Origin of the sequence: Segatella intestinalis, assembly GCF_029348455.1 — a bacterium.
Classification (GTDB): domain Bacteria; phylum Bacteroidota; class Bacteroidia; order Bacteroidales; family Bacteroidaceae; genus Prevotella.
On the sequence record NZ_JARJVV010000008.1, the window covers coordinates 1 to 57,671 of the forward strand.

Sequence of the window (57,671 nt, forward strand, 5' to 3'; positions counted from 1 at the left end):
TCCTTAAAAAGGATAAAACGATCAAGGGAAGTATCAACTTAAAAAGAATGAAAGCTGGCTGGGACGAAAATTACCTGTCAAAACTTTTGGAGGCGAACGCATTTTGATGCGTCCGCCCTGCTGCAAGAGAATGAACAAATTATAACTAACAGAAACAATTTGTATAGTATTGAAGTAACAACTCACGACTATATGAATGTTGAGTAGTTACAAACAGAATTGGGTAATATCCTTTAAAGCTCTTGAAAGTTTATACTTTGAGGAAATGTTCCTCGAGTTTTTCCTTCGGCATGTCGGCAGTATCGTGATAGTGCAGATGGTGGTTCACGCAGGCGATGTGCTTCATATTGTGCAGCACTTCGGCAATGTCGTGGCTTACGATGATGATGGCGCATTCCTTGTTGATTTGCTCCAGCATCTCGTACATCTGTTTCTGGAATCGACGGTCGATGTAAGTGTTGGGCTCGTCGAGTATCACGACATCGGGTTTTGACACGATGGCGCGTGCCAAGAGAACACGCTGAAGTTGTCCTCCGCTCAAGGCTCCGATGTGCCGGTCTTTCAAGTCGGACAGCTGCATACGATTCAAGGTATCGGCTACGAGCTGGTGATGCTCTTTGCTGAAACGAGCCAAGAGACTCTTCGACTTGTTGAGTCCGGAGAGCACCACTTCGTATACAGAGATGGGAAACTGCTTGTCGAGGTCGTTGTATTGTGGCAGGTATCCCATGGTGATTTCCTTTACCGGCTTGCCGTCTTTATAGTAGCTGATGTTTCCCTCGGTGGGGTTCATCAGTCCGAGAATAAGACGCATGAGGGTTGTCTTTCCGCCGCCATTGGGTCCGATAATACCCAGATAGTCGTCCTGATAGATGGTGAGGTTGACGTCGTGGAGTACTTCCTTGCCTTCGTAGCCTGCTGCGAGGTGCTCGATTTTTATGATTGGATTCATGTTGTTCTGTGTTTATGGTCTTGAGGCGACTCTTACTTGTCAGCCACAATCAGTTGTTTGCCTTGTATTGCCAATGATGCTTCTTGCATCGCCATGTTCCATTCGCCTTGCAAGGGGTTGATCTCCATCGCATGGGTGTGGGTCTCCTTGATGAATACCGACGTGTTGCGGTTGGCAAACTCTGTCTGTATGAGGCAGTATTTTATCTTCTCTTTCTTGGCTCTCTCGATGAGGCTCTTGAGTTGGGCGACACTCGGTTCCCTGCCTTCCTCCTCGATGGCGAGCTGTTCCAACTTGTAATCACGGGCGAAGTAGGTGAGGATGGGGTGGTAAATCACAAACTTGCGTACCATCTCAGGGTTCTTCTGGAAGCTCATTCTGATGGTGCTGTCTCTCTGGTCGATGATGCGGAGCAGCGACTGATAGTTCTTCTCAAAGAAAGCCTTGTGCTTGGGTTCGAGATTGCAGAGCGCCTTGAGGATGTTGGAGGAGATAATTCGGGCGTTGCTGCAACTCATCCATACATGTGGGTCGATATTGCCGCCGGGTGTCTTGGCAGGTGAGATGCCCACGGAGGTGTCGACCACCTTCATGTGAGGAGCATTGTCGTGAAGCTTCTGCATCCAGGTCTGCTCGAAACCGATGTTTCCTACCTTGAGATAGAGGGCACTCTTAGAGAGTTCCACCATCTGCTGGGCAGTGGGTTCGTAAGTCTCGGGATTGCCACCGGCAGGAACCATCACGTTGACATCCACCTTGTCCTGGGCTATCTTATCGACGAAATACTGGTAGGGAGGTATGGTGACGGTTACCATTGGCTTGCCATCGCTCTCGGCGAGGGCAGTCTTCTGTTGATTGCCCTTGCAGCCCACCAACAGAGTGCATATTATAATAAGGTATATAAATCTCTTCATACTTTAAAAAATAAAACTCAATCCATAGACTAACAATATGTATCTGAGCACCTTGCCGATGGTGATGCTGAGGATGGAAATAGGAATGTTGGCTCTTGTCAATCCCAATACGATGGTGATGGCACTACCCAACAGGGGCAGAAAAGCGAAGAATCCCATCCAGGCACCTCGTCCAGCCATGAAGCGCTCTGCCTTGTCGAGGCTCTCTTTCTTCACGTGCAGGTATTGCTCTATCCATTCCATCTTGCCCAAACGTCCCACACCATAGTTGAACATTGAGCCCAGGACATTGCCGATGCTGCCATAGATGATGAGCGGGACGGGGTCAAGACCTGCAGCCTGCAGTCCTGCCATGACCGCCTCGCTGCTGAAGGGGAAGAAACTGCCGGCAAGGAATGCTGCCACGAGCATGCCCCAGTAGCCCCATTCTACCAGGAACGAAATAAGCCAGGCTATCATAACAGCATGACGGGGGAAAACAGGAGGTTGTACAACAGTAGCAGTACAGCCATCACAAGGATGGTGATGAAGGTGATGTTGCACAACTTACCCTTGGTGAAGGTAATGAAATGGGCGAAGAGGGGTGCCGTACAGACTATCATGATGCCCTCGAGTTCGTATTCATGCTGAGGCTGGAGTACGAGGAAGAGGAAGCTGACGATGTCGAGCATGATGAACGACTCGTAGATCATGCGGGTGCGAATCTTGTCGGCGTAGCTGGTACGCAGGAAGTGGATTGCTCCGATGACCGCCAGCAGGGTGATGAAGCTGAGGTTCACCAACTGATGCACGGTTATCATGGAATAGTCGAACAGCGTGTGGAAGTCGATGAAACTGGCAAAATGAGCGATGAGGTAGTCGATGTTGTTGGTATAGACAAAGAATCCGGCCGCAAACCAGTAGGGGATGATGACTCCCAGGATGGAGGCTGCAAAGTTGCGGAGACTGAAGGAGTTGGTGAAGAACATCATCATCGCCCACAGTATGGGCAGATAATAGAGTATCTGTACAAACTCCATCGAGGCTATGCCCAAACAGGCGAAGGCATAGAAGGTGCGGCCCGTGGATTGCCGGTCCTGATAGCCGTTCCAGATGAGCAGGGTGAAGGCAATGAAACAGAGGGTCACCACGTTGGCATGGAGCGACGGCTCGGGGAGTGAGGTGACCGACAGGAGTGTCAGGAAACTGCACGACACCATGCGGCTGTAGGTACGCATCAGGGCATTGCGGTTGTTGAGCTCTACCATGAGAAGGGTAGAGGCGAGTGCAAACGCCAGCTCAGTCCAGATGTCACCCTGTACTAAACCTACAGCAACCCATATCATGGCGATAAGGGTTGCTGTTACTGGTAACGAGAAGCGGCTTACCGCTATCTTGTTCTGAAAGGTCTTATGTCTTAACATCTATATTAGTGTTTAGTGATTAGTGACTCATGTTTGCTTGTGAGGCAAACGACAGGACATCGGCCTGATTCATCATTAATCACTACTAATTAAACATTGTCTTAAAGGTCCTGTCCGATGTCGGAACGGAAGTATTTGTCGGTGAACTGAATCTTCTGAGCCTCGGCGAAGCTCTTCTTCAGTGCCTCTTCTTTGTCCTTGCCATAGCTGCTCACGCAGATGACACGTCCGCCATTGGTTACTACCTGACCGTCTTTGAGAGCAGTACCGGAATGGAACACAACGGAGCCTTCTACCTGGTCGATGCCCTCGATGGGGTAACCCTTCTTGTAAGCCTCAGGATAACCGCCGCTGACGAGCATCACGCAGACTGCCGCACGCTCGTCGAACTCGATGCTGCGCTCGTCGAGATTGCCTTCAGCCACACCTTCGAAGAGGTCTACGATGTCGCTCTTCAGACGGAGCATCACACTCTCGGTCTCTGGATCGCCCATACGGCAGTTGTACTCGATGACCATGGGTTCGCCCTCTACATTGATCAGACCGAAGAAGATGAAACCCTTGTAGTCGATGTTCTCCTCGGCAAGACCCTCTACGGTAGGACGGATGATACGCTCGTCAACCTTCTGCATCCACTCCTTGGTGGCAAAAGGTACAGGTGTGACGCTTCCCATACCGCCTGTGTTGAGGCCTGTGTCGTGCTCACCGATACGCTTGTAGTCTTTGGCTTCGGGCAGGATCTTGTAGTTCTTGCCGTCGGTAAGTACAAATACCGAGCACTCGATGCCGCTGAGGAACTCCTCGATGACCACACGGGCAGAGGCGTTGCCGAACATACCGCCGAGCATCTCACGGAACTCTTTCTTGGCCTCCTCGAGGGTTGGAAGGATGAGGACACCCTTGCCGGCACAGAGTCCGTCAGCCTTCAGTACGTAAGGAGCCTTCAGGGTCTCGAGAAATTTCAAGCCTTCCTCGACGGTGGTGCCGTCGAAGGTCTCGTATTTGGCTGTAGGGATGTTGTGGCGCTTCATGAACTGCTTGGCGAAATCCTTGCTTCCCTCAAGCACGGCACCAGCCTTTGATGGACCGATGACAGGGATGTTCTTGGTACGTGGGTCAGCCTTGAAATCATCGTACACACCCTTTACCAATGGGTCTTCAGGACCTACTATCACCATGTTGACACGCTTTTCTACGGCGAAATTCTTAAGTGCCTCGAAGTCGTCGGCCTTGATGTCTACGTTCTCACCGACATTCATCGTACCGGCATTGCCTGGTGCGATAAAGAGTTTCTCCACTTTCTCGCTCTGTGCGATTTTCCATGCTAAGGCGTGCTCACGGCCACCGCCTCCTAACAATAAAATTTTCATTTGCTGTAAGTTATTGTTTGTTATTTCAAATAATCGAAGAAATACTGGCTGATGCGCTCGTGCAGATGCGTGCTCTGATGTCCTCGCATATTGTGAGGCTCGCCAGGGTAGACAAAGAAGTCGGGCTGTGTGCCGGCTGCAATGCAGGCCTTGAGGAAGGTGAGGCAGTGCTGTGGCACTACTGTCACATCGTTCAAGCCCTGTATGATCTGCAACTTGCCCTTGAGGTTCTTGGCCTGGTAGAGCAAGGAGGTTTTCTTGTAGCCTTCAGGGTTGGTCTGTGGTGTGTCCATATAGCGTTCGCCATACATCACCTCATACCAGTGCCAGTCGATAACAGGTCCTCCTGCCACACCTACCTTGAAGACCTCAGGATAGTTGGTCATCAGCGATATGGTCATGAATCCTCCGAAACTCCATCCGTGAACGCCTATTCTGTCAGCATCCACATAGGGAAGGGTCTTGAGATATTCCACACCCTTCATCTGGTCCTGCATCTCTATCTGTCCGAGTTGACGGAAGGTGGCCTGTTCGAAAGCTTTGCCACGGTTCTCGCTTCCACGGTTGTCGAGGATGAAGAGCAGATAGCCCTTCTCTGCCATGTAGGTTTCCCAACCACGGCTGCTGTAGTTCCAGCGGGCGTCTACGTTGTGGGCATGAGGTCCACCGTATACATATATAATGGTGGGATATTTCTTGGCAGGGTCGAAGTTGGTGGGTTTCACCATGCGCCAGTAGAGATCGGTCTCGCCATCGGCCGCCTTGACAGTGCCGCAGCTGTATTCCGGTACATTGTAGCCCTTCCATGGGTTTTCGGCTGTGAAGTATGCTGTGCGCTTGCCGTTCTCTGTATTCACGATGGCTATCTTGCGAGGCACATCAGGAGTAGAGTAGTTGTCATAGACAAACTGTCCGCTCTCGCTCAGGGTGGCATTGTGCCATCCCTTGCCACAGTCGTCCATCATGGTGCGCTTGCCAGTCTGGGTGTCTACTAAGAAGATGTTTCTCTGAATAGGTGAGCACTCGTTGCTGGCTATGATGATGCTCTTGCGCTTTCTGTTGAAACCGAGCACTTCCATCACTTCCCACTTGCCAGAAGTCAGCTGACGGATGTCGAGCGACTCGGTGTTGCTTGCCATGCGACTGCCATGCTTGCCCAATGTGCAGAGATAAAGATGATTGTAGCCATCCTTGCGGCTCTGCATGATGAAACGGTTGCTGTCCCAAGGCAGGAACATGATAGGATGGAGTGGCTCTACATATTTCTCATCGGTCTCGCGATAGAGCTCGCCAGTCTTCTCGCCGGTTTCTGCATCATAGGCAGTAAGGCGGCTGTCGTTTTGGTCGCGGTTGACCTCGAACATATAGACGGTCTTGCTGTCGGGGCTCCATGCTATGTTGGTGAAGTAACGGTCGGTAGGGTCGCCAGCCTTCAGATAGATGGTCTTTCCTGTAAGACAGTCGAACACACCCACGGTGACCTGATGAGAGGTCTCGCCAGCCATAGGATATTTGTCGGGAGCGGGAGTAGCGATGCAACTCTGTGTCTCGGGATGATCGAAGCCTATCTCAGGTATGTTGACCTGAGGATAATCGGTCACCATGCTTTGGTCCATGCGATAGAAAGCCAGTCTTTCACCATTGGGACTCCAGAAGGTGCCTTTCGATATGCCGAACTCATCGCGGTGAACGCTTTGCCCGTACACGATCTCGCGGCTTCCATCAGCAGAGAGTTGGAAATCGTGCGATTTCTTCTCCTTGGTCATTGCGTTCTCGGGTGCCGCATTGAAGGTACGTACATACAGGTTGCTGCCTTTCAGGTAAGCGAAGGCGTTCTGCTGAGTGTTGGCTTCGAGGAGATCTTCGCCCTCTTGAAACTCCAACTCGCTGATCAGACGGTGCTTCCTGAAGTCGACGGTATAGGTCTTGCTGCCGTTGCTTACCATAACGATGCTCTTGCCAGCAAAGGGGAATCTGGCATTGTAAAGAGCCCTTACCTTTACGTCCTTGGTAGGAGCAATCCACTGGTTGATGTCGTTGATGCCGAAGAGTTTCGTTTCCTTGCCATTGGTTTTGTTTACCAGATAGCAAGCATCTACATCCTGGCGTACAAGCTGGTCGCCCCACCAGGTGCACCAGCGGTTCTTTGCCACCATATTGCGATAATTGTTGCCGCCGAAGTTCAGGTCTTCGAGTGTAAATGTCTTATCGCCCTTCTGTGCAGGAACTACGCCCTGTGCCTGTGTGTTGACTGCAGATATAGCCATTATAGTAACCAGTGAAACTTGGTATAGAGATTTTCTAAAATTCATGATTTTTTGTTTGTTCTTTACTTTTTAGTCCTCATCGCCGAAGTTGTCGAAGCCACGTTTTCCTCCACGCTTGAAGTCCTTGCCACCTCTTTTGAAGTCGCCTCCACGCTTGAAGTCTTTTCCTCCACGCTTGAAGCCACGGTCGCCTCCCTTGAAGTTGCGGTCGCCTCCCTTGAAACTCTTGCCAGAGCGTCTGTCATCGTTGTCGTCGTTGCGTCGTCCTGCCGAACGTGTCTTGTTGCCACGACGGATGTCCTCGCGGTTTTTCTCGAAGTCGGCAAAGCGGCTGGTATGGAACTTGAATGAGCGAATATCGTCTTCTTCGTTCTCTGTCTCCTCGGTGATGCGCTTCTTGAACTCGCGCTCCTTCTTGAAACGGTGCTTTTGTGCCATCTCTCGCTTCTCGCTGTCGGTCTTTACGATGCCGCCTTCGGAGCGGAAGTCCTTCATCTTGCCGTCAAACATGACATATTTACGGAACTCGCACTCCAAGCTTCCATTGAATACAGGAATCTTGATACTTGGCTTCAAGCCGATCTGCTCAAAGCATTCCTCGCGATAGCTCAGTACCCAGGCCTCGTTGCCGGCAAAGGCCTTCTTGAAGCGTTCGCCAATCATCTTGTATGTGCCCAAGAGGTTAGGGGTAGAGATGCGCTCGCCGTAAGGAGGATTCATCACGATGATGCTCTTCTCGGCAGGCTGCTCGAAATCCTTGAAGTCTTTCTGTGCGATGGTGATGTCTTTGGTCATACCGGCTGCACGCACATTGAGAGCCGCTGTGTTGACAGCCTTCATGTCTATATCATAGCCATAGATGTGGTGCTCGAACTCACGTTCCTGTGAATCGTCGTTATAGATACGGTCGAAGAGCTCCTGATCGAAGTCGTTCCACTTCTCGAAGGCGAATTCTTTACGGAATACTCCTGGCGAGATGTTGCGGGCAATGAGGGCAGCCTCGATGGCGATGGTTCCAGAACCACACATTGGGTCGATGAGGTCGCACTCGCCCTTCCAGCCTGTCATGAGAATCATACCGGCAGCAAGTACCTCGTTGAGAGGTGCCTCCACCTGCTCCTGTCTGTAGCCACGACGATGCAGACTCTCACCACTTGAGTCGAGACTCAGGGTAGCCTTGTCTTCTGCAATGTGAATGTTGAGGCGGATGTCTGGATTGGAAACGCTGATATTAGGTCGTGTGCCGAGTTTCTCGCGGAACCAGTCCACGATGGCATCCTTTACCTTATAAGTAACGAAGCGTGAGTTGCGGAACTCCTCCGAGTAGACCACAGAGTCGACCGAGAATGTCTTCTTCACGTCGAGAATGTCGTCCCATTTAATCTTCTGCACCTCGTCGTACACTTCTTCGGCAGAGCGAGCCTTGAAGTGCTTGATGGGTTTGAGTACTCGGATGGCAGTGTGCAACTGGAAGTTGGCACGATACATCATTTCCTTGTCGCCTGTGAAGGAAACCATACGGCGACCTATCTGTACATTGTTGGCACCCAACTGGGTGAGCTCCTCAGCCAAGACGGGCTCTAAGCCCATGAAGGTCTTGGCAATGAGTTCAAATTCCTGTTCCATTATTGAATTCTATGTCTAATAAACTTGTTTTTTCTTTCTTGTATTTCTTTGTCTTTGGCTGCATATCCTTGGTGACCCATACGTTGGCTCCCACGACGCATCCCTTGCCAATGGTGATTCGTCCTAAGATGGTGGCATTGGCGTACACGATGACGTCATCCTCAAGGATAGGATGGCGTGGAATGCCCTTGATAGGATTACCGTCCTTGTCGAGTGGGAAGCTCTTGGCCCCGAGGGTTACTCCCTGGTAGAGTTTCACATTGTTGCCAATGATACAGGTGGCACCTATTACCACACCCGTTCCGTGGTCGATGGTAAAATGTTTGCCGATCGTTGCTTCGGGATGAATGTCGATACCCGTCTCAGAGTGTGCCAGCTCGGTCATCATTCTGGGGATGAGTGGCACGCCAAGTTCGAAGAGTACATGGGCTATACGGTAATTGGTGATGGCCTTGATCACAGGATAGCAGGAGATGATTTCTCCCTGGCTTACAGCAGCAGGGTCGCCTTCGTAGGCCGCCTCCACGTCGGTGGCAAGAATCTTTCTGAGTCGGGGAAACTCCATGATGGCTTTGGCTGCTATGACACCGGCCTTGGCTCTCTGTCGCAGCAGTTCTTGTGAGGTCTCGCTTTCGCAGTCGTTGGCAAAGCAGAGGCCTGCGAGAATCTGTTCTGTCAGTTTCTCGTAGAGTTTCTCCACTCTCACTCCGATGTGGTATTTGATAGTGGATATGTTGACCGATGAGTTACCATAATATCCGGGGAAAAGGATGGAGCGGGATAAATTGATGATTTCTTCGAGCGCCTTGCCCGAAGGAAGCGGGTTCCCGTCCCTGTGCTGATGAAACAGACCTTTCAGCGACTTGGGGCATGAAAGCTCTTCGATGGTTTCTGTCAGCTGATGAGTTAGCTTGTCTTTGCTCATTTCTCAATTGTGTCAGTAAAAATCCGTTGCAAAGTTACGATTTTTTTCTTATTTCCCAAAAGTTTGTGGTGTTTTTTGTTTTTCTGCCTGTTCTTTCTTCATATCACGGAAGGCACTCCAGGCAATGGGAGCCGCCAGGGCAAAGGAGCAAATGTCGGCACATGCCTGGCACATCTCGACACCAAGAAGTCCGAAACAATGGGGCAGGATGATGATGAGCGGGATGAAGAAAAGACCACTTCTGGCGGCGGCTACCAGGTTGGCGCGTATAGGCTTTCTAATGGTCTGCGTGAGCATATTGGTCAATACGATGAAGGCCACGAGTGGAAAGCTGAGTACCTGCCAGCGCAGGGCTGCTGTTCCCACACTCACCACTTCGTTCTCGTCTCTGAAGAGAGTGATGATGGATTCGGCAGAGACAAATCCTGCAACAGCGCAGACGGTAAGGAAGATCGTGCCGCACTTGATACAGAAGGTGAAGGCTTCTTTTACACGACTGTAGAGACGTGCGCCATAACAGAATCCGCAAAGTGGCTGGAATCCCTGTCCCAAACCGATGACGATGGCATAGGTGAAGAAGGCTATTCGGGTGACAATACTCATGCCGGCGATGGCTGCGTCTCCGTATGAGCCTGCTGCCACGTTGAGCATCAAGGTGGAAATACTGCCTAATCCTTGTCTCGAGAGCGAGGGTGTTCCTCCTGCTATGATCTCCTTCAGGAATGCCTTCGTAGGTGTGAAAAGCCGTGGCTCGATACGAATGTTCTGTCCCTTGGTTGTCATTAGAAGAAGCATGAGGCATCCGAAGCATTGACTGATTAGTGTGGCAATGGCGGCTCCCGTGATTCCCAAACAGAAATAAAGGATGAGTATTGGAGCCAATACGAGGTTGAGTAACACACCCGACAGAATACCTTTCATGGCATACATCGTGTTGCCCTGAAAGCGCATCTGGTTGTTGAGAGTCAGCGACATGGTCATCATCGGAGCCCCGAGCAGGATAATGCCCAAGTAGCGTTCTGTATAGGGAAGAATGGTAGGGGTGGAACCGAGCAGCAGAGAGAGTGGTGTAAGAAATGACAGTCCGAGGATGGTGATGCAGAGTCCTGAAATGAAACTGAGCACGACTCCGGTAGCAGCCATCTTGCGTGCGCTGTCAGTGTCCTTGGCTCCCAAACGTCGTGAGATATAGTTGCCAGATCCATGTCCGAAGAAGAATCCTACAGCCTGTATGACAGCCATCATACAGAAGGAGATGCCCACGGCAGCCACACTCTGTGTGTTGATACGGCTCACAAAATAGGTGTCAGCAAGATTGTACATACTTGTAGAAAGCATGCTTACAATGGTAGGCACAGCCATTGTGAATATCACTTTATGTACTGGGGCATGGGTGAGGAATGTGTAATTGTCGGTCTCTCTTTTCATGCGTGCAAAAGTACTGCTTTTTTCCGACAAAGCCAAGGCTTGTGTGGTGTAATGTATCTAAATCAGTGTTAATTATTCAGAACACATTTCAAACCTAAAATTTGCATATTTTGAAATATCTTTGTAACTTTGCGGCATGAAAGAAACAATGCTACAAGGCAATCAGATAGAAATCAAGAAGGTGAGCAGTAAGAAAGACATGGATGCTTTTATCGGTTTTTACTGCGATCTTTATAAAGATAATGAGTATGCTGTTCCATTCATCCGATTCGATGAGGAGAACACTTTGTCGAAGGAACGAAACTCTTCCTTCGAGTTCTGTGAGGCGGAGTATTACCTGGCCTTGAGAGGAGGAAGGGTGGTGGGACGTGTGGCTGCCATCATCAATCATCGTGCCAACGAGGAGTGGCAGAAGAAGCAGGTTCGCTTCGGATGGTTCGACTTCATTGACGACCCAGATGTGTCGCGTGCTTTATTGGAGACGGTGGAGCAGTATGGCCGTGAACATGGAATGACAGAAATGGTAGGACCACTTGGTTTTACCGATATGGATCGTGAGGGAATGCTTATCGAAGGCTTCGACCGTCTTGCCACAGCCTATGTTATCTACAACTATCCTTATTATCCTCAGCACATCGAGGCTTTGGGAGGATTCGAGAAAGATAACGACTGGATGGAATATCGCATCAAGGTGCCTGAGGTGACACCCGAGAAGTTTGCCAAGACGGCACAGATGATAGAACGAAGGTACAACCTGCATCCTTACCGCTTCAGCCGCAGTCAGTTGGTGAAGAAAGGTATGGGACATCGCATCTTCGAGATACTGAACGAGACTTATGCCAACCTGTACGACTTCCAGCAGTTGTCTGAGAAGCAAATCAACCAGTTGATAGACCAGTACATCAAGATGGCTGACCTCGATCTGGTGGTTGGCGTGGTTGACCGAAGTGTGACAGCAGCTGATGACGAGCAGGGTGTTTCGCAGGAAGAGATAGATGAGCTGGGTGGAAAGTTGGTAGGCTTTGGCGTTTCCTTCCCCTCTTTTGCCAGAGCCTTGCAGAAGACACGCAACGGCAAGCTTCTGCCTTGGGGATGGTGGCATCTGCTGAAGGTGCTCAAGTGGCATAAGACAGATACTGTAGATCTGTTGCTCATCGGTGTGTTGCCTGCCTACCGTGTCAAGGGTGCCAATGCCATCATTTTTGCCCATCTCATAGAGCAGTATCATAAGTATGGTTTCAAGTGGGCAGAGGCAATGCCGCAGATGGAGTCGAACACGGGCGTAAGAAACCAGTGGCAATATTTGGAGAGCGAACAGCATCGACGCCGTCGCTGTTTCAAAAAGGTGCTTGCCTGAACTATGGCTTCTTCAACCCGCGTGAGGTGTTAATGTACTTCTTGGCTATTCCTGTTCAGGAATCTTTTGAAAACTACTTTCTCCATGAGCAGGATGCCAATGATTGCGGTCATGATGCCAAGCAGTACATCGATGATGTAGTGATGACCCGAGTAGACTGCTGTCCACCAAATGCCCATACAGATGATGGCGAAGGCTGCAGTGGTAAACCAATGCTGGTGACTCTTGGCTGCATAGAAGGTGGTGATCAACATATAGGCTGCATGCAGACTGGGTACGGCAGCAAAGACATTGGCATTGTGACAATAGATGGAGTGGAAGACAGGATAGCCCACCAACTCGTCAAAGCGTGCCAGACCTGCCACATTGCCCGGTGTTCCCAAGATGGGGGAGAACCCATACTCCATCACATACCAGGGTGGTGAGGCTGGATGGATGTAATAGCCTACAAAGCCTATGAGGTTGACCGCAAGGAATGTCCATGAGAAACGCACAAACCAACGATATTCTTTCTTCGAGAACAGATAGAGCGCAAAGCCTACTGGAACAGGAACCCAGCAGAGGTAGAAGAATCCTGCCATAAGGTCGGGCAGGGCTGCATGGTGCACACTGAAGTATTCGCCTGGAATCATCATCTGCGAATGGTCGGCAATGGCCTGAAACTCTGTTGGAGTCTGTGCTGCTATGCCGAAAAGAGACTTCTCGGCTTCATAAAGTCCACGTACATCGATGCTACCTACCATATAATTAGGGTAGAAGCGCATGGAGTCGTATGTCACGGCAAAGATGAGCCATGGCAGGAAATAAAGTGCAAACTTGCGGGTCTTCTGCCATGCTATGAGCAGGGCGAAGACTGCGATGAGATACAAACTTGTCATTCTGCCTCCTTTTTATTCATCACGATGTAGCAATGTGCTATGCGCCAGAAAGCTGTGATGTTGGCGAGTACGGCTATGAGAATCATACCGCCGGCAAGCCACCATATATCTGCCATGCAACCAGTGAGCATGGCTGTGACAGCTGTCACTACAACTCGTTCGGGGCGTTGCATCAGTCCAACCTTGCACTCGATGTCCAGTCCCTCGGCTCGGGCACGTACGTAGCTCACCATTACTGAGCCTATCATGGCTGCAAAGGTGACGATGCCCATCCAAAAGCCCATCTCGTCTTGCATGCGCAAGAAGTAAAGGCAGATGCCGAAGAGGCTTACCAGTTCGCTATAGCGGTCGAGTGTCGAGTCCCATAATGCTCCAAAAAGGCTGCTTTTTCCACTCATTCGTGCCAGACGGCCGTCCATCATGTCGAAGAGTCCTGCAGCAAGGATGATGAGTCCTCCCCATCCCAAGAGTTCCAGACTCTGTGTGAGAGCTGCCTCAACGAAGAAACCAGCTGCCACGATATTGCCTATGAAACCGATGAAGGTAACAATGTTGGGGGTGATGTGCAAACGGATCATCGCCTTGATGATAGGATTGATGATCACATAGATGACTTTCTGTAAGAAATCTCTGTAGTTCATATTTTTTGAATTGTTATTGATTCTGAATGTTTTGGTCAACTTCTTTGACTTCTGAACTTGTGAAAGCTCAATGTCTTAATTTTCTTCGGCAGACTTCTGTTGGGCAGGCTTGAATACAAACTTGCGCTGGGCAGGATAGTTGACCAACAGGGCAACGAGGATGCTCACCACACTCTTGGGTATGAGATAGTGAATATCGAGGCGCTCGTGACTGTTGATAAACTCGGTAAGTGCGATGGTGCCTCCCGAATTGAGTAACCAACTGATGGCCCATACGATGAAATATCGCCATGCCACACTTCTTTTCCTGCGATTGGAATCGTCGAAAACGTAACGGTAGTTCAGGCAACAGTTGGTCACGCCACCTGCCATCACGCCCAAGGCATTTGCCAGACCATAATAGATTCCTACGATGTCGGACAGCATGAATGCCAGACCGAAGTCTACCGCGGAGCCCATCGAAGCCGTAACCTCTGCCTTGCCGAAAGTATATAGTTCATGTTTTATCTTACCCATGCCCATGCTATTTTGATAATAACCATCGTGATTGCCGCATAGACACCTCCAAGGATGTCATCGGCCATCACGTAGAAAGCACCTCTCATGCGGTCAAGGCGCTTGATGCCAAGAGGCTTTACCATATCATAGAAGCGGAAAAGCACCAATGCAATCACAGCCCACCAGAGTGAGTCGGCTTTGTGACCAGCTTCTTCGAAAGGTATGATGAGCGACAGTGGAATCCATACTCCCACAATCTCATCGATAACCACGCGGCTTGGATCTTCGCCCCAGTAGGGCTGGAGTTGTGCGGTGGCCCATGTGCCCAATATGGTGAATACTACGGTCAGCAGCAACATGGTGGTCTGCAATGTTGTTCCGTCCAATCCTGCAAATAATGCTATCACGGCCCATATCAGCGTGCCCAATACTGAGCCGGCAGTTCCTGGACCCCAAGGCCAGAAACCGCTGCCTAAGCCTGTTCCTATAATCGTTGGCAGCAGGGGTGGACGTTTGTCTGTCAGGTTGCCTTTATCGTTCATATCTTGGTTTCTGTTTTTTGCTATTTCTTTTAGTCTTTTCTCTTTTGTCCTTACACCTTATTATATATAGACCTCAAGTTTTGCAGTTCGCTTGCGCGCACCTTTTCTCGCCATGACAGAGTGAAAGCAAGCTTTCTCTGCCCATTTGGCTTAACGAAAACGTTCAGTTTGCAAAATTACGCCAAAAACCTTAAATAACCAAATAGTTTTTTCCAATATTCGACAAATATGCCAAAAATAAGGTAAAAAACTAAATTAATTAAAAAGTTTTCCTCTCTTTTCAGATAATATTTATAACTTTGCAATCAAAATCAGTGAAGGGGAGAGTGTGCCCTGATAAAGACAGAAAGAATTACAAGAAAGAGAAGAGTTATAAAAAACAAAAAGGTATTTAGGACATGAAGATTAAACTCCGCATATATATGATGGTTGTGCTGCTTGTTGCTTTGACGCAGCAGATGATGGCACAACAGAAAATATCAGGTCGCGTCATCGACGTTGACGGATTTGCTGTACCTTATGCCAGCGTGCAGTACCGAGGACACAGAATAGCTGTGTCGAGCGATGGCGAAGGCCGCTTCTCCATAGAAAAGCATGAAGGTTGGATGCTTACCGTGAGTGCCTTGAGTTACAAGACGCAGACGGTGAAGGTGGACGCCAACACCAACTTCCTTGAGATAAAACTAAAGGATGACAGCCGTAGGCTCAATGAAGTGGTGGTGAAGTCGAAACGGGGTAAGTACAAGCGCAAGGACAATCCTGCTGTGGAGCTGATGCGCCGCGTTATCGCAGCCAAGAAGAAAACCGATCTGGCCAACCATCCATACTATCAGTATGACAAATATCAGAAGATAACCCTTGCCCTGAACGACCTTTCGAAGGAACAGCTTGAAGGCAAGTTTTTCAGTAAACGACAATATCTACTCGACCAGGTGGAGAAATCGCCCTATAATGGTAAACTCACTCTCCCTGTGAGTGTCGACGAGACGGTATCGCAGCATATCTATCGCAAAGATCCCAAGAGCGAGAAAGATATCATCAAGGGACAGCAGACTAATGGTATTGGTCAGGTGATACAGACGGGTGAGATTCTGAGTACCACGATGAAAGACGTGTTTACCGATGTGGATATCTATGATGACTATGTGCGCCTGTTGCAGTATCCCTTCCCGTCGCCCATCGGCAGAACGGCTATTTCCTTTTATCATTATTATATAGAGGACACGGTCTATGTGGAGCGCGACCTCTGCTATCATCTGCAGTTTATTCCTGCCAACTCGCAGGACTTCGGCTTCCGTGGCGAACTGTATGTGACAGCCGACAGTATGCTGCATGTCAAGAAATGCAATCTCTATATGCCTCACAACAGCGACGTGAACTGGGTGAAGGATATGAAGATAGAGCAGGAATTCACACGTTTGGACAATGGTGAATGGGTGCTTTCCAAGGATGATATGGTGGCGGAAATACATACCAACAAGGTGCTGCAAGACTTGCTCGTGGTGCGCAACACCCGACTTACCGACTATTCCTTCGACGAACTGCCCAAGGTACTTTTCAAGGGCAAGGCTAAAGTGCGGCATGACATAGATGCCATGAACCGCGATGAGGCTTACTGGAACAAGTACCGGCAGGTGGACCTGACCAAGAGTGAATCGTCGATGGACAGTTTCATCCACCGCATGGAGAATTCCAAAGGTTTCAAGTGGATCATCCTGGGTGTAAAGGCTCTCATGGAGAACTATGTGGAGATAGGAAGTGGTCCGGGCGGAAAGAAAAGTAAGTTCGACCTCGGTCCTGTCAACACCTATCTGTCGAAAAACTATGTAGACGGCATACGTCTTCGTCTGGCTGGTCGTACCATGGCTGCGCTCAATCCCCATTTCTTCTGGAACGGCTATGCGGCCTATGGTACGAAGAGTAACGAATGGTATACAGGACATGTGTTGACCTACTCGCTCAACAAGAAGAAAAACAGTCCCTTCGAGTTCCCGATGCGGAATGTTACCTTTGAGGTGTCCCGTGACATCATGTCGCCTTCCGATGACAACCTGCAGCACAACAAGGACAATATCTTCATGACCTTCCGTGCGGCAACGCAGGACGAGATGTTCCTCTATCATCGACAGCGGCTCGCCTTTACCTACGAGACCGATTGGGGACTGCGTTTTAATACCGGTATACGCTGGCAGAGCAACCGTACTGCAGGCAATCTTCACTACTTCACACTGGATGGAAACGAGGTGAAGAAAATCAGAATGACCGACATCAATGTGGGCATCAATTACAATCCTGGAGTCACCTATGTCAACACTAAGCAGCAACGACTGCCTATCAACCTCGACAGTCCAGAGATAGGAATCTCGCATACCATGGGCTTTAAAGGCTTTATGGGCGGACAGTATCACAGCAACATCACGAAAGTGAGTATCTATAAGCGTCAGTGGCTTGGCAGTTTCGGTTATCTCGACTTCCATGCTGTGGGTCAGGCTCAATGGAACAAGGTGCCATTCCCGATGCTCATCCTGCCGCCTGTCAACCTCTCGTACTTTGAGTCTGAATCGAGTGTGAGCCTGATGAGAGACTGGGAGTTTCTCAACGACCGTCAGGTGTTTGCGTCTCTGTCGTGGGATATGAATGGCAAGTTGCTCAACCGTATTCCGCTCATCAAGAAGCTGAAGTGGCGTGAATATTTCGCCGTGAAAGGCGTATGGGGAAACCTCACCGATAAGAACAATCCTTATTTGGAGAAAAACCAAGGGGATGCGGAACTGTTTAAGTTCCCAAGCAAATCGCACGTGATGAACAATACACCCTACTGGGAGTGTGTGGCTGGTGTACACAACATATTCAAGTTCTTTGCTGTAGAGTATGTGCGTCGACTCACCTATCTGAATAATGAGGACATCAGCAAGTGGGGCATACGTTTCGGATTCTCGATGACATTCTAAATGGGAGAATGTGTGAAAGAGTATAGGCAGAAAATATCAACATAAAAACAAGCATGCGATGAGAATATTTCTGGCAGACAGACAGGACATTACCCGTATGGGACTGGTTCACATCATTCAGCAGATGAATGTTGGCGATAAGGAGGAAATGCCTGGAATTGAGTGGAAGTACGTAGAGGACAAGGCAGAATTGATGCTTGCCCTGAAGGATGACGATGATGCGGTGGTAGTGCTTGACTATACGCTCTTCGATATCAACGATGCCGATGAGCTGCTCATCCTGCACCAGCGATTCACCCACACCCGATGGTTGCTCTTCAGCGAAGACCTGAGTGTGGACTTTGTACGTGTGCTCATAGCAAGCAGTACGCAGTTCAGTATCTTGACCAAAGATAGTCAGCTGTCGGAAATCAAGGCTGCCATTCTGTATTGTGTGCAGGGCAATCGCTTTATCTGTCAGCACATGACGGAGGTGCTTCTTGCACCGCCACCTGCCAAGACTGAGGAAAAAGTGAAACTTACCAAGACAGAGACAGAGATTCTGATAGACATCGCTCTCGGTATGACGACCAAGGAAATAGCCGAAAAACGTTTCTCCAGCTTTCATACTGTCAACACTCATCGCAAGAACATCTTCAGAAAGCTCGATGTCAACAATGCTCATGAAGCGACCAAGTATGCCTTGAGAGCTGGACTCATCGACTCGGCAGAATATTATATCTAACTTCAATAAATTCCCACACCCTGCGAAAGTTGAGTGATATATTGGCACGACAGGCGCAGTGCCTTTAAGTAAGCGCACAAAAAAAGCTTAGAAATGTCTCACGACATCACTAAGCTCCAATTTTCTAACTAACTTATTATCAACTATTCATTACTTTTCTGAGTGCAAAATTACAAGAAATAATGAAACCTTAATATGTTTTTCATAAAAAAATGCACGTAAACGTTTTCGATTCACGAAAAAATGATGTATCTTTGCAGAAGATTGGCGGCACTCGGCAATTTGAAAACAAGTTTTCATTGCGCTTGTTTGCACAATCTTTGCAAAAGATTGGCGGCACTCGGCAATTTGAAAGCAAACTTTCATTGCGCTTGCTTGCTTTATCTCTGTACAAAAAAGGCAGCAAGATGCCATGTTGAAATTAATATATAGCTTAAACTTATTTACCACACATGAAGCCACGCAGAACATCACTCAAAGATCTCGCCGACCATTTGGGCGTGAGCATAGCTACCGTATCAAGAGCTTTGCGAAACAGCCATGAGGTGGGAGAGGAGATGACACGAAAAGTGAAAGAGCTTGCCAAGCAGTTGAACTACCGTCCCAATCCCTTTGCGCAAAGCCTTCGCAAGGAAGCGCCAAGGGTCATTGGAGTCATCGTTCCCAACTTGGTAACCCATTACTATGCAGCTGTGCTTGATGGTATAGAAGATTATGCCTCCAAACAGGGCTACTCTGTTATCAGTGCCAACAGTCATGAGGACCATACCCGCGAAGAGCGTGCCCTCGACAACTTCCTTAATATGCATGTGGAAGGCATCATCGCCTGTCTGGCACAGGATACTGTGGATTATTCCCATTTCGAACAACTCCATGACATGAGCATTCCGCTCGTATTCTTTGCCCGATGCTGTCTCGAAGACAAGTTCTCGCAGGTGGTGGCTAATGGAGATGTTGCAGCACAGGAAGCCACTCAGCACATGATAGAGACGGGCTCCAAGAGGATAGCCTTCATCGGAGGACCAAATAATCTGGATATGGTACGCCGACGCAAACATGGTTATCTCGAGGCTTTGCGTGAAAACCGTATCACGATAGACCGAGACCTTGTGGTGTGCGACAAGATAGACTTCGAGGTGGCTCGCAACAATACCCTCCGACTGCTTGAGGGCCCCAATCCGCCAGATGCCATTCTTGCCTTTAATGACATCATCACCTATGCTGCCTTTGATGCCATCAAGGCCAAGGGACTTCGCATACCTGAAGATGTAGCCATCATCGGTTTCACCGATGGTGATGCTGCTGCCTTTGTTACTCCTCGTCTCACTGCCATTATGGACAAGGCGCACGAGCAGGGTGCAAAAGCCTGCGAACTGCTCATGAGAAATATCAATGGAGATAATAAGATATATAAGGAGGTGGTTCCGATGATTCTCAAGATACGAGAAAGTTCTGAGAAGCTTTAAATACCCCACCTGCCTGCTACCGAATAAACCTAATAACGACATCAAAAACCTGATGCTCATGACGCTAAAAACAAATTGTCTTGAAGGGAAAGGGTACTCTAACTGCCAAGGCGGTAGGTCTGCAACAGGCGCAAATCCAGCTTTAGCAGATTAAGCTATCTATGATGAAGTTTCGCAATTTTTTCCCCACACGCCCTGAAGGGGCAGAAGCTCTTAGCCCAGGGCAGCGCCCTGGGTATAATGCCAATCTGCAAGGCGCCCTGTAAGGGCAAAAGCTTTGTATATTGTCCGGTATTTTAAAGCTTTTGCCCTTACAGGGCGACAGGTTTGCGTCCGTAATTACCCAGGGCGCTGCCCTGGGCTAAGAGCTTCTGCCCCTTCAGGGCGTGTTCCTTACCAGTTGTCTGGGTCGAACGGGTCTTCATCGTCGAATGTACCTTCTCCCTTGTCCCAGATGATTTCGCCCCAGGTGGATGGCTCTTCTTCAGGGTCTTGTGACTCTGAGCGTTCCGTCCATTTAGGAGGAGAGCCTGCGCAGATGCTGCAAGTCTCAGCCATGATGGTTGTGGTCATAGGACACATATATCTTTTTTTCATCGTCTGTCGATTTTGAGTGTTTTACTAATAGTTTTGTTAGTCCAGGCTTTCTTGCTCAAGACTTGTAGCTCCCGATTATCTCTTGATAACTTTCTTGCCGTTCAGAATGTAGATTCCACTTGGAAGTCCGTCCAAGGAACTGCTGTTGCTGATGAGTTGACCGTTCAGGCTATAGATGCCATGGGCGAATCTGTCAATTCTGCTTTCTTCTTCGCCATAGATGATGGGGCTGATGCCTGTGGTCTTGTCCAAGGATACACCATCAAGGAAAACGTTGGCAGGTTTGGCTGGGTTGCCGTCAGAGGCGGACTTAGGTGCGAACCATACGCTGAAGCCTCGCAAGCCTCTTGCTCTTTTAGCGGAAGAATACATCTTACCATTGGAGAAGAAGTAGCAGCCCGTCAGGTCGCTGCGACCATCTATGATGGTTGGCTTGTCCGTGATGGTCCATTTGCCGTAATCTTTATCGCCCTCTGTTGTATTCTGTGTGCCAGGTCCGAAGGTTCTGGCAAATGTTCCAAAGGCTATCATTTTGCCGTTGCCACTGACGAAAGGAGTTCCAGAGCCGTCAACGGCAATGCTGCTGTTGGTTGTCCAGTTCGTTGTCTTCATATTGGTGAGGTCGTTCTTGTTCTCTTTGTTAACAGTGAATGTGACATTGGGAATGTCGATATGGTTCATGCCGATGCTCACCCGTACATCCTTCGCCTGGTCGTTGCCTGTCGAACTCAGCAAGGCTGTGTAGGCAGGTGATTGTTCCAGTTCGGTATGCTTGGTAGGGAAAATGATATAAGGTACGTAGGCTTCCATCACAGTTGTTTCGTTTCCCGCCTTGCTCATGTCTATGCTGACAAACTGTATCTCATTGCTGGTCAACTTGTCGAGTTTTGCCAGTTTCATGTTAGGACCGAATGCCTGCGTGAGTTGGTCCTTGGTGAGGCTTACGGGCAAGACGAAGCCATTCCACTTGTCCTTGTCGAAGGTCTTGTTGAGGTGGAGCGTCACACTCTTGTAGGTGTTGGAGCAATTCTCCAGATATTCCAAGTTGTCCCTGTCCTGGTCGAGAACCAAGTCGCCATCAGTTGTCTTGCTTGTATAGAGGAGTCGGAAGTCATCGAATACCGTCCACTCTCCTTCCACAGGCTCCTTGTCATTCTGCGTTCCGATTTCGATACCGAACCGGATAGTGCCGCCATCTTTAGGTACTTGTACCAGCACGCTGTTGAAGTATTTGTGACTACCGTAGAATTCCTTGGCAGCATAGTCCATATTCTGTTCTTCGATATGTAGCGCTTCCTTTTCCTGTGCAGACATGTAATCAGTCTGTCCCAAGATGGTGGCATGCATCGTTTGGGTGTCTGCAGTGTTGCCGCTCTTCACCAAGCAGGCATAGAGCTTTGCCTTAGTGGTAGTGGAGAATCCCTTGCACTCGATGACGTATGCACCGCCATGACTTACTTTGACATCCTGGTAGATGGTGCCTCGGAAATTCTTGACATCAGCGCAATAATACTTGCCGCAATGACGCTCGTAATTCTTGCTTTCTTTGAACGTGATAGCATTGCTGCCATCGGGAAATTTGTAGCTTTTTATCTTTTTGTCTTCGAAATCATTGGTATATTCATCGCCTATCTTGCAATAGCCGGCAGTTGTTACATCGCTGTTAACGTAAGGTTTGTAATAATGCTCCAAACCCAATCTGATCTTGCCTTCTTCACTTCTTCTATATTGATAAGCCTTCCAGTTGCTCATAGCCGCATTCTCACGAGAGAAGCCTGGGCATTGCAGACGGAAGGTCAGGTCAATGGACGAGATGATGTTGTCGGTGTTCTTGTCCTGGAGATCTAATATCTGTTGGTAAGACAGGAATCTCCATTCGTCGTTGCCGTTTGCTATGTCTTGGCTTCCTTCTTCCACGGCATAGCAGTTCTTGTCCACGTCGCCTTGTGTCTTGGCTGCGATGAGGTAATACTTGGGGCTGTCAAATTTAGGTGATGCGTTTGGAAAAGATGAGGTGTTGCTGTACGTATATAGCCTGTAGGTGTTGGTCTTTCCAGAAACAGGCTTCAGTTCCCAGCCTCTCTTGACGATCTTTTCCGATATGAGTCCTTTATAAATATATGCTCTGTCTATATACACACCTTTGTCTTCAGGTTCACTTCCCCCTGTCTCGTATTCCAGATAATTTCCTTCTCCTTTTTCTGTCTTGTCCTTCGAGTCAAACTCTTGAGCAAGGTGAATCCATCCTTCACTGTCGATATGTATCCATAGCGGCATTCCGTATTCTTTCAAAGAGACATGAGTTCCCCAATAGCCTCCTGCATTGAGCAGCAGACCCGTCTTGACATTGTAGAGGAAGAAGATCTTGCTTTTGTCTTTTTCAGGAAAAGTGTAGTCGCTGATGTAAGCAGCTCTTACCTGATCCTCGCTGCAACCAGTCAGCGATTCGATGCCCGCGATGGGGGTTCCATTCGTATTGGTATCCTGGGCTTGTACTTGGAGACTTCCTCCAATGACGAATAGAAGCACGACAAGGAGAGCAATGAATGTGGTAAATCTCTTTTGTGCTGCTTCGTTGTGCTGTTGTTGTAGTTTTTTTCTCATTTCATTTCAATTTAGAAAAGTCTTTGTGTAAGTTTTACTCATACTATTTTCGACGCTCAGTTCTTGGTGATGAATAGTTGGAGCGCCAGTTATAAACGTTTGCAAAGGTAGTGGAAACTTTGTAGTGAATACTTTTAATAATGGAAATATTTTCCTTTTTACAATTTCAAAAATGGAAAAAATGACGCAAAAGTGTAAAAAGAGTGAAAAATGTCGCTTTTTTGTCTTAATTCGGGGGGGGGTAATAATTATTTTTTGTACTTTTGTATTGCGTAATTAAAATTGTATATGATAGAGTTGTTAGAGCATTATTTCATTGTGTTGATTCAATGTGTTGGAGCCATTTATTTTGGCCTCGGCATTGTCCTGTTGTTTGGAAAAGTGCCTCTTGCTGCCGAATATCTTCCTTATTGCAAGGCGAAGAGATGTTTGGCAACTACATATTTTATCATGGGATTGAATCTTTTCGTCTACTTAGCTATTTCCAGCTCTGCCGATTGGAAAGCGCTCAATCCATATATCAAGTGCGCTGATTTTATCTTCTTCTATCTGGAAGCCATCTTCTTCTTTTCTACTTTCTTCTATTTGTTGGACGAGAAGTATATGTCGTGGCGAAACTTCAGTAAGGACTGGATTGTCTTCCTGACATCTGTTGCCCTGATGATAACTTCCACCATAGGAGTCTTTGGCAAAGTGGGTGCTTGGGTCTCGTGGTTCCCCTTCTTCATGTTCTTTGTGCAATACGTGTTGTTCTTGAGACGTTTCTATATCCTATATAATGAGAAGAGGAGTAAACTGGACAATTACTTTGCGGAGGATATGCAGCAGTTTATGTTCTGGATTAAGAAGAGTGTCATCCTCATCATCCTTATCAGTGTGCTGTGTTTCACCACGTTGTTTGGGGGCGTTATCTACAATTATCTTTTCCAGGTTTATGTCGTCTCTGCCAATTTCTACATAGCCATCAGTTTCATCAACTATGCCTCCATGTATGGTAAGTTGAACAGCGCTGAGGTAACGGACAGAGAAAGGATGGAGACAGATACAGAAAAACTGAAATCCTCGAAGACAGACAACTATGAGCAGCTCTTTGGTGAGCAAGTGAAGAGATGGATTTCCGAAAAGCGGTTCCTCGCTCCTCAGTTGACGATAGATGACTTGGCAGCAGAGATGGGTACCAACAAGCTATATATGTCTCGCTATATCAACCGTAAACATGGTACCAACTTCAGCACCTGGATTACGAAGCTGCGTCTGGAAGAGGCAAAAAGCTATATGCGTGAGAATCCGAATGTCAAACAGGAAGAGGTGGCTATCTATTCCGGTTTCTCCTCGTCCTCTTATTTCTCAAGGGTGTTCTCGCGCTTTGAGAGCAAGACGCCAGCATCCTGGCGTAAGGAACAAAATGTTTAAAATAGTACATGTTTTGTTAATCGCAGAGTCATATCCTTGTCAAGGACGGAAGTTTGATCCTATCTTTATCGTCCAGGTGATGCAAAGATAGAGGTGGTAAGAAAATAAAATGAACTTTTGTTCGTTATATAATATAACAGAACTTTCGCATGTGGTTTAAGTACGGGCTGAAGGCCCAAAAGCTCTTAGCCCAGGGCATCGCCCTGGGTACAATGACAATCAGAAAGGCGCCCTGTAAGGGCAAAAGCTTTGTATATTGTTAGGAGTTTTAAAGCTTTTGCCCTTACAGGGCGCCAAGTTTGCGAACATGATAACCCTGGGCGATGCCCTGGGCTAAGAGCTTCTGCCCCTTCAGGGCGTGTAGGGAAAAACTTGCGAAACTTGATCATAAAACGACATAGAAATGAATGTACGAGTAGAAGGGGCTACTGCCAGTTTGGCAGCGCCTATTGCCTCACTCATTATGGAGGCGATGAATCATGAGTGTTGCCAGAATCTGGCAGGTAAAGATCATACGATAGAGGATTTCCGACGGGTGATGACGGAACTGGTGGCTCTCGATGACAGTCAGTACAGCTATCGCAATACGCTTTGTGCTTTTACTGATGATGGTCGGTTGGCTGGCATCTGTGTATCTTATGATGGAGGTGAGCTGCATCGTTTGCGCCGTCGTTTCATAGAGGCTGCTCAACGGGAGTTTGGTATCGACTATTCGGATATGGACGATGAGACACAGGCTGGCGAGCTTTACATCGACAGCATCGCTGTGTCGGAAGAGTTCCGGGGGCATGGCATTGCCAAATATTTGCTGAAAGCAGTCATCGAGCGTGCACGTGAGATGGGATTGCCTGCTGTAGGACTGCTTGTCGACAAGGGAAACCCTCGCGCGGAGTCCTTATATAATAAGGTGGGATTTCTGTACGCCAATGATTCTGCATGGGGAGGTCATGAGATGCGGCATCTGCAATATCAGATAGACTGAATGGTCGCTTAAAGAAATATGGCTGTCGACAATCCTAAGGAGAGTTGACAGCCATATTTCTTTTGTAGCTTTTATTATTATTTTTCCAGTTCTTCTATCTCGTTCTCATCCATGTCGCGGTCCAACCGGTCGCGCCACAGATACTTGCGTGTCTCGTGTACGATGATGCCGCTGAGGCAGAGCAGGGATACAAGGTTAGGTATTGCCATCAGGGCGTTCATACAGTCGGCGATGTTCCACACCATCTCCAGTCCGATGACACTGCCCGCAAAGATGCTGACGATGTAGAGCACACGGTAGCTCAGCATCCAGCGCTTGCCCTTGAGATACTCCACGCAGCGCTCGCCATAATAGCTCCAACCTAAGGTGGTGCTGAAAGCAAAAGTGGCTAAACCAAAGGTGAGCAGAGGAGCTCCTATGTAAGGTATCTTGCTGAAGGCAGCCTTGGTGAGGGCTGCTCCGTTGTGGTAGTCGATGTCGGGATAGGCGATGATGCTTGAGGTGATGACCAGACCTGTAAGGGCACAGATGATGACGGTGTCCCAGAAGGTGCCTGTCGATGAAACAAGAGCCTGGCGCACAGGGTTGCGTGTCTGTGCAGCTGCGGCTACGATAGGAGCAGAACCAAGACCCGACTCGTTGGAGAACAGACCACGGGCTATACCATATCGGGCTGCCATCATCAATGTGCTGCCGGCGAAACCGCCTCCTGCCGCGCGGGTAGTGAAGGCAGACTCAAAGATAACCTTGATAGCCGGCCACAGATAGGCATGGTTGACAAAGAGAATATAGATGCATCCCAACACATAGAAAAGAGCCATAAAGGGAACAAGCATTCCGCATACTCTTGATATTGATTTCACTCCTCCTATGATGACGGCTGCTCCCAAGGCGCAGACAACGGTTCCTGTGATGTAGGGCGAAATGCCATACTGGTTTTCTACGAGGGTAGAGATGGCGTTTGCCTGTACGGTGCTGCCGATGCCGAAAGAGGCTATCGCGGCAAAGAGTGCGAAGAGGATGGCGAGCCATTTCCAGCCCAGGCCTTTCTCCAAAGCATACATAGGACCACCCAACATGCGACCGCGCTGGGTCTTCACACGATACTTAACTGCCAATAAACCCTCGGCATATTTGGTGGATATACCGAATACACCTGTCAGCCAGCACCACAGCACAGCACCCGGACCACCCAGGGCGATGGCTGTTGCCACACCGATGATGTTGCCCGTACCTATAGTGGCAGCAAGTGCAGTGGCAAGAGCGCCAAACTGGGATACATCGCCCGTGGCATTCTTGTCTTTCTTGACGGATAACTTGATGGCCTTGAAAATCTTACGCTGCGGGAAATGCAGACGGATCGTAAGAAAGAGGTGTGTGCCCAAGAGCAGAATAATCATGGGCCAACCCCACAAGAATGAGCTTAGCGTTGCGAAAATGTCGTTTAGTGTATCCATAATCTCTCTTATTTTTTACCTGTTTGTTATTTGTCTTTCTCTTTTATTATCCCATGTTCTATTCTTATCCTTACGTTGCTGTAACCCATGGCCTGGAACATTCCCTCAAACTGCGCCTTGGCATTGTCCTCAGCCTTGGCGATGTTGGCCTTTGTAAAGCATCGTCTGCTCATAGCTTCATAGGCTCTTTTGTACATGTCCTGTCGGTCTTTACCGGTCCATTTGCCTTCTTCGAAGAACGAACGTGTCTTTGCCTCATCGATGAAGTTGCGATCGAGGAGCCTGATGGGGGGTAGGGTGCAGATGATGGTGTCGCCCTCGGCGCTCAGCCATTCAGTGCCCACCTCTCGCATGTTGATGCCCAGCCTGAGGGTGCCATAGTAGATCCTTACCAGTTCGTCGTCGCTGATGAGCCCTTTTCTCACGGTGTCTATCAGTTCCTCATCGCTGATGGACAGGAATTCCCACTGTCCGATGGCTTCGATACTCTTTATCTGTGTAGGCGAGAGCGTGGTCTTCCCTTCTTGTTGCATCGAGATGGAGTTGTCCTTGTTGAGCCAGTACAGACCTCCGCCGATGATGACGATGAGCAGGAGTATGACGATGATTTCAAATTTTCTCATATCTGTAGTACCTTACTTGTTCTCAACCGATGTGCCGTCGATGAGGCTTGAAAGATCGGATGAGGTAAACTTCTTTCTGAAACTAATCTTGATGTTCTCGGCTTTGAATCCCAAGTTGACGAGCATGGGTACCAAGGTGTGCGCGGCACTTTGGCGGGCTGTTTCCAGAATATCCATGCGTGGAATGTCGTTGATGATGCCCTTTCGTCCTTCCTGCTCGTAGCTGCTGAGTTCTTCATCGCTGAAGTTGCTGCGTGTCAGCGATACGAATTTCTTGATTCCTTCGTGGTCTATCTTGCTGCTTGTCAGCACCACCTTAGGATCGGGGAGGATGATTTCTATCTTCTCGCCCTGCCGTCTCACGTTCTTTTCGTTGAAGCCTTTGAAGTCGATATATGCCTTGAGGGTGGCGTCCATAGGGATGGCAACCTTGCGCTTTCCTCCAGGCAGACTGATGTCGAACTCGTTTTTCAGTATAGAGCCTTTCAGTCTGAGTTGGTCGTCGTGGGTGATGATTCTGTGAACCTGTGCCTCGGCTGTATATAGACGACTGCATTTCTGTATCTGCATCACCATCATGGGAATGGTGTCGAGAGCCTTCTCTTTCTCTTTGGCTTGTCTGCCTGTACAAGCAGAGAATATGATAGCAGTTGTCATAATGACAAGTAAAATGGTCTTTCTCATACTAATTGTTTTGTTTTCGTTGCAAAGGTACGACAATTTGAGTAAATAACCAAATAGTATCAGTCAATTTTATACTTTTCCTCTTTGTTTTGTGATAATCTGTAGCTTTTGGGTAGTTAAAAATAACACTAAGAGTGGTCAACTCAAATCGAAAAAACACAGAAAAAGTTTTTTCAGCCTATTAAAATCTATGTTCTAAAGTTTGGAACTTATGTTCTAAAGTTTGGAACTTATGTTCTAAAGTTTAGAACTTGTGTTCTAAAGTATCGAACTTATGTTCTAAAGTATAGAACATAGATTTTTCGCAAGAGTCAGAACAAATTCATGATGAACTGAAAACAATTTGTGTGGTATTAAAGTAACTGTTTTGGTTTGTAGGGATGCTGGGTAGTTACATACATGGACCATCCTTTTTGTTAAAGGCAGTTAAAAAGGTACTTTTTTCTCATCTTCGATTAAACCTTTTGTGTTTTGTAGGGTCTTATTACTGATTAGAATTCATAAACTGAACTTTTATTATATCGTGTGAGAAAAGTTCAATAGGATTTATTAGTTAGTATTTAGGTAGTAAGAGCATTCTCTTTGTGAAAAGGGGATGCTTTTTTTTGTGTTCTTATATTTTTTTCTTAACTTTGCAGATAATTAGGTCTTCATTCTGTGGATTAGATTTATTAATGATGCAGATTTAGGCCTTCACTCAAATGAATATCAAAACAAAACTACAATGAAGAAAACAATTTCCATGCTCGTGATTGCGGTTCTGGGTGCCGCCTGTTTCTCGTCATGCGGCGAGAAGAAAAAGAGCAATGTCATCATAGCCCCTAAGCCTGCTGCTCCAAAACCTAAGAAGACGCAGGAATTGAGTAGTTATGAGCAATCGCGCGACATCTCCTGGCTCGGCAAGACTTATCGTGTAGTGATGAAACGAGAGTCTGATCACAGTCTGCCTTTGGTGGAGAGTGAGGATCATACCAAGTACTACGACAACAAGATTACGATCAAGGTGCTGCGGGAGGACGGAACAGAGTTCTTTAGCCGCACTTTCCAGAAAAGCGATTTTACGGGTTATCTTGATGCCGAAACCAAGAAGACGGGTGCCTTGTTGGGTATTGTTTTTGTGGAGGTGAAGGGCGACGTGCTGCATTTTGCAGGCAGTGTGGGTTCACCCGATGTGACCAGTGATGAGTATGTACCCCTTGTAATCACTGTCAACCGGATGGGCGCTGTCAGTATAGCCAAGGATAGCCAGTTGGACACAGCAGGTGATGAAGACGAAAAAGCCTCGTCTGTTGAGGACGAGGCTGATGATGGGGTATGATGTATAAAATTTAGTGACTGTTTATAAAGCATCACTTACTTCAATAGTTTTTTGAAGTCTTTTTCAAAGCATTGTGGGTGTTTACCGATGAAGAGGACGTTGAGCAGACAGTTGGCTGCCAATTCCTCATCGTTCAGGTCAGCACCCTTTCCTTTTCTTACTTCCTTGCCCAAGCAGGCATCCCAAGTGGTGTTGAAACAACTGTCGTCGGCTCCCACAATCATACTGTTGCTCGAGTTAGGATCTTCCATCAGTTCGTAGCGAATGGTCTTCTTGCTCATCACAGGCTGGATGCTGCACAGCATGTCGAATGCTTTCTGAAAGACGTCGCGATGCAGATTGGCGTTAGGGAACATCGTGCTGACAGTAGGAAAGAGTTCCTCAAAGTCGAACGACTGTAAGAGTTGATAAAGTTTCATCCTTGTTCTATGGTTATGTTTGCTTTTTAGAACTTAGCCATCTTGATGGCGTCAATGGCGCACTCGTCGCCCTTGTTGCCCAACTTGCCACCACTTCTGTCTTTGGCCTGTTGCAGGTCGTTGGTGGTCAGCAGACCATAGATGACTGGAATTTCCTGTGAGGCATTGAGGCGGGCAATGCCATAGGTAACGCCCTGACAGATGTAGTCGAAGTGAGGAGTCTCGCCACGGATGACGCTTCCCAACACGATGACAGCATCGTAGCCCTGGTTAAGAACCATCTGTCGTGCTCCGTATATCAGCTCAAAGCTTCCAGGTACGGTTTTCACGTGAATGTTCTCAGGCAGGGTGCCATGCTTTTTCAGGGTGTTGACGGCACCTTCCAATAAAGCGCCTGTTATCTCAGGGTTCCACTCAGCTACCACGATGCCAAAGCACATATTGCTGGCATCGGGTACCTTGGTGAAGTCGTATTCTGACAAATTATGAAGTGCTGTAGCCATAATTAGTTAGAAGCTCTTTCGATGTACTTGTCGATCTCTGCACTCTGAACGAGCATAGAGTTCACATACTTTTTCTTGATGTCCTGATAGATCTTCAGGGCCTCGTCCTTCTTGCCCTGGCTTTCCAACACCTCGCCTGCCTTGATAAGGAAGGTAGGAGAGAGGCTGTTGTTGGCATCGTCCTCAGCCTTGCTGTCTGCCATGTCGGCAGCCTTCTTGAAAGCGTCAACAGCCTTGTCGAGCTGGTTGAGGTGAGCGTATGCGTCGCCGAGAGCAGCCTGAGAAGCTGGACTGATCATCTGGTCGCCTTCTGTAGAGAAAGCGTCGAGGCTCTTCTGAGCTTCTGCCCATTTGCCGAGGTTGGCGTAGCAAAGACCGGCATAGAGGTTGGCCAGGTTACCAGCCTTGGTACCGCTATACTCGTCGGCCAACTTAGCGAAACCTACGAAGCCGGCACCGTCGCCATTGACAGCCTGCTCGAACATCTCGTTGTTGAAGTAGGTCTGACCCTTGCTGAGCGCTGTGCTTGCCTTTTCCTCACGAGGACCGGAAATCTGTGAAATGTAGAGGAATACACCTGCAATAACAACAATGATTGCTGCCACTGCGATAAGGATGGCTTTCTTGTATTTCATGAAGAAAGCCTCGCGGTTGTTGATGTTCTCTGTTGCTTCGAGAACCTGTTCTGTTTTGTTTGCCATTTTTATTTTTTGTTTTTTATTATTTTTTCCTTCTTGTTCTTAGTGTGCCTTGCTCAATGGCCACTACACTTTAGGTTGCAAAAATACGTAAATTTATCCACATATTGAAATTTATAGCCTACTTTTTTCGTTTTTTGCGCTTTTTCTGCTAACTTTGCAGTTCAATAGTGGCATAATACGTATGATTTTACAGAATATCTCGATAATTAATTACAAGAACATCAAGGCTGCCAATTTGGAATTGTCGCCCAAGATCAATTGTCTCATCGGTCATAACGGTGTGGGCAAGACCAATTTCCTGGATGCCATTTACTATCTTTCGTTTTGTCGCAGTGCCTACAATCCTATCGATTCGCAGGTTATTGCGCACGATGAGAACTTCATGGTGATAGAGGGCAACTATCTTGATGAGCGAGAGAATGTCGAGAATATCTTCTGCGGTATGAAGCGTGGAACGAAGAAGCACTTCAAGCGCAACAAGAAGGAGTACAAGCGACTGTCACAACATATCGGATTGATACCGCTCATCTTTGTCTCTCCTTCTGATACGGTACTCATTGAGGGTGGAAGCGAGGAGCGACGCCGCCTGATGGATGTGGTCATCTCGCAGTACGACCCTTCCTATATTGAGGCATTGGCCAACTACAACAAGGCTTTGCAACAGCGTAATGCTCTGCTCAAGATGGAGGAGGAACCTGATGTGACGCTGATGGAGATATGGGAACAGGAGATGGCTCGCAATGGTGAGCTGCTCTTTCAGAAACGTGAGGCTTTCGTCAAGGAACTGATTCCTCTGTTTCAGCAGATCTATCGTCATATCTCTGGCGACCGAGAGGTGGTGAGCCTGCGTTATGTCTCTCATTGTCAGCGCGGTCCGCTCCTTGATGTCATACAGCGCGACCGCTTCAAGGATAGGGCTGTAGGCTATTCGCTTCATGGTGTGCATCGTGACGACCTGGAGATGCTGATAGGTGATTTCCAGATGAAGCGAGAGGGAAGTCAGGGACAGAATAAGACCTTTGTCTTGGCTCTCAAGTTAGCCCAGTTTGATTTCCTGCGCCGCACGGTATCGAGTACTACGCCCCTCTTGCTGCTCGACGATATCTTCGACAAGTTGGATGCCCAAAGGGTAGAGGCGATTGTCGACTTGGTATCGGGAGCCAATTTTGGACAGATATTCATCACCGATACCAACCGCGACCATCTCGACCGCATCCTGCACGAGAGTGACGGCAATTACAAGATATTCCATGTAGAAGGTGGAAACATAGACTTGGTTCACGAAGAATAGTAGAAAAACCTGCAAAGCAAAGAAATATGTTCAGACGAAAAGTACGTTCCTTATCAGAATTGTTGCCCGAGATATTGAGGCGCGAGGGACTGGAGACCCCGCTGCAGCAGAAGCGTCTTCTTGCTTCCTGGGATCAGGTGGTGGGTGAGCCTGTAGCCAAGTACACTGGCGACAAGTTTATCAAGAACCAGACGCTCTTTGTCAAGATACTCAGTCCGGCCTTGCGTGCCGACCTCTCGCTGAGTCGCAGCCTGTTGGTCAAGCGGCTTAACGAGGCAGCGAAGGCTTTTGTCATTTCTGATATCAAGTTCTATACGATAGCATCCATCTTGATATCGGTGGCTTCGGTGGGCACGGTCTCCGTCTTCTGAAAGTCGAAGCATATACCTATTTTATATAGATGGGGCATCTTGCAGAGCATACGGTCGTAGTAGCCTTTGCCTCTGCCCAAGCGATGCCCCGACTTATCGAAACTCATGCCCGGGATGATGCCTGTTTCTATCTTCCCGTATTCATCTACAGGCAGCAGTCTGCCTACAGGTTCCATGATGTGGAAACTACCTTGTCTTAAGTCTTTCGAGCTTGTATACTCTCTTATCTCCATGTTTTCTCCGTCTACGACAACGGGCAGGAATACCTGTTTTCCCTGATTGACCAGTTCGTCGATAAACTGATGGGTATTCACCTCGTCGGGAAGCGAGTAGTATAGTAGTATGCTGCGGGCTTGCTGCAGCCGGGTGTTTCTGCGCAGCCGGTCTAAAACAAGAAGCGACAGTTCTTCGAGCTGTTGCCCGGAGAACTGTCGCTTTCTCTCTCTGATGATACTTCTGAGTTCTTTCTTATTCATTTTTCTGCCTTCTTATGCCAAGCGGGATGGGCTTCTGTGCAACGCACGGTAGTTGTAGGGCACATTTGCCATAGCTACCTTCTGCTTCTTTTTGTAAACAGGCTTGGTGGCAGGAACGGGCTTCTTGGGGAAAGCCTCGTTCTTTTCAAACACCTCCATCGTCTTGTTGATAACAGGATCGTCCTGGTTGATGTATTGATTCCAAGCCTGGTCGTTGAGCATGTTGTAGATCACGCGGCTGTTGATGTAGCGTTCCAGCAGTTTGTGCGACTTGCGGATGAGCAGGTTGCGGCGCTGCAGACCGTGCTTGTCGGCATAGGTGGCAAACTTGTCTACCATGTTCTGCTTGTCCAAATAGTCGGCCAGCTCCATCATCTCCTTGAAGTTGTTCAGCTTAGGACGGTTGTTGTCGGTATAGGTGAAGGCGAACTGCAGGATGAGTCCGCTCATGCTTGCCTGCTTGAAGTAGGATGTCATTCCCAAAGTATCCTCGGGTACGAAGATGTCGGGAGTGATACCGCCTCCGCCATATACGGTACGTCCCAATCCCGTGTGATAGGCCGGACCCGTATGCTTGATGCTGTCTTGCGAGAAGAACTCGCCATGCTCATAGCGGTTGAGCAGGTCTTGCTCATAGTCCTTGTCGTCACCCAGGGTGTAAGGTTTCTGTATGCATCGACCCGATGGGGTGTAGTAGCGTGCAATGGTGAGTCTTATCATGCTGTGGTCGGGGAATTCTATCTGTTGCTGTACCAGTCCCTTTCCGAAAGAACGTCGGCCTATGATGGTGGCACGGTCATTGTCCTGCATGGCTCCTGCAAAGATTTCGGCAGCCGATGCTGAGCCTTCGTTGATAAGTACGACGAGCGGTACGTGCTGATAGGATCCCTTGCCATCGCTTCGGAAGTCCTGTCGTGGCGACTTGCGTCCCTGTGTGTAGACGATGAGTTTCTTGTCGGGCAGGAACTCGTTGGCCATGTTGATGGCTGCAGTCAGGTATCCGCCACTGTTGTCGCGAAGGTCGATACACAGGTTCTTGAATCCCTCTTGCGAGAGCTTTGCCAGGGCGATGAGCATCTCTGGATAGGTATTCTCGCCGAAGTTCTTGATGCGTATGTATCCGGTCTTGTCGTCGAGCATATAGGTTGCCGTGATGCTCTTGGTAGGTATCTCGCCTCGGGTCACGGTGAAGGTCTGTACCTTCTTGCTGCCGTAGCGCACCACACCAATCTTTACCTTGGTGTCTTTCTGTCCCTTGAGTCTGTGCATGGCTTCCTCGTTGGTGACGATCTTGCCTACGAAAGGCTTGCCGTCTACCGCCACAATCTTGTCGCCAGCCAACAGGCCGGCCTTCTCGGCAGGTCCGTTCTGTATCACATTCTGCACGTGTATGGTGTCATCTCTGATCACAAACTCGATGCCCACACCGCAGAATGATCCTTTCAGGTCGTCGGTGGCAGCAGCCACATCCTTGGCACTGATGTAAACGGAGTGTGGGTCCAGTTCTGAGAGGATGAGCGGTATCGCCTTGTCTACCAAAGAGTCGATATTCACCGCATCCACATACTGGTCGTCGATGATGTGCAGCAGGTTGTTGAGCCTGTTGCTTCCGCTGTTGATGATATTGAGCCTGTTTCCCGAGAAATGGTTCGAGAAGAACGAGCCGATCATGATACCTATCACCACGCATACAGCCATGATGATGGGCATGAAACGGTTGGTCTTTTTCTTATTGATGTTCATATATTTATTGTCTTATGTTCTTGGTTCGGCTTCTTTCTGCGAAGCGTCGTCGGGGTTGAGATATACTACCTTGATGCCAGCTCGCTCCATGAGTTCGATGCCGTCATTGAGTCGGTATTTCTCGGCATATACCACGCGCTTGATGCCCGCTTGGATGATGAGTTTGGCACACTCGATACATGGCGAAGCCGTGACATAGAGTGTACTTCCGTCGCTGTTGTTGCTGCTTCGTGCCAGCTTGGTGATGGCATTGGCCTCGGCATGCAGCACATAGGGCTTGGTCACACCGTCTTCCTCGCAAACGTTCTCAAACCCACTGGGTGTGCCGTTGTAGCCATCGCTGATAATCATCTTGTCCTTGACTACGAGTGCACCCACCTGTCGGCGTTTGCAGTAACTGTTTTCTGCCCAGATGCGTGCCATGCGCAAGTAGCGCAGGTCGAGTTTCTCTTGTTTGGAAAGTTGCTCTTCCATGTTTCTGTTGTTATGATTCTATATTTTTCTTTATCTCGTTGCGCTCCAACAGGGCATCGATGGTAGGCTCTTGTCCGCGGAATCGCTTGTAGAGTGTCATCGGATGCTCGGTACCACCCTTTGAGAGGATGTTGTCTCTGAAGCTCTGTGCTGTCTGCTGGTCGAAGATACCGTTCTTCTTGAACACGCTGAAGGCATCGGCGTCGAGCACCTCTGCCCATTTGTAGCTGTAGTAACCAGCAGCATAGCCTCCTGCCATGATGTGCGAGAACTGTACGGTCATACAGGTATTGGGCAACTGTGGTGTGACCATGGCCTTTGCCCAGGCTTTCTTCTCGAATGGGATGATGTCGTCGTCGAAAGCTTCCTTCTTGGTGTAGTAAGCCATGTCGAGCAGTCCGAAGCTCACCTGTCGCAGACATCCGTAGGCAGCCATGAAGTTGCGGCTCTTCACGATGCGCTCTATCAGGTCGTCGGGCAGAGGCTCGCCTGTCTGATAGTGGAAGGCGAAGGTGCGAAGGAAGTCTTTCTCCACAGCATAGTTCTCCATGAACTGCGACGGCAGCTCCACAAAGTCCCACCATACATTGGTTCCCGACAGGCTCTCAAATCGGGTGTTGGCAAACATGCCGTGCAGGCTGTGTCCGAACTCATGCAGGAAGGTCTCCACCTCGCCAAGGGTCAGCAGGGCTGGCTTCTCGGCTGTAGGTTTGGTGAAGTTCATCACCACGCTGACATGCGGACGTATGTTCTGTCCCTTATGGTCTATCCACTGTCCCTGGAATTCTGTCATCCATGCACCTCCCTGTTTGCCCTTGCGTGGGAAGAAATCGGCATAGAATACAGCCAGATAGCTGCCGTCCTTGTCGAACACTTCGTATGCTTTCACGTCGGGATGGTATACGGGTATGTCCTTGTTCTCCTTGAAGGTGATTCCGTAGAGTTTTCCTGCCAGACCGAACACGCCGTCAATTACCTTGTCGAGTTGCAGGTAGGGGCGCAGCATCTCGGCGTCGAGGTTGTATTTCTCCATCTGCAGCTTGTGCGAGTAGAAGCTCATGTCCCAGGGTTCCATCACGAAATCATCTCCCTCAATGCGTTTTGCTAAGGCCGTTATCTCGGCAACCTCCTTCTCGGCGGTAGGCTTGTAGGCATCTATCAGGTCGTTCAGCAGTTTGTACACATTGTCGATATTACTTGCCATGCGGTGCTTGAGCACGTAGTCGGCATAGGTGTCGAAGCCCAGCAGCTGTGCCAGCTCGCGTCTCAGGTTGATGAGTCGCTTGCATATCTCGAGGTTGTTGGCATCGTTGTTGTGTATGCACTCTGTATTGCGAGCCATGTACATCTGCTTGCGGAGCTCGCGCTGTGTGGAGTAAGTCATGAAGGGAGAGAAGACAGGGAAGTCGAGGGTGAAGATCCATCCTTCCTTCTCCTGTTCCTTGGCATTCTGCTCGGCTGCAGCAATGGCAGTCTCGGGCAGTCCGTCGAGTTGAGCCTTGTCGGTGATATGCAGCTGGAAGGCTTTGTTTTCCTTGAGCAGGTTCTGCGAGAACTGCAGGGTGAGCATGCTTGCCTCCTCGGTGAGCTGGCGCAACTTCTCCTTGCCTTCCTCATCGAGCAGGGCACCGCTGCGTACAAAACCATCATAGCTTGTATCGAGCAACATCTGTTCCTCGGCATTCAACTCGCGGTTGGGATGGTCGTGTACGAACTTGATGCGTTCGAAGAGTTTCTTGTTCAGGGTGATATCGTTGGCATGCTTGGTAAGGATGGGGCTCATCTTCTGTGCCAAGGCTTCCATCTCGTCGCAGGTCTCTGCGCTCATCATGCATGAGAAAACATTGGAAACCCTGCTGAGCAAGTCGTAGTAGTGCTCGCCTTTCTCGGTATCCACGCGTGCCAGGGTGTTCTCGAAGGTAGGTTCTTCGGGATCGTTGACGATCTTGTCGGTGGCCTCATCGTCACGGCGTATTCCTTCCATGAAGGCCTCTTCGTAATCTTCCAGCCTGATACGGTCGAAAGGTACGGTGTCGTGAGGGGTGTTGTAAGGTGCAAAAAAGGGATTGATACGATTCTCTGTCTTATTTTCTTGAAGCATACTAACTTAGTGTTTTATTTTTGTGCAAAGTTAGTAAAAAAAGGTGTTATAATCTTCTTGTATCATATTATTTAACATACTTTTATCTCAACCCTTGCTGTTGGTAAGTTTTTCGAGTGCCTGGATATGGATGCGCTCTCTGAAAAGTTGGATAAGTCCTTGGCTTTGCAAACGGTTGAGGGCTTTGGAGACATTCAGTCTGCTGTCGTTCACCTCTTCGGCTATGCGCCTCATCTTGATGTGGATTGTTTTCTCGCCTGTAGGGCTGACACAGTTAGCCTCGAAGAAGCGTGTGATGCGTTCCTCTAAACTCTTGGGTGGTGTCTGCAGGGTACGGAGGCTGTGTTTCTGACTCTGTGTGGATATCAGGTTGAGCAGGTTGATGCGGAATATGTCGAAGAGGGTTGCCAGCTTCATGACGTCTTGCTTGGCAATACATAGCAGGCTGCAGTCGTGCAGGGCTGTATAGGTATGAGTGAAGTATGGGTACAGACCGAAGATGCGTTCCGACTGGAAGGTCTCGGGTGCCTGTATCTTCTCGTCGATGCTGTAGCTGTGGTCGGCAGACTCTGTCTTTACCATCACCTCGCCGTCGAGCAGAAAGTACAGGTGTGTGCATAGTTCGCCTTCAGCTATAATCGTCTCTCCCTTACTTGCTTTTCTGAAGTCAAAGCGTGTCTGCCCTGCAGCTTGCTGCAAGTCGTTGCGGCTCATTCCCAAGAAGAGGGGCAGTGCCAACAGGCTGTTGTATATGCGGTTTTCGGGCATAATTTTTGAGGAGTTTTTTCAGGAGTTTATTTGAGGAGTTAAAGGAGTTAAGGAGTTATCGCTCCCTTCGGTCGCTGAGGAGTTAAGACAATAGTCTTGAGGAAATGTTCAATGTTTTATGTTCAATGTTGAGTCCACAAAGGCTGTTGTCTTAACTCCTTAACTCCTTAACTCCTTTAACTCCTTAACTCCTTTAACTCCTTTAACTCCTTAACTTCTCCTTAAAAATAATTATTCCAATATCTTCTCCTTGAGTGATGGCGAGTACCATACCTCGGTCTTGCCATCATCATTGGTATAGATGAGGTAAGCCATGAGTTCTGAATGCTGTCTCAGTATCTCTTTGGCTTTTTCGAGACCCATCACCATGAAAGAGGTGGCGTAGGCGTCTGCCGTGGCACAGTTTTTTGCCAAGACTGTGGCAGACAGCAGACTGTGCTGAACGGGGTAGCCAGTCTTGGGGTCGATGGTATGGGCATACTTCTTGCCGTTCTTATAGTAGAAGTTGCGATAGTTGCCGCTGGTTGCCATGGCTATATCCGTGACATTGAGCACCGTCTGCAGTTCCTGGTTGGTGTTCAGCGAGTCTTCGGTAGGTTTGTTCACGCCGATGCGCCAAGGTTGCTGTTTCTGGTTGATACCCTTGGTGACTATCTCGCCTCCTATCTCTATCATATAGTCGTTGATGCCTTTCTTGCTCAACAGTCGTGCCACCACGTCACAACCGTATCCTTTGGCTATGGCAGAGCAGTCGAGCATGATGCGCGGATCCTGTTTCTGTATGTGATTGTCGGAGGTGAGCTTCACCTTCTGGTAGCCTACTATCTTTCTCAGGTCGTCGATAACCTTCTTGTTGGGTTCCACACCTTTCTTGAAACCGAATCCCCATTCGTTGACCAGTGGGGCAACGGTAATGTCGAAGGCTCCGTGGGTCTCGTTGGAGATGTCCTCTGCCAAGAGGAAAACCTCTGTAAACATCGAGTTGACTACCGGGTTCTCGTTGCGGTTCACCTTCGAGATAATGGAGGTCTTGTTGAATGGCGAGAGCGACTCGTCCACCTTCTTCAGCTCAGCCTCTATCTCTTTCTTCAGATTGGTGTCGCTATGATAAGTGATGTGGTAGACGGTTCCGAAGATGAAACCCTCGTCGTGCTGATAGTTGATGTTTTCCTGTCCCTGCTTCAGGATGATGACCGTGCCGATGACGAGGAGCAGCAGGAAGGGAATTTGCCAGATGAGTTTTTTCTTGTTCATATTGATGGGATAGGGGTGATGGTTGATGTAAATGTGGGGGGAGAGTGATGCGGCTTTCTTGCCGCAGCGGGCTTACAGCTCGAAACTTACGTTGAAGGTACCTCCAAAGCGTGAGCCTCCCTGCTTGCCAAAGCCGGGCACATACCAGGTGTTGCCATAGTCGCCGTCGTCATGGAAGAGCCTGCGCTTGTATCTCAGGCTCCAGCCCATTCTTACAGGGCCCCATATCTTGGCATCCACACCGAAGACAAACTCAGCCCAGTGGTAGTTGCACTTCACACCGTTGACCTCGTAGGGAGTCGTACCGCCCCATATAGGGTCCTGGATATCCGGACCTTTGAGGTCGTATTTGAAATAGGTAAGGGCGTATCTCACACCGCCATACAGGCGATAGATGTCGTGCTTGTTGCGCAACAGGTTGAAGTCGCAGCCTATTCGTCCGTAGGGTGCCGTCGTCTTGTAGTTGATCTGGGTGCTTTCGTCTGTGCCGTCAGCTTTTCCTATACCTATTTCTACTACAGGGAAATACTTGTCCTTGAGGTTGACACGCAGTGCCGCCTCATACTGACCGTAGTCGCTGACCATGAGTTGAATGGGGCCAACCAGGTCTGCGCTTACCGCCACGTTTCTCAACAGTGGGATGGTGTCCTTGTTGGTGGCGGCTATCTTCTTGCCTGATGATCCCTGGGCATGTGTCGCCTGTGCGGGCATCAGCAGCATCAGGGCGCTAATCGCGATGACCAAAGTAAATATAGAAGTGTGGCTTCGTTTCATCATAAGTTACTTCTTTACAGTTGATGACGATGGAGTCTATGCTGTTGTGCGTAGTCTTCACGCCGGTGATGGTATGAAAAAAGGATGGCTTGCAGTCTACCGACTCAAAGTGTGGTGTGTTGGTCTTCTGCACCGTTACGGTGTCGCGCAGCAGTCGGTTGTCTGCGTTGCGAGTCTCAAAGAAGAGGCTGTCTTCCAACAGCGAGTAGCTCATGGGCAGTATGAAACTGTCCACATTCACGTCCTTGTTGATCAGCACACTGTCGGTTCCCTCGATACGGTTGGTCGAGATGGTGAGTGTGTCGGTCAGGGTTGTTATGTTGCCTGCCAGCTTGTACTTGGTGTACACGGTGTTGTTGAGCGGACAGTCGAGCGTGCTGCAAGCTGCCATCAGCCCAAGGGCCATCATGAGTATGGGGATTATTTTCCGCATCTTATCTCTTTTTCTATTTGATAGTCGTTACGATTGGGGTTCTGTCGGCTCAACAGGTCGCCTAAGAATCCTGCCAGGAACAGCTGGCTGCCTAAGAGCATGGCTGTCAGGGCGATAAAGAAGTAGGGCGAGTCGGTGATGAGGTGTCCATACACGCCATGATAGAGGTCGATGCTCTTGTCGATGCCGAGGCATACCAGTGACAGGAAACCGATGAAGAACACCACGCTGCCCAAGAATCCGAACACGTGCATAGGTTTCTTGCCGAAGTTGCTCAGGAACCAGAGGGTCATCAGATCCAGATAGCCGTTGACAAAACGGTTCCAGCCCATGAACTTCGACTTGCCGAACTTGCGGGCCTGATGATGCACAGGCTTTTCGCCTATCTTGTCGAAACCGGCATTCTTTGCCAGATAGGGGATGTAGCGGTGCATCTCGCCATACACCTCGATGTTCTTCACCACGTCGCGGCGGTAAGCCTTCAGTCCGCAGTTGAAGTCGTGTAGGTTGTGTATGCCGCTCACCTTGCGTGCTGTGGCATTGAAGAGCTTGGTAGGAATGGTCTTCGACAGAGGGTCGCCCTCCTTGCGGTTCTGCTTGTAGCCCGATACCAGGTCGTAGCCTTCCTGGGTAATCATGCGGTAGAGCTCAGGTATCTCGTCGGGAGAGTCCTGCAGGTCGGCATCCATGGTGATGACCACATCTCCCTGTGCCTCTTTGAATCCACAGTACAGGGCAGGGCTCTTGCCGTAATTGCGACGGAACTTGATGCCTTTCACCTGGTCGGCCTCCTCAGCCAAGTGTTCTATCACTTGCCATGAGTGGTCGGTAGAGCCGTCGTTGACAAAGATGACTTCGTAGCTGAAGTGGTTGGCTTCCATCACTCGCTTGATCCAGGCAAAGAGCTCGGGCAGCGATTCTTCCTCGTTGTATAGGGGTACGATAACGGATATGTCCATTTGTTTGGTGTGTTATTGTTGGTTATTGATGTTCTTGATACTTACGCGTTGTGCCATGATGGCTGCGATGACAGGGCTGAGTACCACACCCACGATGAGGTCGGTAATCATAAACATGGAAGCCCATGCCAGTGGCTTCATCGAGAGGATGGTGTCGATGGTGGCCTTTGCCTCTGCCTCCGACAGATGGTACACTTCCTGCATCACGGGCTGGTAGGTGCTCTCCAATAAGGCCATGAATGGACCCATGTCCATGAACGAGAACCACAGAAATTGTACCACGGTGAGCAACAGGGTGGCATTGAAGAATGTCTGCATACAGTAGAAGGTGCCTCGGCGGAAAGAGATAGTGCCCTCCAGGGCATAGTCGCGGAAACTCTTCAGGCGTTTGCCTACTACAAAGGGAGTGCTGATCAACAGCAGGTTGCCTATCAGTCCCAAAAACGACTGGTCGGGCTTTACTGCCAGCATGGTGAATGCGAAACTAACTATCCATACAAGTCCTAAGATGGCTCCGTCCTGGCGGGCGAAAGCCCTTGTCTGAACTAAATTCTGTACATTAATCATTGTCTTATTTATGTATTATCGTGCAAAGGTAAGCAATTTTTAGCATATAGTGTTCAATGCTGCGATAATTTTATATATTTTTGGAGAAACAGACCTGTAGGAAACAAAAAAAGAGAACTTCTGTAGATGAAATTCTCTTTTTTGAGCCTCTTGTCGGATTCGAACCAACGACCCCGAGATTACAAATCACGTGCTCTGGCCAACTGAGCTAAAGAGGCGGGTGGACAAGCGATTCATATCGCACCGCTACAACCAAGTACCCTTGCTATGTTCCCATCCTGGGGGATTCCGAGGGAGCTGGTCGTATGAGACTTGTCCGTCTCTGCGTTTAAGCGGGTGCAAAAGTACTGCTTTCCTTTGAACCTGCCAAATATTTTCCGAGAAATATTCCTTTTATTAACTTCTGTTAAGGAAAAACTCCTTTAAAAGTCTACCACCGTGATTCCTGCTCCGCCAAATTGCACATGCTCATCGGCAAAGTGGGTGACATTGGGCACACTGCTCAGATACTGGCGTATGAGCTGTCGCAGGATACCGTTGCCCTTACCATGAAGGATGCGCACACGGGGCATACCCACGAGGATGGCGTCGTCGATGAAATACTGCACGGCATTGAGCGCCTCATCGCCACGCATACCTCTGATGTCGAGGTCTTGGTGGAAATTGGTCTTGTGCTTGTCTATCGTGTTGCGTGTCTCGGTACTGATGCCATACGAGCCTAAGTTCTCCTTGCGTTGTTCTGTCTTGTCGGTCTCGGTGGTGGCGACAGCATGTTCCAGACGGTTGAGGCGCATCTTGGTACGCATACCTCCAAACACAGCAGTAGCCATATCGCCCGCTATGCTCTCTATGGTTCCTATGGTGGAGAGCCCTTTGATACGCACGGTGTCGCCTACTGATAGAGGACGGTTTTCCTGCTGCGTCTTGTTGACAGCATTGCGCAGCGCCGCCGCAGCCTTCTCTTGGTTCTGAGTTTTTTCGGCTTTACGCTTGGCATGTCGTTCCTTGCGTTGTTGTATCTGAGCTATCTTGCGGGCTATCTTGTCGTCATTCTCCTTGGTGTCGATGTCCTGCATCTCTTCCTTGAAGGCGTCCAGCTCCTGACGTATGCGCTTGGTCTCCTCCTTCTCAGCCTGCTTCTCGCGTATCTCGCGTATGGCGTTCTCTATCTTTTTGTTGCTCTCCTTCAGCAGTTCCTCTGCCTGTTGTTTGGCTTTGGCGAGTATCTGTTTGCGGCTTCGTTCTATGTCCTCTATGTCGCTCTCGTATCGCGAGATGGTCTTTTCCATGTCTTTCTCGCGCTGGTGTATGCTCTGTCGTTTGTTCTCCCAGTAGCGCTTATCGCGAACGATGTCCTGCAGATACTTGTCGCTCTGTATGTATTCGGAGCCTACGATGTCGCTGGCCTCCTTGATCACCTCTTCGGGAAGACCTATCTTGCGGGCTATCTCGATGGCGAAGGAAGAACCCGGTCTGCCTATAGCCAACTGGAAGAGAGCTTTCATCTCGTGGCGGTCGTAGAGCATGGCACCATTAGCCACGCCCTCATGACTGTCGGCAAAATGCTTCAGGTTCTGATAGTGTGTGGTGATGACTCCATAAGCACCTTGCTGGCAGAAGCGGTCGAGCACAGCTTCGGCAATGGCTCCGCCGATGCCTGGTTCGGTGCCTGTACCAAACTCATCGATGAGGATGATGGTGTCGCCATTGGCAGCCTTCATCATATTCTTCATGTTGAGCAGATGCGAGGAGTAGGTACTCAGGTCGTTCTCCAGACTCTGTTCGTCGCCTATGTCGATCATGATGTTTTGGAACACGCCCGTCTTCGAACGCTCGCTCACGGGGATGCTCAGTCCGCACTGCAGCATGTATTGCAGCAGTCCCACGGTCTTCAGGCATACCGACTTTCCTCCGGCGTTAGGACCTGAGATGATGAGGATGCGCTTCTCTTGTGTCAGCATGATGTCGAGTGGCACCACCTTCTCGCCTTTCTTCTCCAACGAGAGTCGGAGCAGGGGGTGAATGGCTCTGGTCCAGTCTACGTGTGGGTGGGCTTCCACTTGGGGTTCTATGGCTTGCTGGGTTTCTGCAAGCTTTGCCTTGGCTTGTATCAGGTCGATGATGGCAAGGAATCGGTAGCTCTCCAATATCTCGCGCGAGAAGGGTCGCACCTTGTTGGTGAAGTCGGTGAGGATGCGTATGATTTCCTTGCGTTCCTCTCCCTCGAGTTCTCTCACGCGGTTGTTGGCTTCCACCACCTCGGTAGGCTCAATGAATACCGTTCTTCCCGTGGCACTCTCGTCGTGCACGATACCTTTTATCTTACGTTTCAGGGTAGGGATGACGGGGATGACGAGTCGTCCGTCGCGCAGGGTAGGGGTGACATCTTTCTCTACCACTCCCTCGCTCTGTGCTGCTCGCAGTATGCCGTACAGTGTGCGAGAGATGCTGCCCTCGGTTTTAGCTAACTCACGGCGTATCTGCAGCAACTCGGGGGTAGCGTTGTCGCGTATCTTGCCAAACTTGTCGAGTATTTGGTCGATGCGTTGTACCAGTTGTGGGAAAGACATGACGTCAGCCGACAGGCGATGCAGTGCAGGGTAGGGATATTTCTTCTCTCTGCGCCAACCGTCTTCTTGTTCGGCCTCGTCGTCATCGCTGTGGTTGAGTATCTTTACGATACCGTCGATGGTGCTCAGCGAGCGGCGAAGGTCAAAGAGTTCGTCTTCCTCCAAGTGGGTGTTCTCCACGCGGATGCGTACAATCGACTCTCTCACATCGTAGAAGTATTGCAGGGGGAAGTCTTCCACCTCCTCCATGAGTCTGCGAAACTCTCGGGTCTGCAGCAGCCATTCGTTCACCTCGTCGGCATCAGCGCTGAAGTGCATCTTCTCTACCTGTTCCTTGCCCAGGGTGGAGAGGCATCGCTCACGCAACAGGCTTCGAATCTCGTTGAATCCTATCTTTTGTTCAAAATTATCTGGATATATCATGTTGTTCTTATTTTCAGGCGGCAAAGTTACGAATTTTTTGAATGTTACCCAAATTTCAACTGCAAAAAACAAGGGAGCGAACCCTGTTAGGTTGCTCCCTCGTTGTTCTTGTTTCTATTATTGGTAGTTCTTAATCCCAGGAATCCCAGGAATCCCAGGAATCAAAGTCGTTAAAGTGCTCCTTGGAGCCCAAATCATCCTTTCCGCCTAAGCCTCCGTTACCAGGACCAATCGGAGGATTATCTGGATCAGTCTTACTTTCTGTCTCAGGTTTCGACCAGCTTGCCAGCAAGTTTTCCATCGGTAACGGAGCACATTTTATCTGTGGTTGTAAATATACTTTTTTATTCATGATCATAATCGTTCTTACTTAATATATTTTTTACCATTAATAATATAGATACCACTTGGCAGTGACTGGAAGCTGTTGGCATCCTCGCTAACCAACTGTCCGTTGATGTTGTATACCTTTCCGTTGGCTGGCATCAGCTGTCCGTCAGCATCAATGATCAAGTCTTCGATACCTGTAGTCTCACCATTGTCGCCATCTACGTTGCTACTGTTTACCACCTGCAGCATGATAGGTTTGGCACCTGTTTGTGTTTCTGTACGTTTCAGATAGCCACGGAAGCCTTTCAAGGTACCATTCTGTCCAACGAAGTTCTTAAACAAACCATCCTTACTGATGAAGCCATCGCCTTCCTGTACGGTCATATCATTGCTGTAGCTTGAAGCCCATGTATAGCCATTGCCAGTACACCAATCGTCAGGTTTACCATTTTCGTTTTTGGTCGCCTCAATAGTTACGTAAGGATACTCTTCTGCAGCAGCGGTGCTGATGCTCTCTACATTCTGGCTTGGCTTGATAAGGAATGGTTTGTTTGCCACGATGGTATTGTAAGCATGACGTACAAAGTAAACCTTACCATTCTCTACACGGTCGAAGTAAAGAATCTGAGTACCATTCACATTGCCGGACTTGTAAGTGTCACCAAAGATTGCATCTACCTGATGTACGTTGAGGCTGAAAGGAAGAACACAAGTTGTCCATACTCCTGCTGTCATTTTGCGGTTGACTGTTACCTTTGCCACATGACCAGCCTCTGTTGTCTTAATAGTATTGGTGGTATTGTCATCGTAAGATACCACATCTTCAACAGGCTTTGTTTTATCCTCGTCGAATGAGAAGCCATAGAAGCCAATCTTCGAACCGAAGTTGTAGAGATAGTAGGTCTTACCTGGTTTTACACTGAAGGTATAAGTTACAGGCGAGTCTGCCAATACACACCATCCGTTTGAGCCTGGCACTTTCTCATCGTAAGCATCGTTTGGAGCGACATCTTTAGTGAGGTCGCTCTCATAGATGTTGTTCTGGAATTTCTCAGGTGTCATGTCGAAGTCGGTTGGGAGATTCTTAAAGTGATTTCTTACCTGATCAATAGTAGGAGCAGTATCTTTACCTTTTGGATTCAAGTCCCACATGTAGCTACTTACAGGCTTAATACCTCCAGTTGGCTTACCATTGGCATTGGCGATGCTTGCGGTAGACTGTACGAAGTTACCTTCTTCGTCCATGACAAACACACGACGCTGAGGACGATAGACACCACTGTCAAACGCACCATTCTGGAAGATATGTACCGTAACCGTACCAGTTGTGGCAGGATTGAAGACGAGGTATGATCCAGAGCATGGTACATTGAACATCTTGTCTCTGATAGTTTTAACATTAGTCTTGAAGTCTGCCTTCGAGATTTGTGTGGAGTTTGGCATGGCGTTAGAGCCATTCTCCTGACGTGCGTTTCTGCTTTTCTCGCCAGAGACGTAGCGGTCAAAACCTGCCATCTTCCATTTTGGCTGAGTAGCTGTATTTGCCCATTGATAGGTACTACTTAAGCCTTCATCTGAATAATCAGGTGTTGGTACCTTTTCGGTAGGGAACATCCATCCACCAAGAGTCACCTCCATAGTCTTGTCCTGGTTCCACATGATTTTCTGGTTGCCATACGATACAACGGTGCCGTCGTTTTCTTTTTCTTTGGCGCGATACAAGGCTGGGTCATCTACATATACAGTGAGGAAGGCAGTGGTCGTTTCCAATTTCTCTCCCTTTACGGTGACTCTGACACTACCGGTTCCTTCGTTTACTGCCTCCAGTTTGCCTGTCGTCATGTCTACCTTTACGAAACTTGGTGTAAACGACACCCATTTTGTGGTGTATGTACTTTCTTCAATTTTATTTGTTCCGTCGGTTGTTACCAAAATGTCAGGCGCACCCTCTGTAGTTCCTGTGTACATCGTAACATTTGCAGGGTTGAAATTTACTATAGGAATGATGTAATTTGCGCTTACGTTGATTGTGAACGTGATAGCTGCTGGTGCATTGTAAACGTCATCATAGTTATCTTGCTCTTTATTACTTGTCTTAGGGTTAGCAGTTACCTTTATGGTGTGCACTCCTTCGGACAGGTTACGAAGCATTGTGAGTTTGTTGCCTTCTACTTTGTTGTTGGTGTTTACCTTTGTTGCTTCCTGTTCGTCGATATAGTATGTGTATTTGAAGTATTCGCTCACATCCTCACCATCATAGATCAGTGGCACGGTGAATGACTTATTTTTAGTCTTGTCATATTTCACCTTTATTGTCTCCGTCGCAAAGTTGCTCAGGAATGCGGGAGTAAGCTTACCCTTTACCACATTATATGTAAAGGTGAATGTACTTTCGGTGAACAACTCGCTGTGTGTTCCTATTGGCTTTGCTGTCACGGTGATAGTGGAAGTGCCCTCTGTCCATTTGTATGGATCACCTGTAACTGTGAATACACCATTGTTCTCTATCACATTGCTGCCATCAATAGTGAACGATAGAGTGTAGTCAGTTCCGAGAGTCAAGAGTTTGTCGTTGTCACCATAAACCTTGATGTCTGGTTGCTTAATCTGGGCATCAGTGGCGTTGATGTTCACGTCGTTGGTGGTGATAATCAGAGGTGTCGCATTCTTTACCGTGATGGTGTAGGTAGCAGTACATCCCTCGTAATTATCCTTGTCTGTTGGAGTAATGGTTGCGAGAATGGTGACGGTACCTGTCGACTTGATTGTGATTTCGCCGTTGGTAGCTACTGATGCAATATCCTCATCGTTAGAGGTGTAAGCCACTGTGTAGGTGCTGAAAGCATTGCCGCCTGCCTTTACGATGAGTTGAGGCAATGACATGGTGTAGTTGTCTGTTTTGTTGATGACCACTTCACTATGTTTAGCAAAGGCTGCTGTGAGACGGGTCTTGTTGCCAGTTACTCCAGGGCGTGTAATCTTGAGAGATGTAATGTAGGTCGTACTGCCACCGAAGCGTCCGAGATAGAGAGCGTCGCAATCAGCCTGTACGGTAAAGGTATATTCCTTCTCTGTAGCAGGGAATGCTGGTGACTGGTACTGTGGTTCATCGTCAGTGAGGTTGGCATAGAGCAAAATGCCAGATGTTGCCTTGGGACAGTAACCCTTGATGGTTACTATATCGCCAGCATGGAAACCGCCATCACCAGCAGGAGTAATGGTAATATACTTGTTCTGACCTTGCTTGAAGTTGGTGCCCAACATGATGCTTGTACCAATTGTAATGCTGGAGTTGGTAGTTTCTTGTTCACCGATATTCTTCAAGAAGTCGTAAACTACAGTTGTCTCAGATGGGTTGACATCTTCCTTCTTTGCTATGCTGACATCAAAACTACAAGTGCATCCGTCATAGATAGTCTCCTTGTTGGGTGTTATTGTAGCTTTGATGGTGGTCTTTCCTATGCCGACGAATGTCAATTTGCCGTCTACTACCTTGGCTATATTTTCATTGCCAGAAGTGTACTTCACGGTGTAGTCGGTCATATCCTGTCCGCTAATCTTGTCTTTGACGGTAAGTGTAGGCAAAACTCTTGCCTCATCGCCTTCATTGGCACTTACTGAAGCAGAAAAGAATGCTGGTACGAGCTGTCTTCCTGTTACGCTGATGGTAAATTGGGCAATAGTAGCGTTGTATTTGGACTTGTCGACAGGTGTGATAGTTGCTGTGATGGTAGCTGATTCTCCCTTATTGACAGAAGTAAGTGTCTTGCCATCGGCAGAAACGCTCACTGCATTTGTGTTGCTTGAAGCGTAGGTTACCCTGTAGTCAGTACCTTCTTCCAATGTGGTTTCTCCTGCTTTTACTGTAAGTATAGGAGTAGTGAAAGCCTCTTCTTTGGCAACGACAGACTTTGTTCCCTCTGTGTATGTTGCTGTGAGGTCGGTTGCAGGGGTGGTTGAGCCTGTAGTCTCGTATTCTACTACAAGTTTTGTAACGTAGATATTTGTACTACCTGCTGTAAATGTTACAGAATTTGGCTTCGCCTTAGAATAATCAAAGGTTATATCTTTTGATATTATTCCGGTTTTATCAGATGTAACATTTGGAGTTAATTGTATAGAAGATTTGTCTGTAGTGCAAATGATTTTTGTAATTTTTGCATTATTAGGTGCTGTAACTTTAAATGAACCTGTACCATTAACTCTACATCCTTTGGTACTACCATAAGCAACAACATCTTTAATTGCCGTTACTGTAACATTATTTGCAGTTATGGTTACTGAATTGTCAACTTTATTTCCGCTATTGCCAAAACCGCCAAAAGCAGTTATATCAAACTCTGCTTTTTTACTTCCTGTAGAAGGCGTTTGGTCGCCATCAGTGTTAGCCGACTTAGCAGTTACAGTTGTTTCGCTTGTCTTAATAGTGGTGTTACCATTAGCAGTAGCTTCGCAGTAATAACTTCCACTTTCTGTTGGAGTATAAGTAGCAGATGTGGCATTTGTAATTATTGCCTTATTCTTATACCACTGATAAGTAACGGTACCATTACCATAAGCAGTTGCATCGAGGGTTCCTTCAGTAGTAGTAGTGAAGTCATAGTTTGGAGCCAAGTCGCGAGCAAAGAGAATCTGCTTGCTATCCTGGTTCTGGTTCTGGTAAGCACGCTCGTACTCAGTAGCAGCCATGATGAAGCCACCGAGAACCTTACCCTCGGTATAATAGTATGTACTTGTTGGATCAGAAGATGTTACAACACTTGCATCTTTACCTGTCAGGTAATAATTATCATCTCCAGCACGATTGCTGCTTCCTCCAAGACCAGCAGAAGTACAGCTATGAACCAGCTGAATCGTACTATTGTCTTTATTGTCATAAACCATGAATTGATTTACCAATCCTTCGTATGCCTTCTTTGCGATAGGCTCGTAAGTTGCTTTGTCGAGAAGTCCGAGACGGATAGCTTTGAGATAACCGGCAGTAAAGATAGAAGAACAAGAAGCCTCAAGGTAATTACCAGTAAGCGAAGCTGGAACCTTATCCATCACCTGATACCAGCAACCAGTATCCTTATCTTGATATTTTGCTATTCCTGCAGCAAGGTTTGTCAAATAACCTTTGAAAGTGTCATAATAAGTATTGTCTGTTGGCATTACTTCAAGAATGTCAACCAATGCAAGGAAATACCAAGCGTTAGCACGCCCCCAGAAGGATGCAGAGTGATAGATTCCTTTTTCCTTGCTGATGCCAGCCCATGATTTAGACGCATCATCACCAGGATTTGCAGTAAAACCATGATAAAGCAAACCTGTATTTTTGTCGTAGAGCTGCGCCCATGTGATAGAAAATTGCTTAGCAATAATATCCCAGTCATTGTCATTGTCGGAAATATTATTTGTCTTGTTTGTATGATTGATAATCTGAGCAAGCAAAGCCGGTCCCATATACTGACCATCACACCACATCTGGTCTGTATATTCTGTAGATTTGTGGAACCATCCGCCAAACATCGACTTCTGAACATCGTTGGCATTGGTGCTATTCAGAGCGTTTTTCCCACTACCTATAACATAAGTTGAATTATAGGTTTTCATGTGTTCGATGACAGCTTTTATCGCAGTATTAGCAACAGTAGTAGCCTTTTGAGATTTTAATTTTCCTGCAAGAATAGGAAAATACATCTTGGCAGCATTCATGTTGTCAAGAGTCATTTTCGTATTAGCATAAGGTGTGCCAGTAGCATAACCTTGTGCTGCATAGAACCAAGGCTTTGACCAGTCGAAATTCTCATAGAAATCGGCTGCTTCAAGAGAAGCTTTACCTACAAGACCTGCTACATAGTCGAAAGTTCTTTGATAAGTTGTTCCATCATCTTTTAACCAAGTAACTGTTGACGTATTATTACCATTATTGTCGTAATAATCGAAACCGAACTTCTTTTGATTTCCATAGAAATCGTGAAGTCGTGAATTTATCGCCCACTGCGAATAGCGGACACCGGAATTGAATTTTACCCCCCCATTGCTATCAGCCTTCACTCCAATGACGCTGAGGCAAGGGAGTAAAAGGAGAAGAAACAGGCGAGCGAAACCGCCTAGGCTCATGTCGAGGAAGCGGAATGTCAGTGTTTTGTGTTTCATTTCACTTTTAGTTTTATTGTTTTTGTGCTTATTTAGCTGTTTTAAATATCTCATACTTTACGGTAAGTTTATGCACCGCTGATAGTTTTCTTTAGTTATTTTTGATGGTAGTCTGTTTTAAACATCCCAGTATAGCGGTCGCAGTCGAGAACTTATACGATATTTTTATGTGCAATCGATTGCACTTCTTTTCGGCTGCAAAGATACAAAAAATATGTTAAATAGGAATGAATCCATTTTGTCTAAAATCAGATTTTTTACGTAATCGTTTACGTATGGCTTACTTTTGGCTTTGTTGAATTGCCTTTTTTCTTATTGTCATGCTTTCAGGTATTTATACGCCTATTTATTGGTTATTGAAGTTTAGCAAGTTCAGAAGTTACTCAAGTTTCGCAAGTGGTTTAAGTACGGGCTGAAGGGGCGAAACCTCAGTTTAATAGTTAGCATGTCCCGGTAAGTCACTGAGATGTCTCAATGACTTACTGGGAAATCTCTGTAAGTCATTGGCAGGCCCGAATAACTTATCGGGCTTGAGACCATTTTGTGAAGTTGTGAACGTCTATTATAATATATATATATATTCTTTTATATGTTTTTAAGGCATTACCCATACTGCTGTTTTCTTTCTTTATTTATTTCTTTCGCGTATGTGTGTGAAAGCAAGAAACGAGGGTTCACCCTTCACATCAGCGTCGGAAGTCCGATAAACAGAGGGGATTCAGGGCGTGAACCTTCCCTTCACAGGTATTCACAAAAACGTCACAAATGTCGTAAAACGGTGAACCCTTGGTGCAGCAAAAGTCCGAAATGTGAACGCTTTTTTATAGTTTTTTGCCAACAGAATGAACACTTTGAACGGTAGTTTGCAACCGCTATTCTGTTATAATATCGGCTCATCTTGAACCAATTATTGGCTAAAAAATATCATAAGTGTCCAATAAAAATTGGATACTAATATTAATAAATTGTAAATAATAATAGTGGCAGGGGGGAAATTTTTATCGTAAATATTTTTTTCGTATCTTTGCAGTTCTTTTCATATCAGGACGACAACATAGCTGTTCAGGATGACAACATAGATGTCACAATTGACACATTTGAATGAATAAGTATTTTTAGAAAAAAATCAACAATAGCGATTAATAAATTATGAAGAGTAAAAGTTATCTGCTTTCTTTTGCTAAAACAAAAGGAAGCTTTGCGGCTGCGTTAGCCGCAGTACTGATGGCTGCAAACGCTACTGTAGCCTCGGCACAAAATAAAGCGACGGAAGACAACGGAATAGAAGGAACGGTTATTGGAGGGGTTGACGACCTTCCTGGCATTGATCCTTCGCCAGATTATTGTGCAAATGGAACAAATGTAACCGACGGAAACAAGATTGTGTGTCTGTATAACGTCGGTGCGAAAAAGTTTCTGAGCATTGGTGGTTTATGGGGCACACAAGCCGCACTGAATGTTTCACCACATCCTATTTATATGTATTGGAATAGTATTTCAAAAACGTATTTTCTGGAAAGCATGGTGAAAGGTTCTTCAACTGGCACATATATGGGTATCATCTGGGATAAATTCTTTAAAAAAGATATGTTGTTTATGGACAGAAGAGGATCTAAAGTCACCTTTAAACAAGGCGAAGGCTATTCAAAAACGAGCAAGGTATATCTCGTCAATATCGCTGACCAAGGTTATCTCACGGCATGTCCTGATGACGAAAATAAAAACTGCAATTATCCAGGCGAAGCCACACCTGGAACCAAAGAATACGACAATCAGCTATGGAAGATAATAACAATGAATGAGTATTACGAACTCTTCAAAACAGCCCCTGCAAATATGAAATCGGTTGTCGATGCCTCTTTCCTTATTACTTGTCCTGATTTCAGGATAAATGATACAGATGCTGCAAAATGGATAATCGGAGGTGAAAATTTACCTAATGACGTAAATAGCCACGTATACTTTGGAGACAAAAAGATGCACAAGACGTATAACTTAATTAGCAACACCAAAGATGAGAGTTGGACAGGTAGAACTGAAGCCCATCAAGCCTACTACGGACAGTATTTCTACTGCTACACCAAAGGCTTGCGCGGCTTCAATATCTACCAGGACGTGAAGGTACACAAGGCAGGATGGTACCTGCTGCGATGCAACGGATTCAGCACAGCGAACAGCTCGGATAACATCACTACGAACGGCAAACCGCTTGCGAACCTGTTCATTAAGGTGCTTGATGCCAACAACAATCCGATTAAAGAGATATACTCAACAGCAACCCTCAACGGTATAAGTCAGGCTGATGCCGAGGCGCTTGGCAATACAGACGATGGAGCCGGTATCGGACGTGCCTTCTTCGAGGGAGAGTATGAAAACCAGGTGCAGATATGTCTCGACAAAGCCCCGAATGGGAACAAAATATCAAACGATAATCCCGTTACGCTCCGCATAGGCTTCTACGTAGACCCTACACCCGACGGAAAGCTGGCTGTAGCCGAGGACGAGCTGACCGCCGTAGACAACTTCAAGCTGTATTATGCCGGACCGCGACGCAACCCGGAGCTGATTCTCGACGAGGAATCTACCGACCTGCGCTATCTGACCGAGGCTAAAGACGAATACAAGAACAGCGTGCTGCATCTGAACCGCAAACTGAACGACAATATGTGGAACTCGCTCATACTGCCCGTAGACTTGACATGGGGACAGATGAAGCGCACGTTCGGAGATGCCGTGAAGGTGGCAAAGCTTGAGGCACTGACGGAAAACAGCGTACAGTTCGTGACCGTGGAGCCAGACAGCGACGAGCAAGTAATGGTAACAGCATTCGAGCCATATATCGTGTACCCACCATATACACAGGTGAAGTCGGCACCCTACACCGTAGAACACTTCTACACATCAGCAGGCGAGGACAACAGCGAATGGCTGGGTAAAGACTACAAGCCGTCTAAGGACGAAAACAACCGACTGACGAAGATCTTGAAAGCCGACCACTACGACATCACGATGGTGTCGCTCGACAGGGAGAAGCTGAATGAGAATGTAAACACCACCAATTGGGAGTCAAAAACACAGTTCGAAACCATCGACGGCAACTATGGCAAAATGATCTGCAAAGGCACCATGGCAAAGACATACGAGAATGGCAAGATTATCTCGGGCAGAGACGACCTCAACGGCGACTACTTCATGTATAAGGGAAAGCTGATACAGGTGCCGCACGGCAATAAGGCCAACGGCGAAAAGTATTCATACGGACTGAAGGCGTTCCGCTGCTGGTTTGAGCTGAAGGACAATGCGTCTGCTGGAGGAAAACCGAGCCAGGTATCGCTACTCATCGACGGAGTGGAAGACAGTACCACGGGCATCGACGACATACACGGCAGCACCGACTGCACATCCTATAAGCGCGGCATAGACGGCGTGTTCAATATGAACGGACAGATGGTGCGCCGCAGTTGCAGCCTGGAGGGATTGCCTAAGGGAATGTATGTAGTGAACGGAAAGAAGATAATTATCAGATAAGCCCAAAATAACAGTTACGCAAAATGAAGAAGAACTATATAACTCCAGAAATTAATGTGATACAGCTCGAGGCTCTCTGCAACGGAAACATCGTAACGGCGAGCGTATTAAGTACCAAGGGAGAATGTATCGGCAACTTTGGGGTAGTCAACGAGAAGGATACCAAGGACAAAGACTTGTGGGGAGAATCGAACAGCGATAAGTGGGGCGATGACTGACACCATCGTCTGCTATAGAAACAGATAATGAAAAGCGTTAAAGGGCTGGATTCCGGATTTGGAGTCCAGCCCTTTGTCTTTTTCACACTTCCTTCCAATCCACCATTCCTTTTCCCTTATCATCCAGCTCTATTGCAAGAGCAAAGCCTGAATCTCTTTTTGAGGGGCACGCCAGGATTATAATAAAAAAGTTAGTATAAAACAATTAGAACAAAGATAAATTCCTCGTGTTTAACACTAACTTTGCACCAAAATACCGAAATTGGAAGCCATTCACCTGCATGGCAAGTGCCGCCATAGTGAAGTCTTCGCCATTGACATTCTTGACAATTTGGGTGGCATGCATTGATAATGTCTATCGGCGTTGTATGAAGGAAAAACTGCCTTGTAAAAGTTAAAAATGTGACCATTGACTCATTTTCTTGCCTTGAAATTTGCGTGTATAAAGGAATAAGGCTAACTTTGTGGTCGTTAATAATGTGTATCTACACAAAATAAACGAATAGAAATATGGAAATCCGTAGAGATAAATATCTGGATCTACTTATCCACAGTTGTGGAAATGGGTTGATAAAAGTGATAACAGGAATGCGTAGATGCGGCCAGTCATACCTGTTGTTCACCCTTTTCAAGAACTACCTCATAAAACAAGGAGTGAAAGAAGACCATATCATAGGGGTAAATTTGGAGAACCGACTGAATAAAAGTTTGAGAGACCCAGACGCATTACTTCAATCAAAACTATAATTGTTATGTTAGTTTCAACAAAGAGACATACCATAAGAAAAATCATAATTCTACGTTAATATACTTAATAAAAACGACAAACTTATGACAGACAATTATATGGTAAGACGGGCAATCCCCGACTTGCTCGACAAGAAATACTACATACCTGAATACCAACGAGGCTACCGTTGGGAGAAAACGCAGGTACTGGATCTTTTGCAGGACTTGTATGCTTTCTTCATTGGTGACACTAAAGGACAATTCTATTGTCTTCAACCCATTGTGGTGAAGGAAAAACAGATGAACAATGAATTGTGGTATGAGGTGATAGATGGACAACAACGCTTGACAACTATTCGTATCATCATGCAGATATACGACCAATTGAACAGCAACATGTTTACCACCGTATCACATAAGTACACCATCATGTATGCCACACGTCCTGATATGGTGGATATTTTTGAGTCAATCAAAATTGTTCCTCCTACTGCATCATCACCTGCCACCATTGATGAAATTCCCAGCAAATGGAGTCACATGATAGATTCTGTATATATCTACGATGCTGCAAAGACCGTTCTCGAATGGTTTATGGAAGATTTGTCAAGAGTAGGTGTCTTCTCCCAATATTTCTACCAGACTGCTGATAGCGGAACAAAGTCCGTACAGGTCGTATGGTATGAAACAAATGAAGAAAAGGAGCCACATGATATATTCAACAGGATGAATTCGCTGAAAGTGGAACTGTCGTGTTCTGAGCTTATACGCTCATTGTTCCTCAGTAAGACCACCAAATTTGATTTGGGATCGCTGGATGGCTTCTCTGATTCTCTTAGAGAAGAAATTCAAAAAGAACGCTTTACAAACAAGCAGACAAGCATCAACGAGAAATGGGATGAACTGGAGCAACAGATGAAAGACAAAGATTTTCAGTCTTTTCTCACCAAACGGTCGGATACCGGACGAAATTCCATTGGTCTCCTTTTTGATTTGATTAGTGGAAAATATGCTTCCGACAAAGCTGCCAAGTGCGAATTCCTGCAATTGCGCAAGGACGATGAACTGTATACTTATCTTTATTTCAAGAAACTGATTGACAAGGACAATGATGCTTGGAATACATGGGAGCGCGTGCTTAGTGTTTTTGACAAGCTGCAATACTGGTATCATGACAGGGACTTGTATCATAGAATAGGTTTTCTTAATGCCATTGCATCACCTGGAACGGAAGACGATGTGATTTGCAGTCTTCTGAACTCAAAAATAAAGCGGAGA

General features: G+C 47.6%; 46 protein-coding genes, 1 tRNA gene and 1 pseudogene (1 of these 48 running past the window's edge). 13 read left to right on the forward strand and 35 right to left on the reverse strand.

Translation table 11 applies throughout. The features are described 5' to 3' along the window. Positions 1-250: 250 nt before the first annotated feature. The 9 genes from P3T48_RS06600 to P3T48_RS06640 all read right to left on the reverse strand — a co-directional run bounded on the left by P3T48_RS06600 (position 251) and on the right by P3T48_RS06640 (position 10,885). Positions 251-952: a metal ABC transporter ATP-binding protein gene (locus P3T48_RS06600; RefSeq protein ID WP_276506106.1), complete on the reverse strand. Its 702-nt coding sequence runs from the start codon at positions 950-952 to the stop codon at positions 251-253. A 32-nt stretch (positions 953-984) separates the two neighbouring features. Beyond that, positions 985-1,866 (reverse strand): metal ABC transporter solute-binding protein, Zn/Mn family, encoded by an 882-nt coding sequence (locus tag P3T48_RS06605; protein ID WP_276506107.1) that lies wholly within the window; start codon positions 1,864-1,866, stop codon positions 985-987. Positions 1,867-1,869: 3 nt separating this feature from the next. After that, positions 1,870-2,325, reverse strand: a complete 456-nt coding sequence (locus P3T48_RS06610; RefSeq protein WP_022251705.1) for a YqaA family protein — start codon at positions 2,323-2,325, stop codon at positions 1,870-1,872. Then, a complete protein-coding gene (locus tag P3T48_RS06615) occupies positions 2,322-3,269 on the reverse strand; it encodes a hypothetical protein (protein WP_276506108.1) in 948 nt (315 codons plus the stop codon). Before P3T48_RS06615 ends, P3T48_RS06610 begins: the two co-directional genes overlap by 4 nt. 101 nt (positions 3,270-3,370) lie before the next feature. Beyond that, entirely contained in the window at positions 3,371-4,639 is a 1,269-nt protein-coding gene (gene purD, locus P3T48_RS06620; RefSeq protein WP_276506109.1) for a phosphoribosylamine--glycine ligase, read from the reverse strand. 20 nt (positions 4,640-4,659) lie between these two features. Further along, positions 4,660-6,906, reverse strand: coding sequence for a S9 family peptidase (locus P3T48_RS06625; protein ID WP_276506110.1), 2,247 nt, complete (start codon positions 6,904-6,906; stop codon positions 4,660-4,662). 69 nt (positions 6,907-6,975) lie between these two features. Beyond that, positions 6,976-8,532 (reverse strand): THUMP domain-containing class I SAM-dependent RNA methyltransferase, encoded by a 1,557-nt coding sequence (locus P3T48_RS06630; RefSeq protein WP_276506111.1) that lies wholly within the window; start codon positions 8,530-8,532, stop codon positions 6,976-6,978. Next, positions 8,516-9,457 (reverse strand): serine O-acetyltransferase EpsC, encoded by a 942-nt coding sequence (gene epsC / locus P3T48_RS06635; RefSeq protein WP_276506112.1) that lies wholly within the window; start codon positions 9,455-9,457, stop codon positions 8,516-8,518. Before epsC ends, P3T48_RS06630 begins: the two co-directional genes overlap by 17 nt. A gap of 48 nt (positions 9,458-9,505) precedes the next feature. Next, complete coding sequence (locus P3T48_RS06640; protein ID WP_276506113.1) at positions 9,506-10,885, reverse strand: MATE family efflux transporter; 1,380 nt, start codon at positions 10,883-10,885, stop codon at positions 9,506-9,508. 136 nt (positions 10,886-11,021) lie between these two features. On the opposite strand from P3T48_RS06640, the gene P3T48_RS06645 reads away from it, so the two are divergent. After that, positions 11,022-12,242, forward strand: coding sequence for an N-acetyltransferase (locus tag P3T48_RS06645; protein WP_276506114.1), 1,221 nt, complete (start codon positions 11,022-11,024; stop codon positions 12,240-12,242). A gap of 29 nt (positions 12,243-12,271) precedes the next feature. Here the strand turns inward: P3T48_RS06645 and P3T48_RS06650 are convergent, their stop codons facing one another. From P3T48_RS06650 to P3T48_RS06665, 4 genes are all read right to left on the reverse strand, one after another. Next, positions 12,272-13,120, reverse strand: coding sequence for a phosphatase PAP2 family protein (locus P3T48_RS06650; protein ID WP_022251697.1), 849 nt, complete (start codon positions 13,118-13,120; stop codon positions 12,272-12,274). Then, positions 13,117-13,761 carry a CDP-alcohol phosphatidyltransferase family protein gene (locus P3T48_RS06655; RefSeq protein WP_217757405.1) on the reverse strand — a complete coding sequence of 215 codons (645 nt, stop codon included), beginning with the start codon at positions 13,759-13,761 and terminating at the stop codon, positions 13,117-13,119. Before P3T48_RS06655 ends, P3T48_RS06650 begins: the two co-directional genes overlap by 4 nt. A 75-nt stretch (positions 13,762-13,836) precedes the next feature. Then, a complete protein-coding gene (locus P3T48_RS06660; RefSeq protein ID WP_276506115.1) occupies positions 13,837-14,277 on the reverse strand; it encodes a GtrA family protein in 441 nt (146 codons plus the stop codon). Further along, the gene (locus tag P3T48_RS06665; protein WP_158463013.1) at positions 14,265-14,801 is read right to left on the reverse strand and encodes a phosphatidylglycerophosphatase A family protein; all 537 of its coding nucleotides are present in this window, start codon (positions 14,799-14,801) and stop codon (positions 14,265-14,267) included. Before P3T48_RS06665 ends, P3T48_RS06660 begins: the two co-directional genes overlap by 13 nt. A 398-nt stretch (positions 14,802-15,199) precedes the next feature. Between P3T48_RS06665 and P3T48_RS06670 the strand changes: the two genes are divergently transcribed. The 3 genes from P3T48_RS06670 to P3T48_RS06680 all read left to right on the forward strand — a co-directional run bounded on the left by P3T48_RS06670 (position 15,200) and on the right by P3T48_RS06680 (position 19,942). After that, entirely contained in the window at positions 15,200-17,752 is a 2,553-nt protein-coding gene (locus P3T48_RS06670; RefSeq protein WP_276506116.1) for a DUF5686 and carboxypeptidase-like regulatory domain-containing protein, read from the forward strand. A gap of 58 nt (positions 17,753-17,810) precedes the next feature. Further along, a complete protein-coding gene (locus tag P3T48_RS06675) occupies positions 17,811-18,476 on the forward strand; it encodes a helix-turn-helix transcriptional regulator (RefSeq protein WP_276506117.1) in 666 nt (221 codons plus the stop codon). A 452-nt stretch (positions 18,477-18,928) separates the two neighbouring features. Beyond that, positions 18,929-19,942 (forward strand): LacI family DNA-binding transcriptional regulator, encoded by a 1,014-nt coding sequence (locus tag P3T48_RS06680; protein ID WP_158463012.1) that lies wholly within the window; start codon positions 18,929-18,931, stop codon positions 19,940-19,942. Positions 19,943-20,335: 393 nt separating this feature from the next. Here P3T48_RS06680 and P3T48_RS06685 read toward each other — a convergent pair whose 3' ends face one another. Both P3T48_RS06685 and P3T48_RS06690 read right to left on the reverse strand, forming a co-directional pair. Then, the gene (locus P3T48_RS06685) at positions 20,336-20,539 is read right to left on the reverse strand and encodes a hypothetical protein (protein ID WP_276506118.1); all 204 of its coding nucleotides are present in this window, start codon (positions 20,537-20,539) and stop codon (positions 20,336-20,338) included. Between the two features lie 75 nt (positions 20,540-20,614). After that, a complete protein-coding gene (locus P3T48_RS06690) occupies positions 20,615-23,143 on the reverse strand; it encodes a hypothetical protein (RefSeq protein ID WP_276506119.1) in 2,529 nt (842 codons plus the stop codon). Between the two features lie 288 nt (positions 23,144-23,431). Here P3T48_RS06690 and P3T48_RS06695 point away from each other — a divergent pair, with 288 nt between their 5' ends. Further along, entirely contained in the window at positions 23,432-24,556 is a 1,125-nt protein-coding gene (locus P3T48_RS06695) for a helix-turn-helix domain-containing protein (RefSeq protein WP_276506120.1), read from the forward strand. Between the two features lie 403 nt (positions 24,557-24,959). Next, a complete protein-coding gene (locus P3T48_RS06700) occupies positions 24,960-25,538 on the forward strand; it encodes a GNAT family N-acetyltransferase (protein WP_276506121.1) in 579 nt (192 codons plus the stop codon). A 77-nt stretch (positions 25,539-25,615) separates the two neighbouring features. Here P3T48_RS06700 and P3T48_RS06705 read toward each other — a convergent pair whose 3' ends face one another. The 3 genes from P3T48_RS06705 to P3T48_RS06715 are packed head-to-tail and all read right to left on the reverse strand — an operon-like array spanning position 25,616 to position 28,302. Continuing rightward, the gene (locus P3T48_RS06705; protein WP_276506122.1) at positions 25,616-26,995 is read right to left on the reverse strand and encodes an alanine/glycine:cation symporter family protein; all 1,380 of its coding nucleotides are present in this window, start codon (positions 26,993-26,995) and stop codon (positions 25,616-25,618) included. Positions 26,996-27,021: 26 nt separating this feature from the next. Next, on the reverse strand, positions 27,022-27,618 hold the full coding sequence (locus P3T48_RS06710; protein ID WP_276506123.1) for a DUF4230 domain-containing protein: 597 nt from the start codon (positions 27,616-27,618) through the stop codon (positions 27,022-27,024). Between the two features lie 12 nt (positions 27,619-27,630). After that, positions 27,631-28,302 (reverse strand): DUF4230 domain-containing protein, encoded by a 672-nt coding sequence (locus P3T48_RS06715; RefSeq protein ID WP_276506124.1) that lies wholly within the window; start codon positions 28,300-28,302, stop codon positions 27,631-27,633. A 724-nt stretch (positions 28,303-29,026) separates the two neighbouring features. Here P3T48_RS06715 and P3T48_RS06720 point away from each other — a divergent pair. Continuing rightward, on the forward strand, positions 29,027-29,620 hold the full coding sequence (locus P3T48_RS06720) for a DUF4738 domain-containing protein (RefSeq protein ID WP_276506125.1): 594 nt from the start codon (positions 29,027-29,029) through the stop codon (positions 29,618-29,620). Positions 29,621-29,655: 35 nt separating this feature from the next. On the opposite strand, the gene P3T48_RS06725 is transcribed toward P3T48_RS06720, so the two are convergent. Genes P3T48_RS06725 through P3T48_RS06735 form a run of 3 tightly spaced genes read right to left on the reverse strand, consistent with a single transcriptional unit; the run spans position 29,656 to position 31,243 of the window. Further along, positions 29,656-30,039, reverse strand: coding sequence for a hypothetical protein (locus P3T48_RS06725; RefSeq protein WP_022251343.1), 384 nt, complete (start codon positions 30,037-30,039; stop codon positions 29,656-29,658). Between the two features lie 26 nt (positions 30,040-30,065). Continuing rightward, positions 30,066-30,542: a 6,7-dimethyl-8-ribityllumazine synthase gene (gene ribH / locus P3T48_RS06730; protein ID WP_276506126.1), complete on the reverse strand. Its 477-nt coding sequence runs from the start codon at positions 30,540-30,542 to the stop codon at positions 30,066-30,068. Positions 30,543-30,544: 2 nt separating this feature from the next. After that, complete coding sequence (locus tag P3T48_RS06735; RefSeq protein WP_022251341.1) at positions 30,545-31,243, reverse strand: tetratricopeptide repeat protein; 699 nt, start codon at positions 31,241-31,243, stop codon at positions 30,545-30,547. A 181-nt stretch (positions 31,244-31,424) separates the two neighbouring features. Here P3T48_RS06735 and recF point away from each other — a divergent pair, with 181 nt between their 5' ends. Both recF and P3T48_RS06745 read left to right on the forward strand, forming a co-directional pair. Further along, entirely contained in the window at positions 31,425-32,534 is a 1,110-nt protein-coding gene (gene recF, locus P3T48_RS06740) for a DNA replication/repair protein RecF (protein ID WP_022251340.1), read from the forward strand. A gap of 26 nt (positions 32,535-32,560) precedes the next feature. After that, complete coding sequence (locus P3T48_RS06745) at positions 32,561-32,905, forward strand: DciA family protein (protein WP_022251339.1); 345 nt, start codon at positions 32,561-32,563, stop codon at positions 32,903-32,905. Here P3T48_RS06745 and P3T48_RS06750 read toward each other — a convergent pair. The 14 genes from P3T48_RS06750 to P3T48_RS06815 form a co-directional block, all read right to left on the reverse strand. Beyond that, positions 32,845-33,381: a 5-formyltetrahydrofolate cyclo-ligase gene (locus P3T48_RS06750; protein WP_276506127.1), complete on the reverse strand. Its 537-nt coding sequence runs from the start codon at positions 33,379-33,381 to the stop codon at positions 32,845-32,847. The two genes, P3T48_RS06745 and P3T48_RS06750, sit on opposite strands and share 61 nt — an antisense overlap. Before the next feature lie 12 nt (positions 33,382-33,393). Beyond that, entirely contained in the window at positions 33,394-35,124 is a 1,731-nt protein-coding gene (locus P3T48_RS06755; RefSeq protein ID WP_443217177.1) for a S41 family peptidase, read from the reverse strand. 12 nt (positions 35,125-35,136) lie between these two features. After that, positions 35,137-35,598 (reverse strand): deoxycytidylate deaminase, encoded by a 462-nt coding sequence (locus P3T48_RS06760; RefSeq protein WP_276506128.1) that lies wholly within the window; start codon positions 35,596-35,598, stop codon positions 35,137-35,139. 10 nt (positions 35,599-35,608) lie between these two features. Further along, complete coding sequence (locus P3T48_RS06765; RefSeq protein WP_276506129.1) at positions 35,609-37,699, reverse strand: M3 family metallopeptidase; 2,091 nt, start codon at positions 37,697-37,699, stop codon at positions 35,609-35,611. Positions 37,700-37,786: 87 nt separating this feature from the next. Continuing rightward, on the reverse strand, positions 37,787-38,467 hold the full coding sequence (locus P3T48_RS06770; RefSeq protein ID WP_276506130.1) for a Crp/Fnr family transcriptional regulator: 681 nt from the start codon (positions 38,465-38,467) through the stop codon (positions 37,787-37,789). 231 nt (positions 38,468-38,698) lie between these two features. After that, positions 38,699-39,721 carry an FAD:protein FMN transferase gene (locus P3T48_RS06775; protein ID WP_217758266.1) on the reverse strand — a complete coding sequence of 341 codons (1,023 nt, stop codon included), beginning with the start codon at positions 39,719-39,721 and terminating at the stop codon, positions 38,699-38,701. A 72-nt stretch (positions 39,722-39,793) separates the two neighbouring features. Then, entirely contained in the window at positions 39,794-40,498 is a 705-nt protein-coding gene (locus P3T48_RS06780) for a DUF6048 family protein (protein WP_276506131.1), read from the reverse strand. After that, positions 40,449-40,928: a DUF6452 family protein gene (locus tag P3T48_RS06785; protein ID WP_276506132.1), complete on the reverse strand. Its 480-nt coding sequence runs from the start codon at positions 40,926-40,928 to the stop codon at positions 40,449-40,451. The genes P3T48_RS06780 and P3T48_RS06785 overlap by 50 nt, the downstream gene beginning before the upstream one ends. After that, a complete protein-coding gene (locus tag P3T48_RS06790; RefSeq protein ID WP_022251330.1) occupies positions 40,916-41,887 on the reverse strand; it encodes a glycosyltransferase family 2 protein in 972 nt (323 codons plus the stop codon). Before P3T48_RS06790 ends, P3T48_RS06785 begins: the two co-directional genes overlap by 13 nt. 12 nt (positions 41,888-41,899) lie before the next feature. Beyond that, positions 41,900-42,454, reverse strand: a complete 555-nt coding sequence (locus P3T48_RS06795; protein ID WP_276506133.1) for a DUF4199 domain-containing protein — start codon at positions 42,452-42,454, stop codon at positions 41,900-41,902. Positions 42,455-42,598: 144 nt separating this feature from the next. Then, a tRNA-Thr gene (locus P3T48_RS06800) sits at positions 42,599-42,672 on the reverse strand. Positions 42,673-42,876: 204 nt separating this feature from the next. After that, a complete protein-coding gene (locus tag P3T48_RS06805) occupies positions 42,877-45,447 on the reverse strand; it encodes an endonuclease MutS2 (RefSeq protein ID WP_276506134.1) in 2,571 nt (856 codons plus the stop codon). 130 nt (positions 45,448-45,577) lie between these two features. After that, positions 45,578-45,748, reverse strand: coding sequence for a hypothetical protein (locus P3T48_RS06810; RefSeq protein ID WP_276506135.1), 171 nt, complete (start codon positions 45,746-45,748; stop codon positions 45,578-45,580). 65 nt (positions 45,749-45,813) lie between these two features. After that, a complete protein-coding gene (locus tag P3T48_RS06815; protein ID WP_276506136.1) occupies positions 45,814-51,918 on the reverse strand; it encodes a glycoside hydrolase family 88 protein in 6,105 nt (2,034 codons plus the stop codon). Positions 51,919-53,067: 1,149 nt separating this feature from the next. On the opposite strand from P3T48_RS06815, the gene P3T48_RS06820 reads away from it, so the two are divergent. From P3T48_RS06820 to P3T48_RS06835, 4 genes and pseudogenes are all read left to right on the forward strand, one after another. Next, entirely contained in the window at positions 53,068-55,446 is a 2,379-nt protein-coding gene (locus P3T48_RS06820) for a hypothetical protein (RefSeq protein WP_276506137.1), read from the forward strand. Positions 55,447-55,469: 23 nt separating this feature from the next. Next, on the forward strand, positions 55,470-55,664 hold the full coding sequence (locus P3T48_RS06825) for a hypothetical protein (RefSeq protein ID WP_276506138.1): 195 nt from the start codon (positions 55,470-55,472) through the stop codon (positions 55,662-55,664). Positions 55,665-56,174: 510 nt separating this feature from the next. Then, positions 56,175-56,399, forward strand: a pseudogene (locus P3T48_RS06830) (AAA family ATPase); the annotation flags it as partial. A gap of 96 nt (positions 56,400-56,495) precedes the next feature. Next, positions 56,496-57,671: the 5' portion of a DUF262 domain-containing protein gene (locus tag P3T48_RS06835; RefSeq protein WP_276506139.1), read on the forward strand. The gene runs 807 nt beyond the window's last position; only the first 1,176 of its 1,983 coding nucleotides appear in the window; it begins with the start codon at positions 56,496-56,498; its stop codon lies beyond the right edge, outside the window.

Excerpts from the sequence above, each read along its gene's own strand:
- P3T48_RS06600 (WP_276506106.1), bottom strand. The coding sequence starts at position 952 with ATGAATCCAATCATAAAAATCGAGCACCTCGCAGCAGGCTACGAAGGC.
- P3T48_RS06605 (WP_276506107.1), bottom strand. The coding sequence starts at position 1,866 with ATGAAGAGATTTATATACCTTATTATAATATGCACTCTGTTGGTGGGC.
- P3T48_RS06610 (WP_022251705.1), bottom strand. The coding sequence starts at position 2,325 with ATGATAGCCTGGCTTATTTCGTTCCTGGTAGAATGGGGCTACTGGGGC.
- P3T48_RS06615 (WP_276506108.1), bottom strand. The coding sequence starts at position 3,269 with ATGTTAAGACATAAGACCTTTCAGAACAAGATAGCGGTAAGCCGCTTC.
- purD (WP_276506109.1), bottom strand. The coding sequence starts at position 4,639 with ATGAAAATTTTATTGTTAGGAGGCGGTGGCCGTGAGCACGCCTTAGCA.
- P3T48_RS06625 (WP_276506110.1), bottom strand. The coding sequence starts at position 6,906 with ATGGCTATATCTGCAGTCAACACACAGGCACAGGGCGTAGTTCCTGCA.
- P3T48_RS06630 (WP_276506111.1), bottom strand. The coding sequence starts at position 8,532 with ATGGAACAGGAATTTGAACTCATTGCCAAGACCTTCATGGGCTTAGAG.
- epsC (WP_276506112.1), bottom strand. The coding sequence starts at position 9,457 with ATGAGCAAAGACAAGCTAACTCATCAGCTGACAGAAACCATCGAAGAG.
- P3T48_RS06640 (WP_276506113.1), bottom strand. The coding sequence starts at position 10,885 with ATGAAAAGAGAGACCGACAATTACACATTCCTCACCCATGCCCCAGTA.
- P3T48_RS06645 (WP_276506114.1), top strand. The coding sequence starts at position 11,022 with ATGAAAGAAACAATGCTACAAGGCAATCAGATAGAAATCAAGAAGGTG.
- P3T48_RS06650 (WP_022251697.1), bottom strand. The coding sequence starts at position 13,120 with ATGACAAGTTTGTATCTCATCGCAGTCTTCGCCCTGCTCATAGCATGG.
- P3T48_RS06655 (WP_217757405.1), bottom strand. The coding sequence starts at position 13,761 with ATGAACTACAGAGATTTCTTACAGAAAGTCATCTATGTGATCATCAAT.
- P3T48_RS06660 (WP_276506115.1), bottom strand. The coding sequence starts at position 14,277 with ATGGGTAAGATAAAACATGAACTATATACTTTCGGCAAGGCAGAGGTT.
- P3T48_RS06665 (WP_158463013.1), bottom strand. The coding sequence starts at position 14,801 with ATGAACGATAAAGGCAACCTGACAGACAAACGTCCACCCCTGCTGCCA.
- P3T48_RS06670 (WP_276506116.1), top strand. The coding sequence starts at position 15,200 with ATGAAGATTAAACTCCGCATATATATGATGGTTGTGCTGCTTGTTGCT.
- P3T48_RS06675 (WP_276506117.1), top strand. The coding sequence starts at position 17,811 with ATGAGAATATTTCTGGCAGACAGACAGGACATTACCCGTATGGGACTG.
- P3T48_RS06680 (WP_158463012.1), top strand. The coding sequence starts at position 18,929 with ATGAAGCCACGCAGAACATCACTCAAAGATCTCGCCGACCATTTGGGC.
- P3T48_RS06685 (WP_276506118.1), bottom strand. The coding sequence starts at position 20,539 with ATGAAAAAAAGATATATGTGTCCTATGACCACAACCATCATGGCTGAG.
- P3T48_RS06690 (WP_276506119.1), bottom strand. The coding sequence starts at position 23,143 with ATGAGAAAAAAACTACAACAACAGCACAACGAAGCAGCACAAAAGAGA.
- P3T48_RS06695 (WP_276506120.1), top strand. The coding sequence starts at position 23,432 with ATGATAGAGTTGTTAGAGCATTATTTCATTGTGTTGATTCAATGTGTT.
- P3T48_RS06700 (WP_276506121.1), top strand. The coding sequence starts at position 24,960 with ATGAATGTACGAGTAGAAGGGGCTACTGCCAGTTTGGCAGCGCCTATT.
- P3T48_RS06705 (WP_276506122.1), bottom strand. The coding sequence starts at position 26,995 with ATGGATACACTAAACGACATTTTCGCAACGCTAAGCTCATTCTTGTGG.
- P3T48_RS06710 (WP_276506123.1), bottom strand. The coding sequence starts at position 27,618 with ATGAGAAAATTTGAAATCATCGTCATACTCCTGCTCATCGTCATCATC.
- P3T48_RS06715 (WP_276506124.1), bottom strand. The coding sequence starts at position 28,302 with ATGAGAAAGACCATTTTACTTGTCATTATGACAACTGCTATCATATTC.
- P3T48_RS06720 (WP_276506125.1), top strand. The coding sequence starts at position 29,027 with ATGAAGAAAACAATTTCCATGCTCGTGATTGCGGTTCTGGGTGCCGCC.
- P3T48_RS06725 (WP_022251343.1), bottom strand. The coding sequence starts at position 30,039 with ATGAAACTTTATCAACTCTTACAGTCGTTCGACTTTGAGGAACTCTTT.
- ribH (WP_276506126.1), bottom strand. The coding sequence starts at position 30,542 with ATGGCTACAGCACTTCATAATTTGTCAGAATACGACTTCACCAAGGTA.
- P3T48_RS06735 (WP_022251341.1), bottom strand. The coding sequence starts at position 31,243 with ATGGCAAACAAAACAGAACAGGTTCTCGAAGCAACAGAGAACATCAAC.
- recF (WP_022251340.1), top strand. The coding sequence starts at position 31,425 with ATGATTTTACAGAATATCTCGATAATTAATTACAAGAACATCAAGGCT.
- P3T48_RS06745 (WP_022251339.1), top strand. The coding sequence starts at position 32,561 with ATGTTCAGACGAAAAGTACGTTCCTTATCAGAATTGTTGCCCGAGATA.
- P3T48_RS06750 (WP_276506127.1), bottom strand. The coding sequence starts at position 33,381 with ATGAATAAGAAAGAACTCAGAAGTATCATCAGAGAGAGAAAGCGACAG.
- P3T48_RS06755 (WP_443217177.1), bottom strand. The coding sequence starts at position 35,124 with ATGAACATCAATAAGAAAAAGACCAACCGTTTCATGCCCATCATCATG.
- P3T48_RS06760 (WP_276506128.1), bottom strand. The coding sequence starts at position 35,598 with ATGGAAGAGCAACTTTCCAAACAAGAGAAACTCGACCTGCGCTACTTG.
- P3T48_RS06765 (WP_276506129.1), bottom strand. The coding sequence starts at position 37,699 with ATGCTTCAAGAAAATAAGACAGAGAATCGTATCAATCCCTTTTTTGCA.
- P3T48_RS06770 (WP_276506130.1), bottom strand. The coding sequence starts at position 38,467 with ATGCCCGAAAACCGCATATACAACAGCCTGTTGGCACTGCCCCTCTTC.
- P3T48_RS06775 (WP_217758266.1), bottom strand. The coding sequence starts at position 39,721 with ATGAACAAGAAAAAACTCATCTGGCAAATTCCCTTCCTGCTGCTCCTC.
- P3T48_RS06780 (WP_276506131.1), bottom strand. The coding sequence starts at position 40,498 with ATGATGAAACGAAGCCACACTTCTATATTTACTTTGGTCATCGCGATT.
- P3T48_RS06785 (WP_276506132.1), bottom strand. The coding sequence starts at position 40,928 with ATGCGGAAAATAATCCCCATACTCATGATGGCCCTTGGGCTGATGGCA.
- P3T48_RS06790 (WP_022251330.1), bottom strand. The coding sequence starts at position 41,887 with ATGGACATATCCGTTATCGTACCCCTATACAACGAGGAAGAATCGCTG.
- P3T48_RS06795 (WP_276506133.1), bottom strand. The coding sequence starts at position 42,454 with ATGATTAATGTACAGAATTTAGTTCAGACAAGGGCTTTCGCCCGCCAG.
- P3T48_RS06805 (WP_276506134.1), bottom strand. The coding sequence starts at position 45,447 with ATGATATATCCAGATAATTTTGAACAAAAGATAGGATTCAACGAGATT.
- P3T48_RS06810 (WP_276506135.1), bottom strand. The coding sequence starts at position 45,748 with ATGGAAAACTTGCTGGCAAGCTGGTCGAAACCTGAGACAGAAAGTAAG.
- P3T48_RS06815 (WP_276506136.1), bottom strand. The coding sequence starts at position 51,918 with ATGAAACACAAAACACTGACATTCCGCTTCCTCGACATGAGCCTAGGC.
- P3T48_RS06820 (WP_276506137.1), top strand. The coding sequence starts at position 53,068 with ATGAAGAGTAAAAGTTATCTGCTTTCTTTTGCTAAAACAAAAGGAAGC.
- P3T48_RS06825 (WP_276506138.1), top strand. The coding sequence starts at position 55,470 with ATGAAGAAGAACTATATAACTCCAGAAATTAATGTGATACAGCTCGAG.